Source organism: Halomonas sp. PR-M31, from assembly GCF_001039575.1.
Taxonomy (GTDB): domain Bacteria; phylum Pseudomonadota; class Gammaproteobacteria; order Pseudomonadales; family Halomonadaceae; genus Modicisalibacter.
On record NZ_JIBT01000001.1, the window covers coordinates 115,344 to 172,246 of the forward strand.

General features: G+C 58.8%; 53 protein-coding genes and 2 pseudogenes (2 of these 55 cut by a window edge). 25 read left to right on the top strand and 30 right to left on the bottom strand.

What is annotated here, in order from left to right; translation table 11 throughout:
• Positions 1 to 79 carry the 3' portion of a creatininase gene (locus CH74_RS00520; RefSeq protein ID WP_048305529.1) on the top strand. The gene continues 680 nt to the left of window position 1, outside the view, so only the last 79 of its 759 coding nucleotides appear in the window; its start codon lies off the left edge, out of view; it ends in the stop codon at positions 77 to 79.
• A 35-nt stretch (positions 80 to 114) separates the two neighbouring features.
• Here the strand turns inward: CH74_RS00520 and CH74_RS00525 are convergent, their stop codons facing one another.
• A complete protein-coding gene (locus tag CH74_RS00525; RefSeq protein ID WP_048305530.1) occupies positions 115 to 999 on the bottom strand; it encodes a LysR family transcriptional regulator in 885 nt (294 codons plus the stop codon).
• A 172-nt stretch (positions 1,000 to 1,171) separates the two neighbouring features.
• On the opposite strand from CH74_RS00525, the gene CH74_RS19765 reads away from it, so the two are divergent.
• The gene (locus CH74_RS19765) at positions 1,172 to 1,294 is read left to right on the top strand and encodes a hypothetical protein (RefSeq protein ID WP_298379817.1); all 123 of its coding nucleotides are present in this window, start codon (positions 1,172 to 1,174) and stop codon (positions 1,292 to 1,294) included.
• Positions 1,294 to 2,748 carry a sodium:solute symporter gene (locus CH74_RS00530; protein ID WP_048305531.1) on the top strand — a complete coding sequence of 485 codons (1,455 nt, stop codon included), beginning with the start codon at positions 1,294 to 1,296 and terminating at the stop codon, positions 2,746 to 2,748. Before CH74_RS19765 ends, CH74_RS00530 begins: the two co-directional genes overlap by 1 nt.
• A gap of 77 nt (positions 2,749 to 2,825) precedes the next feature.
• Here CH74_RS00530 and CH74_RS00535 read toward each other — a convergent pair whose 3' ends face one another.
• Complete coding sequence (locus tag CH74_RS00535) at positions 2,826 to 3,050, bottom strand: amphi-Trp domain-containing protein (protein WP_048305532.1); 225 nt, start codon at positions 3,048 to 3,050, stop codon at positions 2,826 to 2,828.
• 12 nt (positions 3,051 to 3,062) lie between these two features.
• A complete protein-coding gene (locus tag CH74_RS00540; protein WP_253272868.1) occupies positions 3,063 to 3,683 on the bottom strand; it encodes an HAD family hydrolase in 621 nt (206 codons plus the stop codon).
• 121 nt (positions 3,684 to 3,804) lie between these two features.
• Between CH74_RS00540 and CH74_RS00545 the strand changes: the two genes are divergently transcribed.
• Both CH74_RS00545 and CH74_RS00550 read left to right on the top strand, forming a co-directional pair.
• Positions 3,805 to 5,325 (top strand): BCCT family transporter, encoded by a 1,521-nt coding sequence (locus tag CH74_RS00545; RefSeq protein ID WP_048305533.1) that lies wholly within the window; start codon positions 3,805 to 3,807, stop codon positions 5,323 to 5,325.
• Positions 5,326 to 5,327: 2 nt separating this feature from the next.
• Complete coding sequence (locus CH74_RS00550) at positions 5,328 to 7,331, top strand: CocE/NonD family hydrolase (RefSeq protein ID WP_048305534.1); 2,004 nt, start codon at positions 5,328 to 5,330, stop codon at positions 7,329 to 7,331.
• Between the two features lie 120 nt (positions 7,332 to 7,451).
• Here the strand turns inward: CH74_RS00550 and CH74_RS00555 are convergent, their stop codons facing one another.
• The 16 genes from CH74_RS00555 to CH74_RS00630 all read right to left on the bottom strand — a co-directional run bounded on the left by CH74_RS00555 (position 7,452) and on the right by CH74_RS00630 (position 24,829).
• Positions 7,452 to 8,276, bottom strand: a complete 825-nt coding sequence (locus CH74_RS00555) for a calcium-binding protein (protein WP_048305535.1) — start codon at positions 8,274 to 8,276, stop codon at positions 7,452 to 7,454.
• A gap of 239 nt (positions 8,277 to 8,515) precedes the next feature.
• On the bottom strand, positions 8,516 to 10,264 hold the full coding sequence (locus CH74_RS00560) for an IucA/IucC family siderophore biosynthesis protein (RefSeq protein ID WP_048305536.1): 1,749 nt from the start codon (positions 10,262 to 10,264) through the stop codon (positions 8,516 to 8,518).
• Positions 10,261 to 10,953 carry a GNAT family N-acetyltransferase gene (locus CH74_RS00565; protein WP_053070577.1) on the bottom strand — a complete coding sequence of 231 codons (693 nt, stop codon included), beginning with the start codon at positions 10,951 to 10,953 and terminating at the stop codon, positions 10,261 to 10,263. Before CH74_RS00565 ends, CH74_RS00560 begins: the two co-directional genes overlap by 4 nt.
• Positions 10,950 to 12,626 (bottom strand): IucA/IucC family siderophore biosynthesis protein, encoded by a 1,677-nt coding sequence (locus CH74_RS00570; protein ID WP_048305537.1) that lies wholly within the window; start codon positions 12,624 to 12,626, stop codon positions 10,950 to 10,952. Before CH74_RS00570 ends, CH74_RS00565 begins: the two co-directional genes overlap by 4 nt.
• Positions 12,627 to 12,705: 79 nt before the next feature.
• Positions 12,706 to 13,515, bottom strand: coding sequence for a calcium-binding protein (locus tag CH74_RS00575; RefSeq protein WP_048305538.1), 810 nt, complete (start codon positions 13,513 to 13,515; stop codon positions 12,706 to 12,708).
• Between the two features lie 208 nt (positions 13,516 to 13,723).
• Complete coding sequence (locus tag CH74_RS00580; RefSeq protein ID WP_048305626.1) at positions 13,724 to 15,202, bottom strand: MFS transporter; 1,479 nt, start codon at positions 15,200 to 15,202, stop codon at positions 13,724 to 13,726.
• Between the two features lie 173 nt (positions 15,203 to 15,375).
• Positions 15,376 to 15,873, bottom strand: coding sequence for a RidA family protein (locus tag CH74_RS00585; RefSeq protein WP_048305539.1), 498 nt, complete (start codon positions 15,871 to 15,873; stop codon positions 15,376 to 15,378).
• Between the two features lie 272 nt (positions 15,874 to 16,145).
• Positions 16,146 to 16,874: an ABC transporter permease gene (locus CH74_RS00590; RefSeq protein WP_048305540.1), complete on the bottom strand. Its 729-nt coding sequence runs from the start codon at positions 16,872 to 16,874 to the stop codon at positions 16,146 to 16,148.
• 24 nt (positions 16,875 to 16,898) lie between these two features.
• A complete protein-coding gene (locus tag CH74_RS00595; protein ID WP_048305541.1) occupies positions 16,899 to 17,609 on the bottom strand; it encodes an ABC transporter permease in 711 nt (236 codons plus the stop codon).
• 81 nt (positions 17,610 to 17,690) lie between these two features.
• Positions 17,691 to 18,476 carry a transporter substrate-binding domain-containing protein gene (locus tag CH74_RS00600; protein ID WP_253272869.1) on the bottom strand — a complete coding sequence of 262 codons (786 nt, stop codon included), beginning with the start codon at positions 18,474 to 18,476 and terminating at the stop codon, positions 17,691 to 17,693.
• 27 nt (positions 18,477 to 18,503) lie between these two features.
• Positions 18,504 to 19,286, bottom strand: a complete 783-nt coding sequence (locus CH74_RS00605; protein ID WP_082140220.1) for an ABC transporter ATP-binding protein — start codon at positions 19,284 to 19,286, stop codon at positions 18,504 to 18,506.
• 6 nt (positions 19,287 to 19,292) lie between these two features.
• Entirely contained in the window at positions 19,293 to 20,474 is a 1,182-nt protein-coding gene (locus CH74_RS00610) for a pyridoxal phosphate-dependent aminotransferase (protein WP_048305543.1), read from the bottom strand.
• A 45-nt stretch (positions 20,475 to 20,519) separates the two neighbouring features.
• Positions 20,520 to 21,443, bottom strand: coding sequence for an ABC transporter substrate-binding protein (locus CH74_RS00615; RefSeq protein WP_048305544.1), 924 nt, complete (start codon positions 21,441 to 21,443; stop codon positions 20,520 to 20,522).
• 79 nt (positions 21,444 to 21,522) lie between these two features.
• Positions 21,523 to 23,106 (bottom strand): 5-guanidino-2-oxopentanoate decarboxylase, encoded by a 1,584-nt coding sequence (locus CH74_RS00620; protein ID WP_082140221.1) that lies wholly within the window; start codon positions 23,104 to 23,106, stop codon positions 21,523 to 21,525.
• Entirely contained in the window at positions 23,103 to 23,696 is a 594-nt protein-coding gene (locus CH74_RS00625) for an HD domain-containing protein (protein WP_048305545.1), read from the bottom strand. Before CH74_RS00625 ends, CH74_RS00620 begins: the two co-directional genes overlap by 4 nt.
• Entirely contained in the window at positions 23,693 to 24,829 is a 1,137-nt protein-coding gene (locus CH74_RS00630; RefSeq protein WP_053070578.1) for a TauD/TfdA family dioxygenase, read from the bottom strand. The genes CH74_RS00625 and CH74_RS00630 overlap by 4 nt, the downstream gene beginning before the upstream one ends.
• 138 nt (positions 24,830 to 24,967) lie before the next feature.
• Here CH74_RS00630 and CH74_RS00635 point away from each other — a divergent pair, with 138 nt between their 5' ends.
• The gene (locus tag CH74_RS00635) at positions 24,968 to 25,981 is read left to right on the top strand and encodes a GlxA family transcriptional regulator (RefSeq protein WP_048305630.1); all 1,014 of its coding nucleotides are present in this window, start codon (positions 24,968 to 24,970) and stop codon (positions 25,979 to 25,981) included.
• 96 nt (positions 25,982 to 26,077) lie between these two features.
• Here CH74_RS00635 and CH74_RS00640 read toward each other — a convergent pair whose 3' ends face one another.
• The 6 genes and pseudogenes from CH74_RS00640 to rmuC all read right to left on the bottom strand — a co-directional run bounded on the left by CH74_RS00640 (position 26,078) and on the right by rmuC (position 31,198).
• Positions 26,078 to 26,476, bottom strand: coding sequence for a type II toxin-antitoxin system HicB family antitoxin (locus CH74_RS00640; protein ID WP_048305546.1), 399 nt, complete (start codon positions 26,474 to 26,476; stop codon positions 26,078 to 26,080).
• A 9-nt stretch (positions 26,477 to 26,485) separates the two neighbouring features.
• Complete coding sequence (locus CH74_RS00645; RefSeq protein ID WP_048305547.1) at positions 26,486 to 26,680, bottom strand: type II toxin-antitoxin system HicA family toxin; 195 nt, start codon at positions 26,678 to 26,680, stop codon at positions 26,486 to 26,488.
• A 141-nt stretch (positions 26,681 to 26,821) separates the two neighbouring features.
• The gene (locus CH74_RS00650) at positions 26,822 to 28,108 is read right to left on the bottom strand and encodes a TauD/TfdA family dioxygenase (RefSeq protein ID WP_048305631.1); all 1,287 of its coding nucleotides are present in this window, start codon (positions 28,106 to 28,108) and stop codon (positions 26,822 to 26,824) included.
• Positions 28,109 to 28,227: 119 nt separating this feature from the next.
• Positions 28,228 to 29,192: pseudogene (locus tag CH74_RS00655) on the bottom strand (GlxA family transcriptional regulator).
• Between the two features lie 110 nt (positions 29,193 to 29,302).
• Positions 29,303 to 29,860 carry a GNAT family N-acetyltransferase gene (locus CH74_RS00660; RefSeq protein WP_048305548.1) on the bottom strand — a complete coding sequence of 186 codons (558 nt, stop codon included), beginning with the start codon at positions 29,858 to 29,860 and terminating at the stop codon, positions 29,303 to 29,305.
• Positions 29,811 to 31,198, bottom strand: a pseudogene (gene rmuC / locus CH74_RS19885) (DNA recombination protein RmuC). Before rmuC ends, CH74_RS00660 begins: the two are co-directional and overlap by 50 nt.
• A 133-nt stretch (positions 31,199 to 31,331) precedes the next feature.
• Between rmuC and CH74_RS00670 the strand changes: the two are divergent.
• On the top strand, positions 31,332 to 32,363 hold the full coding sequence (locus tag CH74_RS00670; protein WP_048305549.1) for a GlxA family transcriptional regulator: 1,032 nt from the start codon (positions 31,332 to 31,334) through the stop codon (positions 32,361 to 32,363).
• Between the two features lie 30 nt (positions 32,364 to 32,393).
• On the opposite strand, the gene CH74_RS19190 is transcribed toward CH74_RS00670, so the two are convergent.
• Entirely contained in the window at positions 32,394 to 33,455 is a 1,062-nt protein-coding gene (locus tag CH74_RS19190; RefSeq protein ID WP_048305550.1) for an RNA-guided endonuclease TnpB family protein, read from the bottom strand.
• A 21-nt stretch (positions 33,456 to 33,476) separates the two neighbouring features.
• On the opposite strand from CH74_RS19190, the gene tnpA reads away from it, so the two are divergent.
• The 16 genes from tnpA to CH74_RS00755 all read left to right on the top strand — a co-directional run bounded on the left by tnpA (position 33,477) and on the right by CH74_RS00755 (position 54,038).
• Positions 33,477 to 33,893, top strand: a complete 417-nt coding sequence (tnpA, locus tag CH74_RS00680; protein WP_048305551.1) for an IS200/IS605 family transposase — start codon at positions 33,477 to 33,479, stop codon at positions 33,891 to 33,893.
• 235 nt (positions 33,894 to 34,128) lie between these two features.
• Positions 34,129 to 34,497 (top strand): hypothetical protein, encoded by a 369-nt coding sequence (locus CH74_RS00685; RefSeq protein WP_048305552.1) that lies wholly within the window; start codon positions 34,129 to 34,131, stop codon positions 34,495 to 34,497.
• Positions 34,484 to 36,436 (top strand): pyrroloquinoline quinone-dependent dehydrogenase, encoded by a 1,953-nt coding sequence (locus CH74_RS00690; protein WP_253272870.1) that lies wholly within the window; start codon positions 34,484 to 34,486, stop codon positions 36,434 to 36,436. The genes CH74_RS00685 and CH74_RS00690 overlap by 14 nt, the downstream gene beginning before the upstream one ends.
• A 179-nt stretch (positions 36,437 to 36,615) precedes the next feature.
• Positions 36,616 to 38,091, top strand: coding sequence for a sugar porter family MFS transporter (locus tag CH74_RS00695; RefSeq protein WP_082140223.1), 1,476 nt, complete (start codon positions 36,616 to 36,618; stop codon positions 38,089 to 38,091).
• A gap of 318 nt (positions 38,092 to 38,409) precedes the next feature.
• Positions 38,410 to 39,912, top strand: a complete 1,503-nt coding sequence (gene nhaC, locus CH74_RS00700; RefSeq protein ID WP_048305554.1) for a Na+/H+ antiporter NhaC — start codon at positions 38,410 to 38,412, stop codon at positions 39,910 to 39,912.
• A 153-nt stretch (positions 39,913 to 40,065) separates the two neighbouring features.
• A complete protein-coding gene (glyA, locus tag CH74_RS00705; RefSeq protein WP_048305555.1) occupies positions 40,066 to 41,364 on the top strand; it encodes a serine hydroxymethyltransferase in 1,299 nt (432 codons plus the stop codon).
• A 24-nt stretch (positions 41,365 to 41,388) separates the two neighbouring features.
• Entirely contained in the window at positions 41,389 to 42,639 is a 1,251-nt protein-coding gene (locus CH74_RS00710; RefSeq protein WP_048305556.1) for a sarcosine oxidase subunit beta family protein, read from the top strand.
• Positions 42,640 to 42,651: 12 nt separating this feature from the next.
• Positions 42,652 to 43,074: a sarcosine oxidase subunit delta gene (locus CH74_RS00715; RefSeq protein ID WP_048305557.1), complete on the top strand. Its 423-nt coding sequence runs from the start codon at positions 42,652 to 42,654 to the stop codon at positions 43,072 to 43,074.
• Complete coding sequence (locus tag CH74_RS00720) at positions 43,071 to 46,112, top strand: sarcosine oxidase subunit alpha family protein (protein WP_048305558.1); 3,042 nt, start codon at positions 43,071 to 43,073, stop codon at positions 46,110 to 46,112. The genes CH74_RS00715 and CH74_RS00720 overlap by 4 nt, the downstream gene beginning before the upstream one ends.
• A complete protein-coding gene (locus tag CH74_RS00725; RefSeq protein WP_048305559.1) occupies positions 46,105 to 46,755 on the top strand; it encodes a sarcosine oxidase subunit gamma in 651 nt (216 codons plus the stop codon). Before CH74_RS00720 ends, CH74_RS00725 begins: the two co-directional genes overlap by 8 nt.
• A gap of 404 nt (positions 46,756 to 47,159) precedes the next feature.
• Entirely contained in the window at positions 47,160 to 47,678 is a 519-nt protein-coding gene (locus tag CH74_RS00730; RefSeq protein WP_048305560.1) for an Hcp family type VI secretion system effector, read from the top strand.
• A 207-nt stretch (positions 47,679 to 47,885) separates the two neighbouring features.
• Complete coding sequence (locus CH74_RS00735; RefSeq protein ID WP_048305561.1) at positions 47,886 to 48,575, top strand: hypothetical protein; 690 nt, start codon at positions 47,886 to 47,888, stop codon at positions 48,573 to 48,575.
• Positions 48,576 to 48,735: 160 nt separating this feature from the next.
• The gene (locus CH74_RS00740; protein WP_048305562.1) at positions 48,736 to 50,127 is read left to right on the top strand and encodes a VOC family protein; all 1,392 of its coding nucleotides are present in this window, start codon (positions 48,736 to 48,738) and stop codon (positions 50,125 to 50,127) included.
• 56 nt (positions 50,128 to 50,183) lie between these two features.
• The gene (locus CH74_RS00745; protein WP_048305563.1) at positions 50,184 to 52,382 is read left to right on the top strand and encodes a thiamine pyrophosphate-dependent enzyme; all 2,199 of its coding nucleotides are present in this window, start codon (positions 50,184 to 50,186) and stop codon (positions 52,380 to 52,382) included.
• Positions 52,379 to 53,434 carry an ACP S-malonyltransferase gene (locus CH74_RS00750; protein WP_048305564.1) on the top strand — a complete coding sequence of 352 codons (1,056 nt, stop codon included), beginning with the start codon at positions 52,379 to 52,381 and terminating at the stop codon, positions 53,432 to 53,434. The genes CH74_RS00745 and CH74_RS00750 overlap by 4 nt, the downstream gene beginning before the upstream one ends.
• 112 nt (positions 53,435 to 53,546) lie before the next feature.
• On the top strand, positions 53,547 to 54,038 hold the full coding sequence (locus CH74_RS00755; RefSeq protein ID WP_048305565.1) for a LysE family translocator: 492 nt from the start codon (positions 53,547 to 53,549) through the stop codon (positions 54,036 to 54,038).
• A gap of 65 nt (positions 54,039 to 54,103) precedes the next feature.
• Here CH74_RS00755 and CH74_RS00760 read toward each other — a convergent pair whose 3' ends face one another.
• Positions 54,104 to 54,376: a Txe/YoeB family addiction module toxin gene (locus CH74_RS00760; protein WP_048305566.1), complete on the bottom strand. Its 273-nt coding sequence runs from the start codon at positions 54,374 to 54,376 to the stop codon at positions 54,104 to 54,106.
• Positions 54,357 to 54,629, bottom strand: coding sequence for a type II toxin-antitoxin system Phd/YefM family antitoxin (locus tag CH74_RS00765; protein ID WP_048305567.1), 273 nt, complete (start codon positions 54,627 to 54,629; stop codon positions 54,357 to 54,359). The genes CH74_RS00760 and CH74_RS00765 overlap by 20 nt, the downstream gene beginning before the upstream one ends.
• A gap of 209 nt (positions 54,630 to 54,838) precedes the next feature.
• Here CH74_RS00765 and CH74_RS18025 point away from each other — a divergent pair, with 209 nt between their 5' ends.
• Positions 54,839 to 55,273 (top strand): MliC family protein, encoded by a 435-nt coding sequence (locus tag CH74_RS18025; RefSeq protein ID WP_082140225.1) that lies wholly within the window; start codon positions 54,839 to 54,841, stop codon positions 55,271 to 55,273.
• 149 nt (positions 55,274 to 55,422) lie between these two features.
• On the opposite strand, the gene CH74_RS00780 is transcribed toward CH74_RS18025, so the two are convergent.
• Positions 55,423 to 55,830 (bottom strand): PIN domain-containing protein, encoded by a 408-nt coding sequence (locus tag CH74_RS00780; RefSeq protein ID WP_048305570.1) that lies wholly within the window; start codon positions 55,828 to 55,830, stop codon positions 55,423 to 55,425.
• Positions 55,827 to 56,084, bottom strand: a complete 258-nt coding sequence (locus CH74_RS00785) for an AbrB/MazE/SpoVT family DNA-binding domain-containing protein (RefSeq protein ID WP_048305571.1) — start codon at positions 56,082 to 56,084, stop codon at positions 55,827 to 55,829. The genes CH74_RS00780 and CH74_RS00785 overlap by 4 nt, the downstream gene beginning before the upstream one ends.
• Before the next feature lie 178 nt (positions 56,085 to 56,262).
• Between CH74_RS00785 and CH74_RS00790 the strand changes: the two genes are divergently transcribed.
• Positions 56,263 to 56,903, top strand: partial view of a hypothetical protein gene (locus tag CH74_RS00790; protein WP_048305572.1) — the 5' portion only. Its footprint extends 676 nt past the window's final position; the window shows 641 of its 1,317 coding nt (coding positions 1-641); its start codon is at positions 56,263 to 56,265; the stop codon falls past the right edge of the window.

Sequence of the window (56,903 nt, forward strand, 5' to 3'; positions counted from 1 at the left end):
ACCGGTAGATGCCACCGCTGAAAAAGGGCGCTGGATACTGGATGAGTGTATTGAGGGAATTTCTAGGCAACTGACATAAGGGCCCGGCGGCCACGGCTAATGAGGTATCGTCAATCACAGAGTCTCGTAGCGACTCTGCTCCAGATTGGCGATGCCTGTTCTAATGAAGTCCAGGGCGCGGCGGGCGGCGGCACCCAAGCGCTCATTTTCGTAATAGACGCCGATGCAGACATCGTCTAGTTTTGGTAGCTGTGCGCTTTGCTCCAAGCTGGTCAGTTGGGTGGGAATGGTGGAACGTGCCATCACGGTGATACCCAACCCGGCCTCTACCGCTGAAAGTAGTCCTAACAGACTCGGACTGGTGTAAACCATCCTGTGCGGTTTGTCATGAGCGTTTAGGACTTCTTCGATGATGCTGCGATAGACACACCCCTGAGGATAGCTGACCACGGGGATGTTCTCTTCATGTGACAGCAGATAATTGCGTGCCATGACCCATTCTAGGGGCTCAATGCGATAGTCTCGCCGGTCGCGCTGCTCGTTTTCTTTGACCTTTTCCATGATCAGCACGATGTCGTAAAAGTGCTGTTGATAGCGCTGCTGAATGGCCTTGCTGATGTCACAGTCCACTTCGACTGCAATATTGGGATAAATTTTGGTGAAGCTTCGCAGCACCTTGGTCAGAAACGCCAGCTCAAAATCGTTGGGTATGCCGATTCGAACCTTCCCCGAGACACCTTCACCTTTTATCTTGTGAATGATTTCATCGTTGATCTCGAGCATTTGCTTGGCCGAGGCATACAGGTATTCACCGTCAGCGGTCAACGCCAGGCTGGTACCCCGTAGGAAAAGCCGCGTGTCGAGTATTTCTTCGAGTTTCTTGACTTGCAGGCTGATGGCGGGCTGAGAGCGCCCCAACAACTCCCCTGCACTGGTAAAGCCTCCCAAGTCCTTGATGGTGACAAAAGTTCTCAAAAGATCCGTAGGTATGTTTTTCATTATTATCCCTCCCTATTGGCATGCATGATGACGGCATTAGCCTTATAAATTGGTTTCCCTTACCTCGCTGCCATAACGTCAATTATCACAATGGTATTCGTTGCAACTCCACTGACTCGAGAAGCAAAGACATTCCTGTCTCAACAAGTTCAATCACAAGAGGATTTGGTTCATGGATTCCTGGGTATTATCTACCTTCCTGGTATTGACCATCTACATGTTAGTACATGCCGGTGCCGCCTATGTGCGCCGGGAGCTCAAGCGCAAACAACAACAGCAAGAGAGGCAATCGTGATGGATGGCTATCAACTATTCAATTGGGGCCTCTTGCTGATCACCTTCGGGCTGATGATCTATTTGGGCTATTTGTCTTCGCGCATGATGAAAGAGGGCGATGAAGGTGGCTTCTTGCTGGCAGGGCGTTCTCTTGGCGCTTTTGTGGGAGCCGGTACCATCGTGGCCACGGGGTTCAGCGGCTGGGGGTTCGTAGGCTCACCTGGCGCTACCTATCAGTTCGGGGCCATTGAGATACTTGGCAACTTCTTCTTTGCCCCGGCCATGGTGATTGCAGTGCTCTACTTCGCCAGCTTCCTGCAAGCCAAGGCGGTGGATATGGGCAGCAACACCATTCCTGAGTACATCGCGCAAATTCATGGTGGTGGCACCCTGGGTCGAGCGGTACAAGGCTTGGCGGCAGTAATCACCATCATACTGCTGCTGGTGTTTCTGACCAGCCAGATCAAGGCGGTGGCATTGCTGGGCGCCAACTGGCTGGATATCGAAATGACTAACAGTGCCCTGCTGATGGTCGGCGTCATCATCATTTACACCATGTTAGGCGGCCTTGCGGCGGTGGCTTGGACGGACACTGTAATGGTCTGCGGCATGGTCGTCGCGGCAGTACTGATCATCGTGCAGATTCTGACCAGCGTAAGCTTGGGAGAGTGGGAGACCGCACTTAACGCAGCGGACCCGGAGTTCTTGAATCCTACGACCGGTGCCCACTACGGTGACAGCCCGGCAGCGGTATTTCTGGTGTTGCCCTATGCCTTCCTGTTCGCGGCGGTACTGCCCTTCATGGCGGTGCGTTTTCTGGCCTTCAAGCCGGACGTCAAGCTGCACAAGATGGGCGTCTATGTTGCGTTTTTCGGCGCGCTGCTGAGTCTCGTGCCCGTGGTGGGGCTCTATATGCGCATAAAAGTGCCCGGTTTGACGGACCCGGACAATGCCATGCCGGTCTATCTCGCGGAGTTCATGCCGCCGGCGTTAGAGGGCCTGATCACCTTGTTCATCCTGTTCGCCATGAAGTCCACCGCAAACTCGCTGCTGCACACCGTGGCCTCGGCAACCTCTCACGATCTGCGCCTGGCGCTGTTCGGTAACCTTTTCCAGCGCGCGTCCCTGGTGCTATGGATCAATCGTTTCGCGGTGGTCATTCTGGGTGTCGTGGCGCTGCTGATGATGCTCTACGCGCCACCTTTCATGCTTTCCTGGCTTGGCATCCTGGGCACCGGCACGCTGCTGGCCAGTCTGATCGGACCGGTGTTCATCTCCACCTTCTGGCAGGGCTCCGCCTGGGGCGCGATCGTTGCCATGCTGGCAGGCTTTTTCACCAGCGGCTACATGATGCTGTTCGCCGACGTTGGTTGGCTGATGGGTCCGCTCACCGGCTGTGTCGTTTCTTCGATCTGCTACGTGGGTGTGTCCTTGGTGACTAAACGCACGGCCTACCAGAAAGCCGTGGCGTGAAAACGTTGCATAATTACCGGGGCTCCATGGAGCCCCGGTGATGCGTGCAGAATCGAACGGTGGGATTTTTACGCGGTTTATTCCTTCGTCCACTTGATCTGAAACTCGATTTCTTCTTCGTTTTCTTCTCGTTCATGCTCGATGCTGTAGATCGCCCGCACCGGAACATAGATTCTTTCACCGGCAATACTGATTTCAAACTGTTGCCCCTTTTCAAGGCAGTCCGCAAGCCGGCGCAGCTTTGCGACGAAATCGGCGGTGGGATAGCTTTTCTCGATGTCTCTTTCTGTCTTGTCGTTCATGATCGTTTCCTGTTATTCAGTAATGGTCTGTTTTGTAGAACCTCTTTTTGCAAATAGGTCGGCAAGTTCATTCAGATGATCCACGACCAGATCCGCATCCTTGGCGAAGCGATGGTTGTCACCATAGCGATATAAACAGCTCAAGACTCCAGCGGCCTTGGCAGTTTGCAGATCGAAAAGAAAATCGCCCACGTAGATGAGTTGTGATGCCTTGGCGTCAAAATGATCGGCGATCTTTTCTAGCCCGTCCGGGCTTGGTTTGGGGGCGCAATCCTCCCGAGTCAGGGTCAGGTCGATGGGGATGTGCAGGTTGCGCCTGGCAAGCTCCATAGCGGAACGGGTATTGCGGGTGAGAATGGCCGTATTAAGGCCAATGTCGTGGAGCGTATCGAGCAGTTCCCTAGCCCCCGGCATCCAGGTTGCCGCTGATGCCCCTGCCATCTCATGACGATGAATGACTTGATGCGCCAGGCGAGCTTCGGCGTCGTCTTTCAAGGTGGCGATATGCTCGAGCAGGCCGATATCGTCGGGGAAGCCAAGTTCGCGACGAATGGCGGGGAAATCCAGACGTGAATCGATCAGAGTTCCGTCCAAGTCAAACGCCACGACGGTTATGTTCGCAAGGTTCAGCACGCAGGCGGCTCCTGTGGCAGGAATAGGATGAAGAAAAAGGTAAATTAAGTTCTATTACTATTTCTGACATCGTCAGCGTCAATTCCAATACTTCCTTAACAATAACCTTCGGGAACTATCGATGCACAAAAAACGATCGAAACTCGACCCCTATGTTTTCTGGCCGGCCATCGCCGTGCTGCTGATAATTACGGCGCTGCTAGCCAGCTTTCAGGAAACCCTTGCGCCCTTGATGACACAGACATTGAGTCTGATCACTCATCAAATGGACTGGGTCTTCGAGTTTCTGACCTTCGGCATCTTCATCATGCTGCTGTGGTTTGCCCTGGGGCGCTATGGAAAAATCCGCTTTGGCGGACACGGTGAGCGTCCGGCCTTCGGCAATTTCAGCTACGGTGCCATGCTGTTCTGCGCCGGAATGGGCACCAGCATCATGTTCTGGTCCATCATCGAGCCGATGTACTACTACCAGGGCCCGCCGTTTCAGGTAGATGCTCAAAGCGCCGATGCCGTAGAATGGGCGCTGACCTACGGGCTTTTCCACTGGGGGGTATCCGCCTGGTGCATCTATACGCTGCCGACAGTCGTAATCGCCTATTCGCTTTACAACAAGGGCAACAAGTCGCTGAAGATTTCTCAGGCTTGCAAGGGCGTGCTCGGCAGCAGGGCAGACGGTTGGCTTGGGCGTATCATCGATATTTTCGTGATCTGGTCCCTGGTGGGCGGATTGGGCACCTCTCTAGGACTTGGCGTGCCGATGATCGCTGCCGGCATCGGCGATATCTTCGGCATCGAGCAGTCTACCCAGCTCAGCATCATCATTATTTTAATTTGGTCGGTCATTTATTTGACCAGCGCCACTCTGGGACTGGAGAAGGGCATTAGCAAGCTGAGCAACATCAACGTCTATCTTGCAGTGACGTTGGCGCTGTTCGTGTTGCTGGTAGGACCGACGAGCTTTCTGTTTTCCTATTTCACGGACAGCTTCGGTCGCATGGCCCAGAACTTCCTGCGCATGAGCTTTTACACCGACCCGATTCATAAAGGTGAGTTTCCCCAGAGTTGGACGGTATTCTACTGGGTCTGGTTTGCCTGTACCGCGCCATTCCTAGGCCTGTTCGTGGCGCGAATTTCCAAGGGGCGCACGATCAAGTCCGTCATTGTCAACATGCTGGCCTGGGGAACCCTGGGTGGCTGGCTGTATTTCGCCGTCATGGGCGGCTATGCCATGCACCTGCAGCTAAGCGACGTTTTTGACGTGGTGGGCAGCATGGCGGAGGTCGGTGATGCTCAAACCATCATCAATGTGCTCAACACCCTGCCTCTGAGCAAGGTCGTGGTCGTTTTCTTCGTCATTCTCGGCTTCATCTTCCTGGCCACGTCCCTCGACTCGGCGTCTTTCGTGCTGGCTTCTACCGCCTCCATCGGTGAAGAAGACGGTGAAGAGCCGGCGACCTGGCATACGATTACCTGGGGCATCCTCATGGCGGTGCTGGCGATATCCCTGCTGCTGATCGGTGGGTTGAAGGTCGTACAGTCCTCCACCGTCATCGTTGCGGTCCCGGTACTCGTCATTTATTCATTATTGATCATTTCCATTCTGTGCTGGCTGCGCCAGGACCACGACCTACAGGGAGAGTAAAAGTGGGTGTTTTCGATGTTGACTATAGCAAGCTGCATGAGCGTACGGATCTGCCCTATGCGGTCCGAACCATTGAGCATGCGCCCATCCCGCTTGCGGATGGCATAGTGCTCTCCGCCAAGCTATGGCTGCCAGAAGGCCTTGCCACGGCCCGGGGCGTAATATTGGAATATTTGCCCTATCGCAAGGATGAGTTCACTGCCCTGCGCGATGAAATCCGCCATGCCTATTTCGCCGGCTGCGGCTATGCCGCCGTACGAGTGGACATCCGCGGCACCGGCGATTCTGGCGGGATCATCCAGGATGAATATCCGTGCCAGGAACAGGAAGACTGCCTGGAGGTTTTCGACTGGATTGCGGCTCAAGAGTGGTCCGCGGGCAATATTGCCATGATCGGTAAATCCTGGGGTGGCTTCAATGGCCTGCAGATGGCGACGTACAATCATGCGGCGCTGAAAACCATCGTCAGTCTCTGTTCCACGGATGATCGCTACGCAGACGACGTTCATTACCGCGGTGGCACACTAATGGGTTCGGACATGCTGTGGTGGGCCTCTACCATGTTCGCCTATAACGCCCGCCCACCCTTTCCGCGTTTCGTCGGCGACAAGTGGCGGGAGATGTGGCTGGAACGCCTGGAAAATACGCCGCCCTTCGTCGAGACCTGGCTCGAGCACCAGGCCCGGGACGACTATTGGCGCCAGGGCTCGATCTGTGAAGACTACAGCGCCGTGCGCATTCCCGTATTGACCATGAGCGGTTGGGCGGACGGCTACACCGATGCGGTGTTTCGACTGATGGATAACCTTGACGTGCCCAAGCGCGCCATCATCGGCCCTTGGGCCCATGAGTTTCCCGACCTGGCGATCCCCGGCCCGCAGATTGGCTATTTGCAGGAGTGCGTCAGCTGGTTCGATCGCTGGCTGGCAACCGACGCCAACGATGAGCCCCATGAAGACAGCTTCGTCGTCTATCTGCAGGACAGCGTGGCGCCGCAGACGACCTACGATTACCGGCCGGGGGAGTGGGTGGACCTGTTGGCAACGCAGATCGCGAGCGTTGATGTCATGGCGTCTCTTACCGGACAGCAGGCGCTTATCAATCGTCAGCATCATGGCCTGTATTCCGGCGTGTTCTGTCCCTTCGGGCAGGAGGGGGATCTGCCGGACGACCAGACCATCGACAATGCGTTGGCCACGTCGTTTACCCTGGCACCGGCTCAGGAGCCGCTCAATATTCTTGGCAAGACGCGGGTCAAGCTGCGACTGAAGAGCGATCAACCCACCGGCAACGTGCACGCGCGATTGACGGACGTCTCCCCCGCGGGTGAAAAAACCTACATCACCGCGGGCCAGTTCAATCTCACCCATCGGCACTCACATGCTAAACCCGAAGAATTGCCGGTTGATGAATGGTTCGACGTCGAGTTCGGCCTGGACGTCATCGGCTACCGGCTGCCGACAGGGCATCGGCTGGAAATCAGCCTGAGCCCTATTTACTGGCCGCAGATCTGGCCCTCGACGGCAGTGGTCGGGCTCACGATCGACCTCGATTACAGTCAGGTACTCGTGCCTCAGGCGAAAGCGCCGGTAGTCACCGAGCTACCCTTCATGCAGGCAGAAACCGCCAAGCCTCTTGCCAAGACCATTCTGCGGGAAGGCAGTCGTACCCGTCGCGTCATCAAATCCCTGACTACCCGAGAGTGGCTACTGGACGATTTTTCCGACGAAGGGCTGCGAAGGCTGGATCACAACGGCATCACCTACGGCACCAAGAACCATAATCTCTGGCGCATCTGCGAAAACGAACCGCTGAGCGCCGTGACGGAATCGAACTGGGAAGTCGATCTGAGTGACGCGGATATCAGTATTCACGTGGATACCCAGAGCCGCCTGAGCTGCGATGCGGACAACTTCTACCTGGTCAACAGTCTGCAGGCCTATGAAGAGGGCAAGGAGGTCTATCGCAACACCTGGGAGAAGACGATTCCCCGGCGTTTTTGTTGATCCGCCGTTTTGATAGCAACATGCCGATCATCGCAGGTCATCGGCCATGAACTGAGGTCCGATGCGCTTCTAGCATCGGACCTCATTTGCTATTGCTTCACCAACGATAGAAAGTCGTCATCAGGCGATGGTGAAGTAGTCCGCCATATTGGCATTGATGTCGTCCGCGGCCACTCCGGTCATTAGAATTTGGGTCTGTTCGCCCAAGTCGATCACGGCGCCTGCGTCGGACTCCGTGACGCGATCTGCTAGGTCAGAAAGGCTTTCGATACCCGTGTCGTTGATATCGGCGGACAGAATGAGCTGATCGTTTTCGACGGTGAAATTATTGATCTCGTCGCTGCCGTCGCCACCGATATAGAAAATCTCGGTGCTGCTGCCGTCGATGGACTGGCCGTCCTCATCGGCGCTGCCGAAGATGACGTCGTTACCGCTCTGACCCTGGATCTGGTCCGCGCCGGTGCCGCCCTGAAGCCAGTCGTCATCCGCGTTGCCTTTGAGGATGTCGTTGCCCTCGTCGCCGAAGATCACGTCGTGGCCGGTACCGCCGTGAAGGATATCGTCGCCGGTATCGCCGTACAGGGTGTTATCGCCGGACTTGTCGCCGAAGATGGCCACGAGGGTATCGTCTCCCGGGCCGCCCAGCAGCTGGTCGTTGCCTTCTCCGCCCCTCAGCATGTCGTTGCCTTCTCCACCGTCCAGCCAGTCGTTGCCGGCCCCACCGTGGATCAGATCGTCGTCGCCTTCGCCGAGAATTGCATCGCTGCCATCTCCACCATAGGCGACGTCGTCGCCATCGTTAAGATGGGCTATATCGCTGTAGTCGCCAAGGCGAAGTCCGTCGTTTCCACCCCGTGCACGAACGATGGAAGAGTCGCTGCCAAAGATGATCTCACCTTCGTCAGTACCATAAGTCAGACCGCTGGCTTCTTGAATAAAGGACATAGTGCTTCCTTTTATAAATAGCATTTCTGCATTTTGTGGATGCATTGAATCGCGCTTGGCACCGCCTTCGAGATTGAATAGGCCGATAGTTCGTTGGCCAAAGTAGTCGGCGGCTGCGTCAAGTGCAGGCGGAATGATAGAGGTTATCGTTTGGGTTGGTAACCTATTTTTGTAGTGTTTTGTTGGTGGGAAATTTTATGTTATCTAATGTATCAATTGTCTGGTGAAAGAAGGTTTACTTATTTGATCGTTTGTATCGCCGGCCTTTGGGCGAGCATCAAGGGATTGTCAAGGGGCGGGCCAAGTTCCGGCAGGGGGCGCTCGGCGCTGTCGTCGTAGCCCACCCGGTAACGAGCACGGTTGATGCACACCCGCAAGAGCCGTGGAGTAAACAGATCGAACTGGACAAAGCTTTTCGCCAGATGCGGATGGCGCCGCTGATAGGTCAGCAGCGTTTCCCCCAGCAGGGGATAGAAGGCGCTTTCCGGATAGTCCAGGTCCCGGGCTACCAAGGGTGAGATGAAGCGCAGGGTGGTGATCAGATAGCCGGTGACCAGATCGTGAATCAAATAATGCGCGGGCAGGTGGGTCAGTGCCTTTGCCGCAACCTGAGGCAAACCGGCCTTTACTGCCAAAGGCTCTTCCCATAGCCGCAGGTCGCCGTGAAAATCCTTGATGGCGCCGGCGACCGGCGCGTGTCGTTCGAGTATCACGGTCAGATTCTGGCCGTGGGCAATCACCCCCACGCCATAGGCGCACATCAGATGATAAAGCGGCACTGCGGTAACCTCGAACAGCCGGCGCAGCCACGTCTCCACCGAGAGACCTGATTGGCGAATATGGGCGCCGATCAGGCTATCGCCCGCCATGTCGCTGTGCATGAAGGCCGCCAAGGGGCGGCTCAGCTGATCGTCTTTGAGTCTCGCCTCCAGGCTTTCCCGCCAGATGGCGCCGAGCATTTCCTGGTAGCGATAGGGGGTACCGGATAGCGCTTGCTGCCAGGGGGCCGGGCAGTGAATGCCCGCAAGCTCCCGCTGGACGATCAAAGGCGACAGCTCGGGATCGTTTTGGGTCAGCCGTGTGAGCCAATCGCTCAAGATCGGGCCGATGGCGATATAGCGCCCGGGGATGCCGCGAAAGCAGGAGGTGTTGAGTATCGTCAGGGCCAGCTTGATGTCGGCGTCGCCCGGGCCACTTAGAGTGCGTAGGGAGAGCTGGGCGCGATAGTCCCCCTGCAGTTCGCCAAAATCGATAAGTGCGCTGCTCGCCAGGGACTCCGCGTACTGAATGGCGATATGGTGCTGCCACTGCCAAGGGTGTACCGGCAGCAGGCGCACCTCCTTCAAACTCAAATTCTGCTGTGCCAGGCATTGGCGAACATAGTCTAGATCCTCCGCGGACAAGGAGGCTTGCCATAGCGCCTGCCAGTCATCGACTTCGCTGATGGCGCTGGTGCAGTCCTGAATGCGCACCCCGAGCCAGCGCAGCTCGATGGGCTCGCCGGCCTCTGGGCTGTAGCGGGCAAGCTCGTTTATCCCCCAGCCAATTCTTCCTTTGCTGGCCAAGAGCTTGGGATGGCCGTCCAGCAGGCTTTGCAGGGTGATGCCGTCCAGCGTAGACAGCTCAAGTGCGGTCCAGCGCTGCTGACGCTTCAAGGTCTGAACGTCGCTGTACAGGGTGTTGTTGAGCTCTGCCAGCAGATTGCCCAGCAGAATATCGTCGATGCCAAAGCTCGTCTGGGCATCTAGCAAGAACTGCTGCGGGCTGTGGGCCGGCACGCCGTTGCGGGTGATGCTGTCCGGCTCGATGACGAGCCAGTCCCAGAGGCCTCGCGTGGCGCGAAAGCGGTAGTGCACCGCGTCGGCAAGCGCGACAAGAAAGCCGTCCTCGCGAGCGATCGCCTCCAGGCTGCCCTCGAAACAGGACTCCGCCAGGGCCTTAGCCAGCAGGCGCCGATTGGCAAGCGTCAGCAGCTCTGCGTCGGTCATGCTTGCCCGCCGAAGAAATCTTCCCTTGTGCAGCTGAGCAGCATCGAGCGCTTGTGGGGGAAGTCGAACTCGTAGCGCTTCTTCCAGGCGTTCAGCGGGTAGGTGTAGCGCAGGATGGCTCGATTGTCCGTGCGCGGCTCGCCGAACAGGGTCTGGCAGCGGGGCTCGCGCAGAAACAGATAGTGGCTCAGGCCATACAGCCAGGCGAGGGTGTTGGCCTTGCCCAGATGGGTGGTTTCACCGACCAGCACATGAATGCCCTGATCGAAGGAGCCGTGCTCGCAGTAGGGGGCCAGGCGATCCTCTGCCACCCAGTAGCCTTCCAGATAGGCGAAAGGCTGGTCGTCGAAACAGCCGATCAAAGGCGTGCAGTGGGGGTCCGCTAGCCGCCCTCGAATCATCTCGTCCAGAGCCTCGCGATCAAAGGGATACTCCCAGAAGGCGGCGACCCGAGGATCGTTCTGCCAGCGGTGAAAGCGCTCGCCGTCTTCTTGCACATCGATCAGGCGCAGGCTGAAGGTCTTGCCGATCTCCGGCATGTAACGCCGGTAGTGCTCGCCCGGCGGATCGACAGGCCGTTTGGGATGGGGGACGCCGTCAGTTGTGGTCATGACGGTCGGGTGCTCGGTTAGCAGTTGCGGCGCCAGATGGCGTTGGCGTTCGTCGCTTTGCACAATGTGGTCGGTCATAGGTCGGCAATCGGGTTGGGCATGGGGTGATAAAGGGAAAGCGGGTCCGCCATGGTGTTCTCGTTGATGGCCTGAAAGGCGCACAGGAAGTTACCCTTGGCCCATAGATCAGGGCTTTCCAACAGATAGTCCAGCAAGGCGCTATCGCGAACGCCTTGAGCTCTCAGGTCCACTAAAAAGTCGCGTAGCTGACTCAGGTAATCGCGTTCATCGCCAAGCCCCGCCCCGGCAAGGCTTGCGATCACGTTGAAGGTAGCGTTGACGATCAGGTAATAGCCCAACAGCCGAACGCCCATCTCTTCCGGTATCAGGTTGTCGCTGCGCTCCACCAGTTGGCCCAGTTCGGGGCCGTAGCATTTCGTTGCCAGCGCCGTATAGCCGGTGCCCTGGCAGTCCCGAAACCAGGCGCGGGTCGGCATCAGGTCGTCATCGAGTTGCAATAGAATGTTCTGCTGATGAGCGCCGAACAGCAGGCCATAGTCTGCCTGAGCGATCAGTAAGGGTTCCATCGCAACCTGCAGAAAGGCAGTGAACCAGGCGCGTACGCGTGGGCTAGGGTTGGCTGTCTGTAGCAGCCGCTGGGCCAGACGCGAGACGCCCGTACGCGGGTCGTCCTGCAGCAGGGTGGCGAGCATTTCGACTTGATGCGCGGCGTCACCGACAAAAGGATTGTCCCGCCACAGCATTAGGGTCTGGGGCAAGAGCTGTCCGGCGTCATCGACAATCCCCAGACCCATAGGCTCCTGAAGAAATTGAAACTGCGGAAACCGCGCGGCGAATTCCGCCAAAGGCCGTGAGTTCAACACCTGATGCAGGACAGCACCGCGATAAAACTCGCTGGGCTGCAGATGGCGCAAGGAGTTGGTCAGGCGCACGCTGAGAGAGAACTTCAGCATCCAAGGGCGCTCGGGGTGCCAGATGCTGCGCACCGAGGAGGTGGCGCGCCAGTGCGAATCGGCTTGCCCCAGATAGGTCAGCGCGCCGCTGTGGCGAAGTTCCTTCAAGGCCGGGTCCGTCTGCCAATGGCGATGCTGATAGGGATGGCAGGGGATAATCAGATGCGTGGCGTCGATCTGATCCTGCCAAGGGTTGTCCGGCAACAGCTGATCGATCAACGCCTGGGGTTCGAGGTCCGCGCCGGCACTGAAACTCACGTGAGTCTTTGCTACCCGATACCAGCACAGAGGAAACGCGGCGGCGTATTCCGGGGCATAGCGGCGAGTATCCTCGGAGCTGAAGCCTTCTCGGGCCTTTGGGCAGGGATGGATCGAGTGGCCGATCAGCAGTGCGGCTTCCGAGTCGATGAAATCCAGCACCTGGCGAAAGGGCCGATCCAGATTCGGTTGGGCATCGAGGCTGTGACGCAGATTGGCCAGACTATCCAGCACCCGCGCCTTCAGTGCTTTTGCCTTGGCGGGGGTGCTCAGCGCCAGCAGATCCGGATGACGCAGTACCCAGGCGAGAGCCTCACCAAAGCCGATCTCATAATCATCCAGCCGCAGCGGCCCGTTTAATCGATGGCGACCGGCGTGGGAAAGATGCCGATAGGGAATCCGCAGAGTATGCGTGCCGTCTGAAATGGCCAGATGGTGTGGCTCGATCTCGTAATGAGGCCATTCCCGCAGCAAGGCATTGAAGAAGCAGCTGGCTGCAGCCTGTTCCGAAGGTGTCATTAAGGAGTATCTCAAAAGCCCGATATGCTCGACATCGGGCTTTCGCTTACGGTGTTGCGTCAGGAACGAGGGGTTGGCCTCAGGCGATGGTGATGTAGTCCGCTGCGTTGGCCAGAATCTCGTCTGACGGGATGCCGGCCATCAGGATCTGGGTCTCGTCGCCCAGGTCAACCACGGCGCCTTCGTCGGAATCAGAAACGCGATCCGCCAGATCGGCCAGGGACTCGATGCCCGTGTCGTTGATATTGGCGGAGACGAAGACCTGATCGTTCTCGGCGGCGAACCACTCGACCGTATCGTTGCCGTCATTGCCGGTGTAATAGAGCTCGGTGCTGCTGTCGTCCTGGGCATTGCCGTCCCGGTCGGCGCTGCCATAAACCAGATCGTCGCCGCCTTGGCCGTGGATCTGATCGTCGCCGGAGCCGCCGTAGAGCCAGTCGTCTGCGTCGCCGCCCTGAATGACGTCGTTGTCCTCGCCGCCGAAGACCACGTCTTCTCCCGTGCCACCGATGATCAGGTCGTTGCCTTCGGAGCCATAGAGTGCATTGATGCCTGCCACGCCATAGAGGGTGTCGTCACCGGCATTGCCGAATATCTGGTCGCTACCTTCAGAACCCCACAGCAGGTCGTCGCCTTCACCGCCGTCGAGCCAGTCGTTGCCCTTGCCGCCATAGGCCAAATCGTTGCCGTCTTCACCGAAGATCAGGTCGTTGCCGGCCTCGCCATAGGCGACATCGTCACCGTCGCCAAGATAGGCCACGTCGTTGGAATAGCCCAGGCGAACACCGTCGTCACCGCCTTTGGCGTAAACGATGGAGGGCCCGCTTCCGCGAATGATCTCGCCTTCGTCGGTGCCGAAAATCAGTCCGCTGCCTTCTTGAATCGCCATCTGTCACTCCTTGAATAATCGTTTTGACTGCTAAGGTTGCGTTTAACGCCATGCCGGAGGCTAAACCGGGCTAAGTGATTTTCATGGCGGAAGTCGCTATCTTTTTGCTAAACGCAAATCAAATGATAGATATTATCATTTAGATTGATAGGCAATATTTGTAGCATTTTGTTAGTAAGCACTAACGGCTGGAGTAGTTCAGAAAGCGCTAGTGGTTGTTCGTCCGATCGCGTAGGTCTTTGAATGCCAAACCAATTGCGCTCAGCACGACGAGTAAGATTAAGCCGAACCCCAATGCCACGGCGACGGGCCAGGAGCTCATGTCGAGGACGGCAAAGACCGCTGCAGTGATCACGGCGATGCCGATTGAGGTGCCGATGCGCTGACCGGTCTGCATGATGGCGCCGGAGCTTCCTGCGTACTGCAGGGGGACCTCTGCCAGGGTCAGTGCCTGATTGGGGCTGACCACGGCGCCCTGGGCCGCGCCGATCAGCGCCAGAGAAAGCAGTAGCCACCAGGCGCTGATATAGCCCCCCGCCTGCAGTAGCACAACGGCAATGCAGGCGGCAAGGCCGACGACGGCGAGCAAAAGCCCACCGATGACCAGCTTGCGCCCATAGGTCATCACCCGCCGGCCGGCCCAGTTGGCGGCAAAGGCGGAGATGAAGGCGGACGGCGTGCTGATGAGACCGGTTTCAAGGGCAGAGGCCCCCAAGCCCTGCTGCAGATACAGCGCCACCAGCACCCAGATGCTGGTCATCCCGGTAAAATACAGGGTCATGATGAGGGCGCCATTGGTGAAACTGCGCGTAGAGAAGATGTTCAGATCCACCATCGGACTGCGGCCCAGGCGGGCGTAACGCCGTTCCCAATGCACCCAGGCCGCAACCAGGGCGATGCCCAACGGCAGCAGCAGCCAGGTCAGCGGTGCCGACTGGGCTTCCATGAACGGAAACAGCACGGCGAACACGGAAAGCCCGAGCAGCACGGCGCCAATCGGATCCAGGGAACGAAAGGTATGCAGTACTCCGCCGAACGTGGGTGTTGCGTCTTTTGGCCTGTGGCTGAACAGCGGTTTCGGGAACCAGGCAAGCGCCATGATGATAGCGGCGATGCCGATGGGCACGTTGACCAGAAACGTCAAACGCCAGCCGAAATCGGCGCCGCCAAGCTCGATCAAAAGGCCCCCCAGCACTGGGCCGATGCCCACGGATACCCCCACCGCGGTGCCGAAGTAGCCGAACGCCTTGCCCCGCTCGGACCCGCGAAAATACTGCTGGATCATGCCCACCCCCTGGGGGCTCAAAAGCCCGGAGCCGACCCCTTGCACGAACCGGGCGACATTGAGCCAGGTGGCGTCCTGGGCCAGACCCGAGGCAATCGAGGCGGCGGTGAACACCGCCACGCCGAGGATGAAGATGCCGCCGCGTCCCAGAATATCTCCAGCACGCCCGGCGGCCACCAGCACCACGCCGAAGGTCAGGGCATAACCGGACAGCACCCACTGCAGATCGGACTGGGACGCTCCCAGCCCTTCCTGGATAGACGGCAGGGCAACGTTGACGATGCTGACGTTGATCAATGACATGGCGATGGCGGTCAGCAGCACCGCCAGAATGCGCCAGCGGGTCGAATCCGCGATTGTCTCGGCGTTTGTTTGCTCTGAATCGGACCGACGCTGGGTCAAGTGTTGCCTCTGCTTGTTCAAGATATCCGTGGCCGCTGCCGCTGTTTGGCGCCAGTGGATAGCGTTCTCGAAAATAACGTGGATCATGCGGGTGATGACGGGACATACAGGATGTATATCCCGGAATGCAACGCAATTCTCGAACGTTTATCAGTAAAGAAGTAGCGAACAACTCACTTCGCCGCGGTGACCTCGATCTCGATCAGCCAGCCGGGGTTGGCCAACTGCGGTACAGGGACTGCGGAGCGTGCGGGCAGGTTGGGCTGGTCATCGGTGCCGAAGAATTCGGTGTAGGCATTCATGAAGCCCTCGAAATCGAGCTTGCCCGTGTCTGAGTCCGGTACCAGATAGGCATGCATCATGACCACATCGCTCATGTCGTAACCGAGTCCTTCGAGTTTGTCGGCGATGGACGTCAGGGCGCTGCGAGCCTGGGTTTCCATGTCGCCATAGGCGTCGATGGTATTTTCATCCGCGTCCTGGTTGGAAACTTCCGGGCCGCTGCCGCTCAGATAGAGTGTTTGGGCCTGGGGACCGGTTTCCACTGCCAGGGAGATGGGAAAGTCAGAATCCTTCAAACTATGACGGGTCACGTTGTCCGCGGCTTGAGCGCTTGCCGTCGCCGCAAGCAACACACCGGCGAGAATGGCGGGTTTGAAAATACGTTGCATGATCGCTCCTTGATTTATTGACATGACAAACACGGCACCACGCTGGGCAATGGTGACGCTCATTTTAGTTTGAACGCTAATATAGTAGACAAGAATGCCTGTTCCCGCCATGTAAGCGAACGCCGCTAGGGAATCATTGCATAAATGCCTACACGAACGAATTACGGCGTTGCGCGGTGCTCGAAAACTCGCCTAACCCCATGTTATGTCTCGTTTCCTGCGCTCCGTGCTCCTTGCAATTCATTTCGCTTGGCGATTTGTTCGGCAATTCCCTAACCGGGCAGCAATCGGCGTCGCATCTTGGCAGGCTGGGCGCCGGGAAAGTTGTGTTCGATGAAGCGCATGGCGATGGTCAGCACCAGCGTCAGGGCAATGTAGATGCCGGCGATTAACAGCAAAGGTTCATAAACCAGGAAAGTCTCGTCGCGGACCAGGTTGGCGGCCTTGAGCAAATCCATGACGGCGATGGTGGATACCAGGGGCACGGATTTGAGCAGCAGGATCATTTCGCCGGTGAGGGTCGGCAGGCAGATCTGAACAGCTCGGGGCAGCCACAGCCGGTAGAGCACCTGCCAGCGGGTCAGACCGAAGGCGCGACCGGCGGCCAGCTCGCCACTAGGCACGCTGAGCATGGCGCCGCGAATCACCTCCCCGGAATAGGCGCCGACGCTGATGGTGAAGGTCAGGGCGCCGTAGAAGAACGGATCGCGCAGCAAAGGCCAGATGATGCTTTCCTGAATGCCGGGAATCTGTGGCAGCAGGCGGCCCACGCCGTCATAGAAGAAGAACAGCTGCACCAGCAGCGGCGTGCCGCGAATCACCGTGGTGAAGCCGCGTACCAGCAGGGCAATCGGCTTGGGCGCGGTAATCTGGATCAAGGCGATGATGACCGCCAGTATCAGCCCCAGGATACCGGACACCGCCACCAGCAGCAGCGTGTTGACGAAACCCGTCCAGAGATACTCTTGATAGAAAGGATCGAAGATCCAGGAAAAGTCCATGACGTTGTTCTCTTGGAAGTTGGCTTAGGCGTTGTCTGGAAGCTGGCCACGCCGAACGAAGCGCTCCGCCCAGCCGAAAAGCGCGTTGGAGCCCAGCGTCATGATTAGATAGAGCGCACCCGCGACGCTGTAGAACAGAAAGTAAGAGCGGGTGCTCGCGGCGGCCTGTTGGGCGGTGAAGAACAGCTCCTCGAAGCCGATCACGCTGATCAACGCTGTATCCTTGACTAGGATCAGCCACAGGTTGGACATGCCGGGCAGCGCATGGGGCAGCATGCCGGGAATGACGAAACGATGAAATCGGGTCCAGCGCGAGAAACCATAGGCATCCGCAGCTTCGAGCTGACCGCGAGGAATGGCCAGAATGGCGCCGCGAAACACCTCGGTCATGTAGGCGCCCTGAACGAAGGCCAGGACCCCGACAGCGGTAACGAAGCCGCTGATTTGCATAGCGCTCTCGACTCCCAGCGCGCCGAGTCCCGCATTGAGCGCCTGGGTGCCAGCGTAGTACAGCAGGATGATCAGCAGCAGCTCGGGGACGGCACGCACTAGGGTGGAATAGGCGGTAGCCAGGGCCTGGAGTGGCCCCCAGCCGCTCAATCTAGCGCTGGCGCCGATCAGCCCCAGTACCAGGCCGATGGCATAGGCCAGCAGGGCGATCTCTATCGTCACGAGCGCCCCTTCCAGGATGGGGCCCGCCCAAGCCTCAAGTCCTTCGTTCTGATAGTTTTCCATGGCAAGATTCTTTATCGAATGAGCAGGATCTTCCGCCAGGGTAAAACCCTGGCGGAAGAAGCGATGAGCTAGAAAAGGCGATTAGCCGCCGCAGATATCCGTGCCGAAATACTGCTGGGAGAGCTCGCTGCACCTGCCGTTTTCCACCACTGCGGCGATGGCGTCGTTGAGCTTGCTTTCGAGTTCGTCATCGCTCTTGCGCAGCCCGATGCCGATACCTTCACCAAAGGCCTCATGCTTGGGTGCCGTAGCGATGATGGCGTACTCCTGGGCTTCGTCCCGCTCGACAAAGGCGGTCATGACGATTTCGTCGGCGAACATGACGTCGATACGCCCGGCCAGCAGATCGCGGTTGACCTGTTCCTGCTGGTCGTAGATCTTGAGTTCGACGCCGCTATCGCGCAGTTCCCGCCGGGCATAGGTGGCGTTGGTGGTGGCGCCCTGCACGCCGAGGATCTTGCCGTCTAGCCCTTCGGGAATCTCGAAGTCAGCATCCTTGGCTGCTACATAGGCTGCCGGGGTGTAGTAGTAGGGATCGGTGAAGTCGACGACCCGCTTGCGCTTGCTGGTGATCGACAGGGAGTTCATGATCATGTCGATCTTGCCGGAATTCAGGGCAGGGAAGATGCCGCTCCAGCCGGTCGGGGTGACCTCGCATTGTGCCTGCATTTCCTCGCACAATGCCTTGCCGAGCTCGACCTCGAAGCCGGTCCAGTCGCCATTGGAGCCCTTGTAGCTGAAAGGGGGGTAGGGTTCCGCCGCAATGCCGATTTTCAGCGGCTCCTGTGCCATGCTGGCGGCGCTTAGGGTCAAAGCGGCGAGACCAGCCGCCATGATCAAGGTGTGCTTCATCAGAGATGTTTTCATCAGCTATCCTCGTTTGTTGTTTTCTTTCTATGCCACGCTGGACAGAAACTGTCGACAGCGTTCGTTGCTCGCTTGCTCGAAGACCTGTTGTGGCGTGCCGGCCTCGGCGATCTCACCTTCATGCAGGAAGACCACCTGATGGGAGACTTCCCGAGCAAAGCTCATTTCATGGGTCACCATCAGCATGGTACGGCCCTCAGCGGCCAGATCGCGGATAACTCCCAGCACCTCGCTGACAAGCTCCGGGTCTAGGGCCGAAGTCGGCTCGTCGAACAATAGCACCCGTGGCTCCATGGCCAGTGCCCGGGCGATGGCGACACGCTGCTGCTGGCCGCCGGAGAGATAGGCCGGGTACTGATCGCGTTTGTCGGAAAGGCCCACCTTGGCCAGAAAGCCTTCACCGAGCTTGACGGCCTTGCGCCGGCTCAAGCCGCGCACCCGTAGCGGTGCTTCGATGACGTTGCCCAGTACGGTCAGGTGCGGCCAAAGATTGAACTGCTGAAATACCATGGTGACCTTGGCGCGCAGGCGATGAATCTGGCGCCGATCCAGACCGGTGATGTTGCCTTTGGCATCATGAGTAAAATGAATGTCCTCATCGGCGATGGTCAGTTCACCTCGGTCCGGCCGCTCGAGCAGGTTCATGCAGCGCAACAGGGTGCTCTTACCGGAACCGCTGGAGCCGATGATCGAAACCACCTGGCCTTCAGCGACGCTTAAGGACACATCCTTGAGAACCTCGAGCTCTCCGAAGCGTTTGACCAGATGCCGGGCATCGATCATCGGGGCAGACGTTGTTGTTGTATTCATGGGCACTCATATTGTTGTTGTCAGGCACTGCTCTGCGCAGCGCTCGATCCGTTGGCAGGCCTCGCCCAATAGTTCCGCATCGACCGTCAGGCTCAAGCGCACGAAGCCCGCCGCCGAGGGGCCGAAGGCTTCGCCGGATAGTACCGAGACGTTTTGTTCCGCCAGCAGGCGATCCGCGAAGGCCTGGGTGGATAAGCCGATGCGGCGAATATCCACCATCATGAACATGCCGGCCTTGGGGGTGAGCACTTCCAGGATCTCGCTATCGGCCAGGGTCGACAGCACCGCGTCCCGCCGCTGTCGATAGGTCTCACGCATCTGCGCCAGTTCCTGGGGTGGATGCTCCAAGGCGTGACAAGCGGCGTCCTGAATGAAATCCGGGCATCCATAGAGCATGCATAGCGCCAGGTTGGTCAGGTGCTTGATCAGCGTTTCGGGCCCGATCACCCAGCCCAGGCGCCAGCCGGTCATGGCATGGGATTTCGACAGACTGTCCACTACCGCGGTGCGCTGTGCCATGCCGGGCAGAGTGGCGGGACAAACGTGCTCGTCATCAAAGGTCAGCTCGCCGTAGACTTCGTCCGAGATCAACCACAGATCGTGACGCTGACACGCATCGGCAATGACCTGCCAGTGCTCTCGGCTCAACACCTGCCCGGTGGGATTGTGCGGACTGTTGACCAGCAGCGCCTTGGTACGTGGCGTGATGGCCGCCTCGATATCCGCCGAACGGGGCAGGAAATCCTCTTCCGCTTGCAGCGATACCCGCACCAGGGTGGCACCGGCGGCCTGCAAGGCCGCTTCGTAGGTGACGTACATCGGCTCGAAGACGATCACCTCGTCACCAGGGTCGAGCAGGCACTGGGCGACGGCGTAAAGCCCGCACTGGGCGCCGGCCAGCACCGCGACATTGTCCGGCGTGGCCGTGCCGCCACGCTGACGGTGCTGAGCGGCAATCAACTCCCTCAGGCGCAGCTTGCCCTGCACGTCGGCGTAGTGGGTTGCGCCGGCCTGCAGACTCGCCACGGCGCTGTCGATGATGGGCCGAGGGGTAACGAAGTCCGGATCGCCAATGGAAAGCACGATGATGTCCTCTCCCTTGGCCTTGCGCTCCATGGCGTGATAATGGATGTCCCAAGCGGCTGCGCCTTCGCCGGCAATGCGACTCGTCAGGTGAGAGTAGCGCATGATGGCTCCTTGTCCGGGTGACAGAAAACGAGGCAGGATGCCCCTTTACTGAATGGCGTCCTGAGCAGGCTGCCCATCCCGAGTCGTCACCCCTTCCAGAAACGCCTTGATCTGGTCCGGATGATCGTCGATCCAGGCTTCGGCGACGTCTTCCAGATCTTTTTCCTGCTGACTGAACTCATCGATGAACTGACTCTGCTCTTCGGCGCTGAAGATCACTTGATCCAGCAGTTTGGTCAGATTGGGATTGGCTTCGCTGAAGTCGCGCCGAACGATGGTGCGAATATCACTCTTGCCATTCTCCTTGCCGTAGACGCCTTCCGGGTCGTCGAGAATGGCCATGTCGTACTTGGGCGCCATCCAGTGAGGTGTCCAGCCGTAGAAGACGATCCAGCGCTTCTCACGATAGGCGGCATCGACCTCCGCCAGCATGCCGGCGGTGGAGGATTCGCGAATGTTCCAGTCACTCAGGCCGTAGACGTCCGCATCCACGGCGTCGTTGATGGATTCACTGACCGTGGAGCCGCTTTCGATGGAGTAGAACTCACCGTCAAAACGCTTGCGATTTTCCGCCTCGCTCAACTGGGCGGCGCTGGTGATGCCCGCATCATGCACGTAACCCGGCACCGCGAAGCCCATGCGCGCGCCTTCGACGTTGTTGCCCAGATCGACGATGGCATTGGATGCCATGGCGGCGTCATAAATTTTCTGTTGGGCAGGCAGCCAGCCTCCCAGGAAGACGTCGGTATCGCCGGATTGCAGGGTGCTGTAACCCACGGTGCTGCTCATGTCGATGCGATTGGCTCGATAGCCCAGATCGTCGATGAGCTTGGCGACGATCTCGGTCTTGACCGTCACCCCAGGCCAGGGAGGTACGACGAAATTGACCGTATCCGCTTCATCGGCGGCCTGGGCAGTGAGGGGAAGCAGCGTCAGACCGGCGATGAATAGTGATTTGCGCAGTGTCATGCAATTTCCTCGTTATTGTGTGAACGCTGGTTGAGCAGCGTCTTGTCGCCTCTCGGCGGGCAAATGGAAAAACGAAAAATCAATCCTTGGCGGTTATCTCGATCAATGTCGGGCCCTGCATCTGTTGCGATGCCTGCAATGCCTGAGCCAATGCGTCGGGAGTTTCAACGTGTTGATACTCACAGCCAAAGCCTTTGGCCAGCGCCGCGAAATTCGGTGCGACGAGATCGACGCCTCGGCGCTCGACATGATCGTTGTCCATATAGCGGCGAATTTCACCATAACCCTGGTTATTCCATATCACTACTGCCAAGGGCAAGCCCGTATCTCGGGCGGTGGCCAGTTCGCTCAAGCTAAACATCAACCCACCGTCGCCCACCAGCGCGATCACTGGCCGTTCGGGCACGGCAATCGCCGCACCGATAGCCGCGGGCAGAGCATAGCCCAGAGTGCCGTAGCCGGTGGCGGCATTGAACCAGCGCCGGGGGGCGGGCATGTCGATCAAAAAGTTACCCGCATACACCGGTCCGGTGGAGTCGCCGACGACGGTGGCTTCCGGCAGCGCCTGACCTAGTGCGTCGAGCCAGTCCATGTAGGGAGCGACATCCGGGCGCTCGCCCAGGGACAAGGCGCTGAGCACGTTATCGGTTCGAGCGGCGCCGTCACGCTCAACTCGTTCAGGCAATCGCTCAAGTAGGCCATTCATGACTTCATTCACATCGCCGAGCAGGGCCAGATCCGGTAGACGATTGACGGTGAGCTGATGGGGGTCGATATCCACTCGGATAAGTCGGCCGTCGAGCCGAAAACCCTCATCGGCTACCAGATCGTAGTCGGTTTCCCCGAGCTCGGTGCCGAGTGCCAGCACCACGTCCGCGTTCAAGGCCAGCTCTCGACCTGCGGGTAAGCTGGAACAGTTGCCAAGATCCAGGGGATGGCCTTTGCCGAGTACGCCCCGAGCATTGATGGTCGTCATGGCCGGGGCGTCCAGGCGTTCCACCAGAGCGCGAGCGTTGTCTGATGCGCCGAGGCAGCCTCCGCCCAGCAGTATCAGCGGCCGTTTGGCTCCGGCCAGCCAGGCAGCGGCTTCATCCAGGCCGGCAGAAGAGGCTGACGGTGGATAAAAACGCGGCACCCGAATCGGTGCATCATTGACCGGCTGAGGCATCACGTCCAGCGGGATTTCGATGTGCACCGGCCCTGGACGAGCGCTGTTGAACACCGTGAAGGCTCGGGCCATCACCTCATCGATGGCTTCGCCGTCGAGCAGGGTATGGCTGAACACACTGACGCCGGAAAGCGTCTGGCGTTGATCCGGCAGCTCGTGCAATCGCCCCTGACCGCGACCCAGCGTATCCCGGCGATTGACTCCGGAAATCACCAGCATGGGGATGGAGTCCGCCAGGGCTTGGCCCATGGCGGTGGCGATATTGGTCATGCCCGGGCCTGTGATGATGAAGCAGGCCGCAGGCCTGCCGGTGGCCCGGGCATAGCCGTCCGCCATGAAACCGGCGCCCTGTTCGTGGCGCGGAGTAACATGATGCAGCGGACTGGTAGCAAAGCCGCGATAGAGCTCGATAGTATGCACGCCGGGTATGCCGAATGCGGTATCGATGCCATAGGCTTCCAGCAGATCGAGCAGACGCTGGGCACAGGTGATCATGCACGCTCCTTTGCCGGTGACGCATCAAGCGTCTGTTCGGCGCCGAAGGGCGCGCGGCTCATGATGCGCTCCACCATGGGGATGAAGTGCTCAAGGGGCAGGGTGTCGTAATCGGGATCGAAAGAGCACTGATCCCACTCATCGCAGAAGCGCACGGTGCGAGCATAGGCCGGATGATCCCGGAACTGCTCACGAGCATGCGGGTCGAGGCCGTAGAAGTGGCGATAGTGATAGCCCTGGAATAGCTCGTGATGGCGAATCAGCCAGGTATTGAGCGGGTCGATGAAGGGTTCGAGAATGGCAGCGGCAATTTCCGCGTGGTTGGCCGGGGCCAGATCGTCGCCGATGTCATGCAGTAAGGCGCAGACCACGGTTTCCTCATCGGCACCGGCGCGCAGCGCCCGGGTGGCGGTCTGCAGGCTGTGTTCGAAACGATCCACCGGGTAGCCGTGGTTATCGCCCTTGAGACGCAGCAGGTGTTCGAGCACCCGGCGGCTGGCATCGTTTTGATAGAGCTGAAAATGCGCATCGATGATCTGCCAATCCTCGGCGCGGCTTTCATCGAAGCGCTTGAAGGTTGCCTGGCTCATTGCAGCTCCTCCTTTGACGTAGTGGACAGCAAGGTTTGCAGCATCCGGCGGCGGCTGGCGGTGCTGTCCCGATCAACGTAGCCCTGGCGCATATGACGCACGCCGCCCTCCAGCTGAAAGGCGGTGCGGCCATGGAACAGCCGATAGTTGTCCATGATCAGCATCTCACCCGGGTCGAGCTTTAGATGCACCGTCAGCTCATTGGAGATGATCAGCTCGTAAAACCGCTGTCGGGCGGCATAGTAGCGCTCCAGGACATCCGGATCGTGGGCAGGCACCCGCTCCGTGCGATTGGAAAAGCGTACCCGGTGCAGCCGGCCTTGGCTATCAAGCTCGATCAGCGGCCCCTCGCTTTCCAGGTGCGTGGTGTCGTCGGTATACAGGAACTCCGTGGCGAGCTGGGTCAGGCACTCAAAATGTTCCGGAGACTCTTCCCGCAGCCGCCGTGCAGCCATGAAACCGTCCACCAGGGTGCTGTCGCCGCCGTCCGCGGCGTTGGTCAGGCAGTGCAGCCAGATGTAGCCGGGTATCGGATCGCGATAGGGATTGTCGGTATGCGGCTCCAGGCCGCGCTGGGTCATGGTCAGGTCATAGGCCTGAGGCACGGATTTGACGTCGGCGATACCACCCCAGTTGGTGCGCCGCAGCGGGCCGATGCGATCGATCAGCGCTTGCATGCCGTCTTCGTCACCAGGTACGCCCCGCACCCGCACGAAGCCATAGCAGCGCAATGCCTCCAGCATGTCCAGTAACCGGGCATCGCTTTCCAGCGCTGCCGCAAAGTCCGCCTCGGGTAGCGTGGCAAGCCCTGCATCCCAGAGAACCAGATCTTCCGGCGTATCACTTTTGCTGACTTCACCTGCGTCTCGAAGCGTCGCTAGAGGAAACATCGTGCGATGCGCGTCGCTGAACTGCAGGCGTAGCATGTCACCCTCGACCTTGGCCTCTTCGATGGTCAGATCAAGTGGCAGCTGGGCCGCCTCGATCAGACGCTGACCGGTCTGGGCATCCAGGGTATCTGTATCTGGCGCGCGTTCCCGCAGCCATAGCGCGGCAAAGCTGCGCTCCCGATTTTGATCCTGCAGGGTCAGATGGCGGCCCCGAGCATCCAGTGTGATGTGGGCGGTGGACATGGTTCACGTTTCTCCACGGGTAATCGAGGGTGGGTTCACGACGCCGAGAACCTGGGTCGTGACGACATTGCTTTTAAGCTAGTGCCATAACGGCAATTGGGTTTGACCATTTTGGCCTTATACTTGATATTTATGGTCATGAGTGAGTTTTTCACGACGATCTGGCCCTATCCGCGTCCGGATAGTCCCCCGGTGCTACGGCCGGAAGAGGCGGAGCACACCATCGACGTATGGCTTCTGCCCAAGTTCTCCATGCTGTCTCTCGTGTGCCTGCTCGAGCCGCTGCGCGTCGCCAATCGTTTTGGTCGGGCGCTGTTTGCCTGGCGTTTGCTGTCGAGCACCGGGGAGCCGGTAGTGGCCAGCAACGGGGTGCGTACCGACGTGGACGGCCGGCTTGAAGAGTTGAAAGCCTGCGAGCTGCTGATGGCGATCTCCTCTTATGAAGCCGAGGCCACGGTGACCGCCGGTGATCGCGCCGTACTGCGACAGGTTGCGGCGTTCGGTGGCAAGGTCGGAGGGCTGGATACGGCGCCTTTCATCCTGGCCCGAGCCGGTGTGCTGGAACATCAGCCGGTGGCCCTGCATTGGGAGAGCATCCCGGCCTTCCAGGAAGAATTCCCGCATCTTGAGATCAGCCGATCGCGTTTCGAATTCACCCAACAGAGTTTGACCGGCTCCGGCGGCGCGGCGGGTATCGACATGATGCTGCAGTGGATCGAACTGGATTACGGGCCGGCGCTGGCGGATGCGGTTAGCCGCCAGCTGGTGCATCAGCGCTTTTCCGACGGTGAATTACGTGAACACCAAACCAGGAAGGCGTTGGGGCATTTGCCGCGCACGGTGGCCAATGCTCTGGCTGTCATGGAAACGCACCTAGGGCAGGTATTGACGATACCTGAAATCTGCCGGCGGGTAGGCCAATCCCAGCGTCAGCTGACCCGTCAGTTTCAGGCCCATTTTGGCGAGACCCCCAAGCAATGCTATCTGGGTATGCGCCTGGATCAGGCCCGGCGTATCCTGACCGACAGCCACTGTCGCGTCACCGAGGCGGCCCTGACCACGGGGTTTACCCATCTGGCGCATTTTTCTCGGGCATATCAGGCGCGCTTCGGCGAACGGCCGAGTGTGACCGCGGAACGGGGGTTAGGATAAAGCGCGGAGCAGGGTTTGGAATAAAGCGTGGAGTGGGGCATCGATTGAGCTGGCACAAGCGCATTGGTAGTGCAAAAAGCCAAACATGAGGTTATTTCATGAACCCTGCTGGCGCAGCGCTTCGGCAGCCGCCTGAGCGAGAAAGCCGGAGCGATTGCGCGAGACGGCATCAATCTGAGCCAGCAGGCGCTTAGGCAAGGTAACGTTGACGCGTTCGGAGATTTCCGGCGGGGGCAGCAGCGGTATTAGGGTGACCAGGGCGTCGTTCCATTCGATCCAGTCGTCATCGGCGATCTTTATCTGTTCCAGGCTACGTGGCTCAGGCACCAGTTCACCGTCTTCTTGCATGCCAGCTACGTGGAAGGCCAACGCTTCGGCACCCATGCGAAGGGCGTCTTCGTAGCTGTCCCCGGTGCTGACACAGCCGGGAAAGTCGGGAAAGAGGACGCTATAGGCATCCTCTTCACGATGCAGAAGGGCGATGTAGTGCGCCATAGGGTCCTCCTATTGCTGCCAGCCGGCCTGGTGAAAAATACTGCGGATCGTCGGCATGGTCAGGTCTTTCCTGGGGTGGGGAACGGTGACGCGGCCGGGTTTGTCAGGATGCTTGAACTGGTGATGCGAGCCCGCAACCGCGACCTGTTCCCAGCCGTCGGCCTTGAGCATCTTGATCAATTCCCGGCTGCTGTATCGCTTCATCGTCACCCTTTCTCTGTGTGTATAAAAATACACACAGAGAGAAGTGGTCACAAGAAATATCACGTAGGCGTCAAAGAGTAACGACAGAGCGCCTCAGTAACCCAAACCCAAATCAAAATCCTGGGCCTGATCGGGCAGTTCCTAGAGCGCGTCCTTGGATGCGTTTTTCTGCGGCGCCTGCTCAAGCACCTCAACCCGCCGCCGACGCTCGCTACGCCACAGCATGCGCAGCCGGGAGCGGATTTCGTCGCGCTCCATGTAGCAGCCCTGCAGCCAGCGATGGCCGGAGCTTCCTTCAAACGCGTCCCGAGCGTGCAGCAGGCGGCGGTTGTCGAAGATCACCAGATCGCCGGGCAGGTAGGTGAAGCGCTGGGCGAAGCGCGGCTCCTTCAACAACCGCTGCAGCTGCATTAGGGCGTCATAGGCCGGTTCGATATCCTCGAAGGGCGCCATCAGGGGGCCGCGCAGGAAGTCCGCGATGCGCACCTCGAGCAAACGCCCTCGGTCATCGAGCTTGATCATCGGGTCGAACCAGACGTAGTCCGTCACCTTGGCGGTGTTGGCATAGCACCAGTGGACTCGGGTCAGGGTGGCGAAGGCCTCGGGATGCTCATCCCGCAGCGCCTCGGCGATGGCGAAGCCGTCCGCCATCACTGCCTGGCCGCCCTCGACGCTGTTTTCCAGACAGTGCAAAAACTGAAGCCCCGGCTGGTATTCCCGGGTGGGTAGATCGACGTGGAAGGGCAAGGCAATGGAGGTGTAGGCGTTGGAGTCCGGGTCCGGCTTGGCCTTGACGTCGAACAGGGTGCCGAAGTTGGTATCGCGCATGGGCCCGATGCGCTCGGCGATGCGCGCCAGGGTGCCGGGCTCGGTGGGCAGGTTGCGCAACCGTACCAGGCCGTGACCGAGCACCGCTTTCAAGGCATCCTGCAATAACGCCTCGAACTGCGGGTCGTCTTCCGGATGGGTGTCTGCATGAGCGAGCCAGCCGCTGGCGTCCAGGCTGATCGGCTCGGCCATTTCTTCGCCGGTCCAGGTGGTGACCGGCACCAGGGGCGCGTCCGGCTGTTCGAGATTGGAGTAGTCATTCGCCCGCAGCCAGCCAGGATGAAAATGCAGGGTGCGATTTTCCGGGGCGAAAGTGACGGCAAGCGCCCCTTGCTCGTTCAGCGTTGCGTCCGCAATCGTCGGCCAGTCACCCAGGGTCGAGAGATCAAGAATGCGCTCCCGAGTGGCCGGATTGACGGTGCTTTCGTCCGCGGCATTCTCTCGCAGCCAGACGCTGTGATAGCGGCTGACGAGGCCGTCCTGCCAGTGCAGTTCGAGCACACGTTCATCATGGCTGACCCGAGCAGGCAGCACCTCGATGGGCCAGGCGTCGTAATCCGGCGTTAAAGGGAGTCGGGAATCGGTCGCTGTTCCAGTCATGGTCATGGCTCCGCCAAAGGGCATTTAACGCCAGCATGCCCGTCCAAGACGCCATTAACACGACATAACGCGACAGCTTGTTGGCATGACTCGTCATATCATGAGCAGTGCCGGACGCTTCAATCGGCGTGTCGGTCACCGCGAGGGCTGACGCCATAGCGTCCTTTATAGGCTCGTGAGAAGCTCGAAGGCGAGGTAAAGCCACAGGCCAGGCTGATGCTCAGGATGTCGTGATCGGTCTCCCTGAGAAGCTGGCGCCGCGGGAAAGACGCAGCGCAAGATAGTGATCCCGAGGACTTGCCCCTAGCTCCTGTTCGAACAGCCGCTGCAGCTGACGCAAGGAAATACCGACTTTTTCGGCGATAACGCCAACGGACAGCGGGGTTTCAATATGCCGTTCCATCAACGCCACTGCCTCGACCAAAACATGTCGGTGCGTGCCCAGCCGACGGGTCAAGGCCAGGCGCTGATGATCGTGAGGAGTGCGCATGCGGGCATGAATCAGCTGCTCGGATACCGCATTGGCAAGCGTCTCACCGTGACGCCGGGCGATCATCGCCAAGGCCATGTCCATGGCGGCGGCCCCCCCGGCGCAGGAGAAGCGCTCGGTGCTGATTTCGTAAAGCGATTCCGTGGCGTCGATCTCGGGAAAGCGCTCACGAAAAATTGGCAGGCTTTCCCAGTGCAGCGTCACGCGCTGGCCTTCAAGCAATCCTGCGCGGGCTAGAATGAAACTGCCAGTATCGATACCGCCCAGCACACAGCCGCGTTGCGCCAATTGGTTGAGCCAGCGAATCAGGTGACGGGACAGGGTCGCCTCGGGTTCGAAGCTGGCCACCACCGCCAGGCTTGCAAGCGCCGGCGCCGAGTTCAGAGACGTATCCGCCAGCAGGGTCATGCCATTGCTGGCGCTGATGGGTTGACCGTCCTGACTGATCACATGCCAGCAGAAAAACTCCTTGCCCGCGATACGATTGGCGATACGCAGCGGTTCCACCGCGGAGAAGAACGCCATCATCGAAAAGCGCGGCAGCAGCAAAAACCCGATGGGCTCGGGCCAGGGCCCTTGGTAATCCAGGCGCATGCGGGTGTCTCGAAGTAGCAGTGGCGGCTCAATATTAGCCAGGCCAGAGTGGGATACAGCCCCGGCTGAATTCAAGGGCCCTTACAGATCAAAAAGCAATACCATTGCCATCAGGAATGATCGGGCAGATACAGCTCGAAATCCACTTGACGCATGGACTGGCCGAAAGCGATCAAAGGTTCTCCGATCACAGACTGAAAGCCAGCCGACTGGTAGAGGCGGCAGGCGTTGACGTGGCGGTCGAAGGTTGAAACATGAATCCTATCGAAGCCTTCCCCCTGAGCATGTTCGATAATCCGATCGAGCATGGCTCTGCCAATGCCCTGCCCACGGTACGACTCGTCCAGATAGAAGAGGCGAAGCCTGCCTTTAGTAATGGTTTCTGCGGTAAAGAAAACGCATCCGATCATGTTTTTGGCCGCTTCCGCGATCAGGAAACAGCTAGCTCTATCCTCCAGCTTCTTCTCCAGTAGATCGAGGGCCTCAGAAACCGCGTCCGCAAATCCGGATTCAAACCCCTCGACTATCATGTAATGACGGACGTTGGCGGTCGCAACCCAATTCCGGTCAGTGGCACGATAGTCTCGAAAAGTGATGATGCTGGTTTCGTTGAACAGATCATTGCTCCCAGGAGGTTTTGGCTTGCGCCGTTGCCTGGAGTCCGTCATGGGGTCGAGAAAGGTCTGACGAGGGTGGCGCCAGCTCCAGCTGCGCCTTCTCCACCAGTTCCTCCGGCAGCTCCTTCTTGACCGAGACGCCGAGTTCACGAAATTCGCTGGCCTGCTTGATCAGATTGCCCTTGCCGCCGGTGAGCTGACCAAGGGCCTGATCGTAGCTCATTCGCGCGCCATCCAGGCGCTTGCCCACATCCTGCATGCTCTCCAGGAACACCCGCAGCTTGTTGTAAAAGCGCTCCGCGCGATTGGCGAGTTCGGCGCTGTGCTTGCTTTGGTCCTCGAAGCGCCAGAGTTGGCGCACGATATTGAGACTGGTGAGTAGCGTGGTAGGGGTGGTGACCAGGACGTTGTTCTCGATGGCACGCTGATAAAGGGTGTCGTCGAACTTCAGCGCCTCGACGTAGGCAGACTCCACGGGAATGAACATGATGACCACTTCCGGGGAGTTGAGACCGGGCAGGTCGTAATAGTGCTTGTCCGCCAGCTCGTTGATGCGATCGCTGACCGCCCGGCTGTGTTCGGAAAGGGCCTGGGTGCGCTCGAGATCGCTATCGCTGTTGACGTAGCGTACATAGGCGGAAAGCGAGGTCTTGGCGTCGATGACCAGGTGCTTGTTCTGGGGCAGATAGACGATGGCGTCCGGGCGCTGCGGCCCTCTTCCGTATTGAAGCTGACCTCGCGCTTGTAATCCGTGCCTCGTCGCAGCCCGGAGCCATCTAGCACGTTCTCCAGCATCAGCTCGCCCCAGTTGCCCTGAATCTTCTTCTGGCCCTGAAGCGCTTCGGTCAGACGCTGGGCCTGATCGGTGATCTCCCGATTGAGGCTTTGCAGGTTCTTGAGCTCAGAGCGCAGCGCTTCCTGCTGCCGGGTGTCCTGATGATGCAGGTGCTCGATCCGCTCCCGGAAGCCTTTCATCTCCGCATGCATGGGTTGGAGCAGGTGGGTCAGATTTCTCTCGGAGAATTCGCTGAAGCTCTTGCCCTTGCGCTCGAGCACCTCGTTGGCCAGATTCTCGAACTCTTCCTTGAGCTGTTCCCGGCTGGTATCGACAAAGGCAAGCTGCTCATCGAAATGGCGCTGTTTCTGTTCGAGGGTGATCGACATGCGGGTATTGGCCACCCGCTCATCCTGCAATGCTTGCAAAGTGCGGTCGAGGCGCTCGCGGGTCTGGGCCAGCTCTTGCTCACTTTGAGTAAGGCGCTGGTGATAATGTTGAGCCGCCTGCTGACTAACGATCCATTTGCTGCGCAGGATCAGAAAGGTCAACAGAATGCCCACTGCCAAGGCAGCAAGCAAAGTGAGCGCCGGATAGAAGGAGTCGATTGGCATGGGTAATTCTCAGGCAACGGTGATCAAAAACGCTGAAGATCGATAATATCAGCGATCGTTGAAGGTCGCAGGATCGTCTATTGATCGGTGGGATTTGCTATCGTGGCATGGTCCTTCTGATTGGAACAAGATCGTGTCATCCGACAACACCCGAGGATTGTCCATCGGCTTCGTACTGTTGCCGCGCTTCACCTTGTTGCCCTTCGCCGGCTTCGTCGATTGCTTGCGTCTAGCAGCGGACGAAGGTGACATGAGCCGTCAGCTGCGTTGCAACTGGACCTTCATGACCAGCGATGGCGAGAGTGTACTATCGAGCAGCGGGGCGGCGATCTCACCCTGCGAGACCTATCAGCCGCCGGAAAATTTCGACTACTTGGTGGTTATTGCCGGGGTGCTCAAGGACAAGGAGATGGTGGATCGTGCAACCATCGACTATCTCAAGTGGGCGGACCGGCTCGGCGTTCCCCTAGTGGGGATCTGTACCGGGGTCTTTGCCCTGATTCAGGCGGGCTTGATGAATCGGCGGCGCTGCTGCGTGAGCTGGTATCACCATGCGGATCTGGTGAAGCGCTTTCCCCAGGTCACGCCGGAGTCGGATCAGCTGTTCATCGATGACGGCGATCGCTTGACCTGTGCCGGGGGGATCGCCTCCGCGGATATGGCTGCCTATCTGGTGGAGCGTCACCTGGGTCGGGCCTGGGCCAAGAAGAGCCTGCATATCATGCTGATCGACGAAGCGCGTCAGGGCAATCATCCTCAGCCTCATCCGCTGGTGCTCAACAAGGTCGACAACCGGCAAGTGCGCAAGGCCATCTCTCTGATCGAGCAGCACCTGGGGGAGTTGATTCCCATCGATGAGCTTGCGGAGCGGGTGGGGTGTTCCCGCCGTGCCCTGGAGCGCCATTTTCGTGAAACACTGGGAGTCAGCCCGCAGAAGTTCTCTCGGGATCTGCGTTTGCGCTATGGCCTGTGGCTGCTCAATTTCACCAAGAAAAGCATTACCGAAGTCGGCGAGCGCTGCGGGTTTTCCGATACCGCGCATTTTTCGCGCAACTTCAAAGGCTCCTTTGGCTACACCCCTTCGGAGGTCAGAAAAGGCGAAACGCAGCTGTCGGAGGATCTAGTGGATCCGTTCTTCCTGCATATCGGCAAGCTGGACGAATAAAAACGATGAGACATTGACGTCCTCCCCGCCCTAAAGGACGGGGATTCCAACTTCTTGAGGGCAACGTCCTGCCCCGAGACTGAGGATATTCCGGGCCGCATTCACGTCCCGGTCGTGGAGTACACCACACTCCCCGCACTCCCAGTCTCTTACTCGCAACCCGTTGACGCCCTGCGGCCCACTGAGCGAGCCGCACGACGAACAGGCGCGGGTGGTGTTGGTTTCGCGAACTACCTTGAAGACGATGCCTGCGTGAGCGCATTTATATTCCAGCATCGTTTTCAATTGCGACCAGCCGGCGTCGTAGACGCTTTTGGCCATCTTGGTCTTCGCGAGTTTGGTTGAGGAAACATCGCCCACGACGATTTCGCCGTATTGGTTGACTAGTTTCCGGGAAAACTTGTGCTGCGCGTCCTTGCGCCGGTTCTTGATCTTGGCGTGGATCGCCTTGACCCGGCGCTTGTTACCAGCACGCTGGGCTGTCGCCAACTTGTCTTCCATGCGGCGGTAGAAGCGGCTGTTTTCCAGCTTTTCGCCATCGCTACAGGTCGCCACGTCCTTCAAACCGAGGTCGATGCCAACGGCACCTTGGCCAAGCGTTGGCTGAACGTCCACCTCGACAGCCACGTTGAAGTACCAGCGGCCCCGGCTGTCTTCGTTGAGCGAACCGGCACGGAGCTTGTATTTCGACAGGCCGTAGCTATCCCAGATCTTGAAGTAGGTGCCGTTGTGATAGACCTGGCCATCTTTCCACTTGGCTGCGCCGGTATTGACCGGCACCCAGCCGAGAGAGCGACGCACGCCCCGGGACTTGCGCCACTGTAGGCGAGTCTTCTTGAACTGCTTGCGACGGGTGACGTATTCGGCGGCAACACACTGCAAGGTCTGGCTGTGCAGGCCGAGGTCCTTGCCGGCCCCCTTGGTATAGGGGTGCATGTCGTAGGCAGACAGAAACAGCCCTTTCTCCCGTATGGCTCGGGAAGACAGTTCGTTGAGGTAGTTCCAGACAAAATTCACGCCGCGAGCCATGCGGTTAAGCTCGGCGGCGTGCTTGTCCTTCACTCTCACTTTTAATGTCTTGGTCTGTTTCATGTCTTCGAGTATACTTGGTCTATGGAGACAAAACAATCTATCAGAGCAGGAAGGCACTGCGTTTTTGAACTCCATGCCCACTTGGTCTTTGTTACCAAGTATCGGGGCAAGGTGTTCACCAGCGCGCATCTCAAATCCCTCGAATTGCTTTTCGACCGAGTGTGTCGAGACTTCGAGGCAGAGCTAAGGGAGTTCAACGGTGAAACCGACCACGTCCATCTGCTCGTCAACTTTCCGCCCAAGGTGGCGGTATCCAAGCTGGTGAATAGCTTGAAGGGAGTATCCAGCCGGCGGATGAAGTTGCTACACCCTGAACTGGTGCAGCCCGCCTACTGGAAGAACTCGCTGTGGAGCCCAAGCTACTTTGCGGGAAGTGTCGGAGGCGCACCCTTAAGCATGGTCAAACAGTACATTGAGCAGCAATCGAGGCCGGACTAGGGAGCGCTCTCGCGCTCCTCGCTATCCATCCTCGCACTAGAAGTACGAGGTTTTTCGCGATGTTCGATAAATGCTGTGGCATTTTATATCTGATGTCTTAAATTATATTTTTAATCCCTATGGGATGTCAGACTAACCTTGGAATGGAACCCGTATCGCAAGACACGCAAGCATTGCATCAATGGCTTCGATACTAGAATTGGATCAGTTCAGTCTTATAAGGAAATAACAGCCCATGCCCCAGTCTCTATCGTCCAAAGCCGGCGCCATCCTAGTGTTCATCGCCTCCCTTGTTGGGCTCGGCGTCGCGCTTTATGCCTACTTTGCACCGCTCACTGGCGTCAATGGCTCGATCGGGGCGCTTGTCGTCATTTTGGCCTGCATCGCGCTTGCGGTCATGGCGCTCATTCTGGCTGCTGTAAATAGCCGCGGTGCCCTCATCGCCTTGCGTATCTTGCTCCTCGTCGGTCTTGTCGGCACCTGCGTTGCAGGGCTTCTTCTGCATCAGTGGTGGATCGGGGTTGCCATGGTGGTCGGTCTTCTCGGGCTGATTCTCGATATGGCGCGTCACGGCAGTAACGCCAATCGTTTTGTCTATTCTTGAGGAGCTGATTCATGAGAACGATGCAAGCCGCCGCACTTTTGCTTCTTGCCATACCGGCTTCTCTACTGGCCCAAGAGAAGCCCCCCTCGTACCCGAAACACCGACTTGGGACAGTTTCCACGGTCAGTTGAACGCCCAGAAGTACAGTCCCTTGGACCAGATCACGGCAGAGAACGTGGGCGAGTTGGAAAAGGTCTGGGAGGTGCATACCGGGGATGTGTCCGATGGCTCTGGTGACATGGCCCCCACGGTCTGGTCCGCGACGCCGATATTCGCCAACGACACGCTGTATATCGGCACGCCGTTTTACCGCATTCTGGCGCTGGATCCGGCCACCGGGGAGGAGAAATGGAGTTTCGATTCACAGTCCACGCTGAAGGCGCTGACCCAGCCTGCCTTGAAAAATCGCGGCGTGGCCTATTGGGAAGCCGATGATCCCAAGGAAGGTGAGAGCTGTCAGAAGATCGTCTATCTCGGCACCATGGATGCGCAGCTCTTTGCGGTAGATGCAGATACCGGCAAACCTTGTAAAGACTTCGCTGACAATGGCGTACTCAATGTCAATCAGTGGAACACCACCAACGATAAATGGCCCTTGTCGCTTCTGCAGCCGCCCACGGTGATCGGCGATCGACTGATTCTGGGTTGGGCGGGTAAGGACTGGGCCTATGAGCAAGCGCCACCAGGAACCGTTTTTGCGCTGAATGCCCGTACCGGTGAGCGCGAATGGACCTTTGAAGCGCTGCCGGAGGATCTGCGGGAGAAAAGCGGCACCTCCAATGTATGGACCCATATGTCCGCGGATGAAGAATTGGGGCTTGTCTATCTCCCGGTCTCGTCCCCCTCGCCGAACTACTGGGGCGGCAATCGCACCGAGGACGTGCCCCTGGCCACCTCCACCACGGCGCTGAATATCGAGACCGGAGAGGTAGTTTGGTCACGTCAGTGGGTGCATCACGATATCTGGGACTACGACACCAATTCGGCCCCGACCCTGATGGACATCACTGTGGACGGGGCAGAGGTGCCGGCGCTGATCCAGGCCACCAAACAGGGCTTTTTGTTCGTCGTGAATCGCGAGACCGGGGAGGACGTCTGGCCCATCGAGGAGCGTCCGGTGCCTGGCGGCGATGGCTCCGTGGACGGCGAGGTCTATGCCGACACTCAGCCCTTCCCGACTAAGCCTGTACCGCTGCTCGATCAATCCGAGAAACCGGCGATCTGGTGGATCGCGGATGCCGTGGGGCTCGGCCAGTGTTCCAGACTCTGGGACGATCTCTGGTACGAGGGCATGTACACCCCGCCCACCACGGAAGGCGAGGGGGTGCTGACCTACCCGGACAGCTCCGGTGGCATCCAATGGGGCGGCGTTGCCTTCGATCCGGAAAGCCAGACGGCAATCGTGAACACCTCGCATATCGTGCAGTACGTCAAACTCTATGGGCGCGAGGCCTATGAAAAAGCGAACAGTGGATCCGGCAACAAGAGCGGATTTACCGCTCAGGAAGGCGCGCCCTATGGCATGCGTCTCAAGACGGCGCTGAACTGGCTCGGGATGCCCTGCTGGGAGCCGCCCTTTGGTGAGATCGTCGCCCTCGATATGACGAGCGGCGATATCAAATGGCGCCGTCCGGTGGGGGCTTCGCAGCAGTATGGCTTCTTCATGCCGGAAAGCTGGGGCTCGCCCACCATCGGCGGGCCGGCGGTAACGGCAGGCGGTGTCATCTTCATTGGCTCGACCATGGATGCTAAACTGCGCGCCTATTCCCTTGAGACCGGTGAAGAGCTCTGGGAAGACCAGGCCGAGGCACCGGCGGTGGCAAACCCGGCGGTCTATGAATACGAAGGTCGCCAATATGTCGCCTTCGTCGCCGGCGGCAACACGATCATGAAGGATCAGGTGGGCGACCAGCTCGCGGTGTATGCCCTGCCGCAATGAAGTCCCGCACAGGCCTTTGAAAGTATCAGAAATACGGTGGGCTCGTCCCTGGGCCCGCTTGTCTAGCAACAATCGATTCGTTTTTGCTTTGAACAACCCTCGTTTCTTTGACCCGAGCATGGATGCGTGCGGGTTTATTCACGTAAGAAAGCTTGTTTTGGCTCATCCATGGCAAGCCAATGACAAGGAGGTCGACAATGAGCTTGAGTACGAGCACCCACGCAAGCCCGGAGGGCACAAACGGTAAGACTGCGCATCGCCGCATGTCATTCATCGCAGCGATTGCAACCCTGGGCGGTTTTCTGTTCGGCTACGACACCGGGGTGATTTCCGGCGCGCTGCTCTATATCGCCGACGATCTGGGGCTTTCCGCGGGTCAGCAGTCCATCGTGGTCAGCAGTCTGCTCATCGGAGCGGCCTTCGGTGGCTCCCTCGGCGGGCGCTTCTCGGACTCCTTGGGTCGTCGCCGGGTCATTCTCATTGCCGCCATCCTGTTCGGCATCGGCACTCTGGGCAGTGCCCTGTCCACCAACATCATCGAGATGGTCGTCTTCCGGGTGATCCTGGGTCTGGCGGTGGGCTGCGTTTCGGCAGTGGTGCCGCTGTACATCGGCGAGGTCGCGCCGGTTCAACGTCGTGGCCGACTGGTCAATACCAACGAGCTGATGATCGTCTTTGGACAGCTCACCGCCAGCGTGGTCAACGCCATCATCAGCGTCGTTAGCTCGGATACCGACATCTGGCGCTGGATGCTGGGGGTGGCGCTGGTGCCGGCGGTGCTGCTGTTCATCGGCTGCTTTTTTCTGCCCGAGTCGCCGCGCTGGCTGGTGCGCCACGACGAAGAGGACAAGGCGCGCGAGGTGATGGGCAAGCTGCGCACCCCGGATGATGCGAAAAAGGAGTTCAAGGAGATCACCGAGTGGCACTCAGACCCCAATAGCGACAGCCAGGGTTCCGGAGTGATGCGCTATCTCGCCGCGCGTTGGGCACGGGTGCTGATTCTCGTCGGGATCGGTGTGAGCCTTTGCCAGCAGCTGGCCGGGGTGAACGCGGTGGTCTACTACGCTCCCACGCTGCTCGAACAGACCGGCCTGGGGGCCAGCGCTTCCGTGTCGGGTAATATCGCGGTAGGCGTGATGGGCATGCTGGGTGTGCTGCTGGGCATGTATCTGGTGCGCCACTACGATCGGCGCCCGATGCTCATGACGGGTCAGCTGGCGGTCATCGCGTGCCATCTCACCATCATGTTCATGTTTTTGTTCATGTCGACTGGGGATGTGCGAAGTATCGCGATTCTCGCCATGATGACAATATTCGTTTTCTTCCAGCAGTGCTTTATCTCAACCGTCACCTGGCTGGCCCTGGCGGAGCTTTTTCCCATGCAGATACGTGGCTTCGCCATGGGCATTTCAGTATTTTTCCAATGGGCGGCGAACTTCGGTGTTTCCCTGGCATTTCCCAACGTGGCAGCGGACTTTGGCGCGGCGTTTGGCTTCGGTGGTTTCGCCGTATTGAGCCTGCTTGGCTTTATCTTCGTGAAACTCTATCTGCCAGAAACCCGCAACAAGTCCCTCGAACAGCTCGCCCGGGAGTTCAAGGACAAGTACTCGCAGAAGGGCGCGTCATCTCTCAGGGCTCGGTCCGGCGCACAGTAAAATTGACTTGGCTGCTAAAGACGTTCAGCAGTACGCAAGAGGGCGGATCGAATTGATCCGCCCTCTTGCCTTTGGGCGAGTCGGCTGGATAAAAGCCGCCATACCTTCTAGTTTGAACATACAACACTTTTGTTTAATCTCGCCATTTGCTATTCAAATGCGTCTTTTGCCCTAGAAAACAGCGAGTTAGAACGTAAAATATTTCGGCAATAAACTTGGCGCATTTATTCAATTCCTCGCAGTATCTCTCCGCTATTAATGATGCACAAAAATCATTACCTCTTGCGATAAATATAATATAACCAAAGGAGTGACATTATGATCGAAAGTTGTCGCAAGCCCAGTTTGCCTTTAGCGCTACTGCCTATCGTACTGACCTTTCTGGTACTGGGAACGCAGCTGTTCATATTCGATACCTTCACGCCCCATGTACCTCTAGTGATCGGCATTGCACTTACTGCCGTACTGGGCCGCTATCTGAACTGCGCCTGGCAGGACATGGAAGAGGGCATGCTGCACGTGGTCAGCATCGGTCTGCCAGCGGTGGGCATCCTGATTCTGGTTGGCATGATTACCGGGGTATGGATTTCCAGCGGTACCGTGCCGACATTGATCTACTACGGCCTTGACGTGCTGAGCCCGGAAGTGTTCCTGGCGGCGGCAGCGATTCTGTGCGCCGTAGTCTCGGTGTCCCTCGGCACCTCCTGGGGAACGGTCGGTACCGTGGGTCTTGCGCTGATGGGGATCGGTGCCGGTTTTGGCATACCCGTCTACTGGACCGCTGGCGCCGTGGTCTCAGGTGCCTTTTTCGGTGACAAGGTCTCGCCGCTATCGGACACCACCAATCTGGCACCGGCAGTGACCGGGGTGAATCTGTTCGATCATATTCGCAACATGATGCCGACTACGCTGCCGGCCATGCTGATTGCGCTGATCATCTATGCCGTTGCCGGTTTTAGCATGGTAGGAGACGAAGCTGCATCTTTTGCGCGTATTACCGCCATCAATACCGGGCTTGCGGACAACTTCACGCTTTCTCTGTGGACGATCCTGCCGGTGGTGCTGGTCATCGGACTTGCGGTTATGCGCATGCCCGCCATGCCGGTTCTGTTCATGGGGGTGGTACTCGGTGGCCTGACGGCGCTGCTGTTTCAGGACGCTCCGGTCAAGGACATCTTTGCCTACGCTTTTTCCGGTTATGAGATCACCACCGGCGTAGAGGAGATCGATGGGCTTCTCAATCGCGGCGGTATCCAGTCCATGACCTGGGTGATCACTCTGCTGCTGATCGCGCTTTCCTTCGGCGGCATTCTGGAAAGTACCGGCTGCATGCAGGCAATCATTGAAGCAGTGGTCAAGCGGGCGCGTAGTTTCGGCTCTCTGCAGTCTTCTGCCATCGGCAGCGCCATCGCCACCAACGTGGTCGCCGGCGACCCGTACCTATCGATCACCCTGACCGGGCGCATGTTCGGGCCGGTCTATCGTGGCATGAAGTACTCCATGCTCAATCTGTCTCGCGCCACGGAAGAGGGCGGTACTCTGGTCTCGCCGCTGATTCCTTGGAATGCCGGTGGGGCGGTGGTCATTACCTCGCTCGGGCTGGGTGTCTACAGCGGCAACATGGAGCATCTTTTGTACATCCCGCTGGCCTTTGCCTGCTGGCTGTCGCCGCTGATCGGCATTCTCTATGCCTGGACCGGCTGGTTCTCGCCCAAGGCGAGCAAGGAAGAAGAAGCCAGATGGGAAGCTCAGGGCGAAGAGATCATGGACGTGGATTATGTCCAGAACCAGACGCGTTCGCGGGTTTATCGCGTCAACTAGCGTCAAATAACCACATTTGGATTATTGATTGGTACCCAAGACACACTCTCACTAGCTTGTAGATACAAGCATCGCCAAATCAGAACAGAGCGATCGTGAGAGTGCAATCGAACAGCGCTCGATGACAGCGCTTAGCGCAACTAGGAGCAGACCATGAATACAACATCTCTTAAGGATTTCGATCCACAAGTCGCTGCCGCCGTTGATGACGAAGTGGCGCGCCAGGAAGCACACATCGAGCTGATCGCATCAGAAAATTATGCCAGCAAAGCCGTCATGGATGCCCAGGGCACCCAGCTGACCAACAAATACGCGGAAGGTTACCCAGGCAAGCGCTACTACGGCGGCTGTGAGCACGTCGACGTGGTGGAGCAGCTGGCTATCGATCGTGTCTGCGCCCTGTTTGGTGCGGACTACGCCAACGTGCAGCCGCACTCCGGTGCCCAGGCCAATGCCGCCGCCTTCATGGCGTTGGTCAAGCCCGGCGATACGATACTGGGCATGAGCCTGGCTCACGGTGGTCATTTGACCCACGGCGCGGCGCCGAACTTCTCCGGCAAATACTACAACGCGGTGCAGTACGGCCTGAACCCGGAGACCGGCGAGATCGATTACGAGGAAGTCGAGCGCCTGGCCCGCAGCCATAAGCCGAAAATGATCATCGCTGGTTTCTCTGCTTACGCGCGCGTGGTGGACTGGCGTCGTTTCCGCGCCATCGCCGATGAAGTCGGTGCCTGGTTCTTAGTAGATATGGCCCACGTGGCAGGCCTGGTGGCGGCGGATCTCTATCCGAGCCCGATCCCCCACGCCCACGTGGTCACCACCACGACCCACAAGACCCTGCGCGGTCCTCGTGGCGGTCTGATTCTCGCTGCCGGCGGTGACGAGGCGCTGCACAAGAAGCTCAACGGCGCGGTATTCCCGGGCCAGCAGGGTGGCCCCTTGATGCACGTGATCGCTGCCAAAGCCGTGGCTTTCAAGGAAGCCATGAGCCAGGACTTCGTGCGCTACCAGACCCAGGTCATCGACAACGCCCGAGCCATGGCCAAGGTGTTCATGGAGCGCGACTATGACGTGATCTCCAAGGGTACCGACAACCACCTGTTCCTGGTGTCGCTAATCAAGCAGGGCGTGACCGGTAAGGATGCAGACGCGGCCTTGGGGCGTTCACACATCACCGTCAACAAGAACGCGGTACCCAATGATCCGCAAAGCCCCTTCGTCACCTCTGGGCTGCGTATCGGTACCCCAGCGGCGACTAGTCGTGGTTTTGACGAAAAAGACTGCACGGCCCTGGCTGGCTGGATCTGCGACATTCTCGATGTGCTGGCCAAAGGCGATGACACCAGCGACGTAGAAGCAGAAGTCCGCAAGAAAGTCGCTGAGGTATGCGGTCGTCATCCGGTCTATGCTGAACAAACAGATAGCGTTCGCGAAACCGCTAACGCTTAAGAACACCCGCCTGGGAGGCTTCCTATGCAACGTTATTCCGGCTTTGGGTTGGTTAAGCACGCGATCAGCCATCACGAGAATTGGCAGCGTCAGTGGCGTAACCCTACGCCCAAGAAGCAGTACGACGTGGTCATCGTCGGGGGCGGCGGCCACGGGCTGGCTACTGCCTACTACCTGGCCAAGAACCACGGCATCACTAACGTGGCCGTAATCGAGAAAGGCTGGCTGGGCGGCGGTAACACCGCCCGTAACACCACCATCGTGCGCTCCAACTATCTATGGGACGAGGCGGCGCGACTCTACAACCACTCTTTGGATCTGTGGAAGGGGCTGTCCCAGGACATCAACTACAACGTGATGTTCTCCCAGCGTGGCGTCATGAACCTGGGCCACACGCTTCAGGACATGCGCGACATTCAGCGCCGGGTCAACGCCAACCGCTTGAACGGCATCGATAGCGAGGTGATCACACCGGAGCGGATCAAGGAGATCGTGCCGATCATCGATACCTCCAAGCGTGCCCGCTATCCGATCATGGGGGCCTCCTGGCAGAAGAGCGCCGGTGTTGCCCGCCACGATGCGGTGGCCTGGGGCTACGCCCGGGCAGCGGACTCCTTGGGAGTCGATCTGCTACAGAACACCGAAGTAACGGGCTTCAAGATTCGCGACGGTCAGGTGTACGGCGTGCATACCAACCGTGGCGATATCGAGTCCAAGACCATTGGCTGCGTGGTAGCAGGCAACTCTGGAGTAGTGGCGAAGATGGCGGGCGTCAAGCTGCCTTTGGAATCACACCCGTTGCAGGCGCTGGTATCTGAGCCGCTAAAGCCGATTCTCGACACCGTGGTGATGTCCAACCATGTGCACGGCTACGTCAGCCAGTCGGACAAGGGCGATCTGGTCATCGGGGCAGGCATCGACGGCTATCTCGGCTATGGTCAGCGCGGCAGCTACTCCACCGTGGAGCATACCCTGCAGGCGATCGTCGAGATGTTCCCGATGTTCTCCCGGGTGCGCATGAACCGTCAGTGGGGCGGCATCGTCGACACCTGTGCAGACGCTTGCCCGATCTTGTCGAAGACCAAGGTCAAGGGCCTGTTCTTCAACTGTGGCTGGGGGACCGGTGGTTTCAAAGCCACTCCGGGTTCTGGCCACGTGTTTGCCGCGAGCCTTGCCAAGGGCGAAATGCACCCCATTGCTGAACCGTTCTCCATCGATCGTTTCAACACCGGGGCACTCGTTGATGAACACGGCGCCGCCGGTGTCGCGCACTAAGGAGATTCCAACATGTTCTATATCCATTGCCCTTACTGCGACGAGCATCGCGAAGAGGAAGAGTTTCATCCCAGGGGCCAGGCGCACCTCGCCCGGCCGGCGGATCCGGAAAACTGCTCGGATGAAGAGTGGGGCGACTATCTGTTCTTCCGAGACAACGCTCGCGGCATCTATCACGAGCTGTGGGTTCACTCCATAGGCTGCCGCAAGTTCTTCAACATTACCCGCAATACGGCAAGCTACGAGATTCTCGAGACTTACCGCATGGGTGAGCGCCCGGCAGTAACCGCAGAGAGCCTGGCGGATAAGCAGAAGCAGTCCGGCGTTCAAGCCGCGGATGCCGGCTGGCAGACCGTGGGCGCTCGTCCTGAAACCGTTGCGCTGAATGAAAGCAGCGAGTCACGCAGCCGAGTCAATAAGGAGGAATCGGTATGACCCAGACCAATCGTCTGCAGCAAGGCGGTCGTATCGATCGCTCCAAGGCACTGAGCTTCACTTTCAACGGCAAGTCCTACCAGGGTTATGCCGGTGATACGCTGGCGGCGGCGCTGTTGGCCAACGGCATCGATATAGTCAATCGCAGTTTCAAGTATTCCCGCCCCAGAGGCGTTGTCGCTGCCGGCGCGGAAGAACCCAACGCGCTGTTCCAGCTGGGTCAGACAGAGGCGGGGCAAGTGCCTAACGTGCGCGCCACCCAGCAGGCACTGTATGGCGGCCTGACCGTTCGTTCCACCAACGGCTGGCCCAACGTTCAGAAGGACATGATGAGCTGGGTTGGCAAGTTGGGCGGTCACTTCATGCCGCCGGGCTTCTACTACAAGACGTTCATGGCACCGGCCTCCATGTGGATGACCTACGAAAAATACATTCGTAAGGGTGCCGGACTGGGACGCTCCCCCAAGGAAAGTGATCCGGATATCTACGATCATCTCAATCAGCACTGCGATGTGCTAGTGGTCGGTGCAGGCCCGGCGGGTCTGTCTGCAGCACTTTCCGCGGCTACCAGCGGCGCCCGGGTGATTCTGTGCGACGAGCAAGAAGAGATGGGCGGCTCATTGCTTGATAGCCGTGAAACCTTGGACGGCATGCCGGCTGCCCAGTGGGTCGAGAAGACGCTGGAAAGCCTTGCGGGCATGGACAACGTGACGCTATTGCCACGCACCACCGCCAACGGCTATCACGATCACAACTTCGTGACCCTGCATGAGCGGTGCACCGAGCATCTGGGCGACACGGCGCCAATGGTCAACAATCGTCGCCAGGTTCGCTCCAGGCTGCACCGCGTGCGCGCCGATCAGGTGGTACTGGCCACGGGCACCCATGAGCGGCCGCTGGTATACGCCAACAACGACGTACCGGGCAACATGCTTGCCGGCGCGGTCTCGAACTACATCCAGCGCTACGCCGTGGTACCGGGCAACAAGCTGGTGCTCTCCACTACCAACGATCATGCCTACCGTGCGGCGCTGGATTGGGCCGAGGCGGGACGTGAAGTAATCGCCATCGTCGACGCTCGGGCCAATCCGGACGGTGATTTGGTCAAGGAAGCCCAGTCCAAGGGCATTCGTCTTATCACAGGGTCCGCGGTGATCGAAGGCAAGGGCGCCAATCGTGTGACCGGCGCCCGAGTGGCAAAGATCGACGCTGAGCGCTTTGCCGTGACCGGTCAGGTGGAAGAGCTCGTCTGCGACACCATCGCAAGCTCCGGCGGCTATAGCCCTGTGGTACATCTGGCATCCCACACGGGTTCGCGTCCTACTTGGCGCGACGACATTCTGGGTTTCGTGCCCGGCGAAGTAACGGGGATGCATTTCGCTGGCGGCGTGCAGGGTATCTACACCCTGGCAGAGGTGCTGCGCGATGGTGCCAAAGCTGGCGCTCAGGCGACCAAGGCAAGCGGCATCGATGCTACTCAGGATATCGAGCTGCCCGGCACGGATTCTCCTCAGGAGTCACCGGCCTGTGCGCTCTATCAAGTGCCTCATGAAAAGCCGACCCTGCGCGCGCCCAAGCAGTTCGTCGATCAGCAGAACGACGTGACTGCCTCGGCCATTGAAGTGGCGACGAAAGAAGGCTTCGAGTCCATCGAGCACGTCAAGCGCTACACCGCCCTGGGCTTCGGTACGGATCAGGGCAAGCTTGGCAACATCAACGGTATGGCCATTGCCGCGCGCTTCTTGAAGCGCTCGATCCCGGAAGTGGGCACCACGGTGTTCCGTCCCAACTATACCCCGGTGACCTTTGGTGTTATCGCAGGTCGTCACGCCAAGGAGTTGTTCGATCCGGAACGCTATACCGCCATGCACCAGTGGCATGTGGAAAATGGCGCCGAGTTCGAGGACGTGGGCCAGTGGAAGCGCCCCTGGTACTTCCCGCGCAAGGTCAATGGCAAGCTTGAGACCATGCACGAGGCGGTCTCTCGGGAGAGCCTGGCGGTGCGCACCAAGGTAGGCATCCTGGATGCCACGACGCTTGGCAAGATCGATATTCAGGGCCCGGACGCCCGGGAGTTCCTGGGGCGTATCTACACCAACAAGTGGGCCAAGCTGGCACCGGGTCGGGTTCGTTACGGCTTGATGTGTAAAGACGACGGCATGTTGATGGACGACGGTACCACCAGCTGCCTGGGCGAGAATCACTTCCTGATGACCACCACCACCGGCGGTGCCGCCGGGGTCATGGAGTGGCTCGAGCTGTGGCACCAGACCGAATGGCCGGAACTGCAGGTGTACTTCACCTCGGTCACGGATCACTGGGCCACCATGACCGTGACCGGACCGGATGCGCGCAAGCTGCTCTCGGAAGTCACCGACATTGATCTGGACAAAGAGCAGTTCAAGTTCATGGACTGGCGTAACGGCAAGGTCGCGGACGTGCCGGCTCGGGTGTTCCGTATCTCTTTCACCGGGGAGCTGGCCTACGAGATCAACGTTCAGGCCAACTACGCCCTGCATGTGTGGAAGACCCTGTTTGAGCACGGCAAGAAGTACGATCTGACCCCCTACGGCACCGAGACCATGCACGTGCTGCGGGCCGAGAAAGGGTTGATCATTGCCGGACAGGACACGGATGGCTCCGTAACGCCTGAAGACCTGGGCATGCATTGGGCGATCGGCTACGACAAGCCTTACTCCTGGATCGGCAAGCGCGCCTTGTCTCGTTCGGATACCGCGCGCAAGGATCGCAAGCAGATGGTGGGTCTCAAGCCCACGGACCCGACGGTGGTGCTGGAAGAAGGCGCCCAGATCGTCTTCGATCCGAATGAAGAGATTCCCATGAGCATGCAGGGGCATGTGACCTCGAGCTACTACAGCCCGAACCTGGAGCACGGCTTTGCTCTCGCGGTGGTCAAGGGCGGTCAGGAACGCATGGGCCAGAAGGTGTATCTGCCCATGTCCGATGGCGTGACCCATGAAGCCGAGATCGTCAGCACCGTATTCATCGATCCTAAAGGAGAGCGTCAACATGTCTGATCAGACTTACGGCAACGTCGCTGTCTTCGATACGCGCCCTGAAAAGGATATCGCGACCGAGTCACCGTTATCTGTGGCCTATCACAAAGGCAACGCACCGAAACCGACCCAGCAGAGTCAGGTCGTGCTCGAAGAGAAGCCTTTTCTCGGTCATCTGATCCTGCGCGGTGGCGCCATCGTCCTTGACGAGGCGGTGCGTGACGTACTCGGTATGAGCCTGCCTGGGCGCCCCCTGGGGCTGGCTCACGACGATAGCGGTGAGCGCTCCGTGCAGTGGATGTCCCCGGATGAATGGCTCGTCATCGTGCCCGGTGGTGAGGAGTTCGATCTTGAGAATCGCCTGCGGGAGAAACTCGGCAATGCGCATTTTGCCATCCTCAATGTCAGTGGCGGCCAGACCCTGGTCGAGCTGTCCGGGGAGAAGGCGCGAGAGCTTCTGATGAAGTCCGTGCCCTACGATGTGCATCCGGCCAACTTTCCGGTAGGCAAGGCGGTCAGCATCGTGTTCGCCAAGTCCAGCGCCATCCTGCGCAGACCCAGCGAAGAACGCTACGAGCTGGTGCTGCGCAGAAGCTTCGCCGACTACTGCTACCGCTGGCTGCTGGATGCCGGCGAAGAGTTTGGAATAGGCGTGAAGCCCTGAATCAAAGATGCGCTAGATAGATGAGCAAAGGCCGGGAGAATATCCCGGCCTTTTTTTAGCGGTTATTGGTACACAAACGAGAATATTGATTGGAAGTGTGTCTTCGCGAAGGGTAGACGCCATGAATAATCGTTCGGGGTAGGGTATGGAACTGCAGTGAGTCGTCTTCCACGGTCATCACTGACGATATCGGGCGTCGAAAGAACAAAAAATAGAGCAAGATCTTGCCTATCAGGCAATTTCTCGCTCGCTTACTGGCAAGTTCTTGCCCATGAATTTTCCATCCTTGAGTGTTAAAATACGTAACTTATTGTTTCTAAATGATCGTTCAGAGAGTGGCACGGTAGCTGCCCTATAAAAGGTGTCCGCAGGACGTTCTCAACCATCATTTAGGAAAGAAGATCATGCCAACTCCTTGTTATATCAGCATCGAAGGCCGTACTCAGGGCAACATCACCGCCGGCGCCTTCACTCCGGATTCTGTCGGCAACATCTATGTCGAAGGTCATGAAGATCAGATGCTGGTGCAGGAATTCAAGCACGTCGTTACCGTGCCTACCGACCCGCAGTCCGGCCAGCCCGCAGGCCAGCGCGCCCATAAGCCGTTTATCTTCACCGTGGCGCTGAACAAGGCCGTGCCGCTGATGTACAACGCTCTGGCCTCCGGCGAAATGCTGCCGAACGTCGAACTCAAATGGTATCGCACCTCCGTAGAAGGCAAGCAGGAGCACTTCTTCACCACGTCATTGACTGATGCCACCATCGTCGACATCAACCTGCGCATGCCTCACGCCCAGGACTCGACTCAGTCCGAGTTCACTCAGCTGATGGACGTTTCCTTGGCCTATCGCAAGATCGAGTGGGAACACACCGTTGCCGGCACCTCCGGCTCCGACGACTGGCGCGCCCCGATCGAGGCGTAAGCCCGATTACTCAAGCGTACCGGTAAGCAACAGGTATCACGCTAAAGGTGAGCTGAGCGACGTTGTCGCTCAGCTCACCTTTTCTTTTGCCTCGAATCTTTTGCCACGAAATGGGCCTATTAATCGCGTTATTCCAGCGCTTGATGGGGATAAGGCGATGATAGATTGATGAGGAGATTAATCACACGTCGAATGCAGGACCATTCAATGACCATCATCATGCGTTTCATAAGCGCCATTGCGCTGGCGGTATTGGCTAGCGGTTGCGCAACCTCCGCAAGCGATCCGATCCCGCCCGCCTATGGAACAAATCATGGTGATAGTTTGGGCCCAACGGATGGCTTCTACGCAGCCAAAGAGGCAGACGAAGAAGGCTCCCCCTACCAGGCTTTGATGTCCAACATGCTCGCCACCGCTAGCACTGCCATACTGCTGAGCAGCAACGCCGGCATCGGCTTGTCCCTGGGCAGGTCTTTTGGTCTTGGTTTCGCGGCTTCGATGCTGGATCCCTTTCAGGATAAAGACCAGGAAAGTGAGCAGGACAAGGCGCCTGCCAGTGTACCGGTAGCGCCTATGGCACTGCAGACAATGACACCGGAACAAATGAAGGCGCAGCTGCACGCATCTTTACAGCAGGCAGGCCTTCAGGCCTTGATAGGGCTGGGCGTGCCTCAGGCAACCCTCGAACAAGGGCTGCAGGTCAAGGCGTTCTATGAGCAGGCCAGCAATAACATGCTCGTGGCCAGCGAAAAGGACGGCTGCATCAAGATGGTAGGAAAGAACGGTGAAGGAACCTGCGTGCTGTCGTTGCAGTTTCAAGCGCCGGCTCAGCTATTCAACTCAAACAGGCCCTTGTTCGCCGATGCCTATGTACCGCCGGGCTATTTTGGTCTGTAGGCATTCTGCAACTCAATCTCGTTATGAATCACAACGACTCCGCCTTGATAGGCGGAGTTTTTCGTTTGTCTCTTGCTGGCGCTCTCAAGATTGAATTGAGCGCGTGTACCATAGAGGGTATTCAATAACCCCCGAACAACAGATTGATGAGGCAAGATGCATGAACAGCACAACCTTCGTCTCCAGCGACGAGATTCGCAACCGTTTCTCTCAGGCCTTATCCGCCATGTACCAGACGGAGGTGCCCCATTACGGCACGCTGCTGGAGCTCGTCGAACAGGTCAACCAGGAAACACTGGCGGCCAACCCCGTCCTTGCCGAACGTCTTGAATCCGATGGCGAGTTAGGACGGCTGGACGTCGAGCGCCATGGCGCCATCCGCGTCGGCACGTCGGAAGAACTTGCCATGCTGCGCCGGCTGTTCGCAGTGATGGGTATGCAGCCGGTGGGTTATTACGATCTTTCCGAGGCCGGCGTGCCGGTGCACGCTACCGCATTTCGACCCATCGACGAGGCAGCGCTCGAGCGCAATCCCTTTCGCGTGTTTACCTCCTTGCTGCGCCTGGAACTGATCGAGAGTGTCGAGCTGCGCGAGCGAGCATCCGCCATTCTCGCCGAGCGCGACATCTTTACCCCGGGCGCTCGGGAGCTTATTGCGCTCCACGCAGAACAAGGCGGTCTCAGCGACCCGCAAGCGGATCGTTTCGTGGAGGAGGCGCTGGAGACCTTTCGCTGGCATCAGGACGCCACCGTGGATATCAAAACCTATCAGGCGCTGCTCGAGGAACACCGCCTGATCGCCGACGTGGTCTGCTTCCGCGGGCCGCACATCAACCATCTGACGCCACGTACGTTGAATATCGACGAAGCCCAGCGGCGTATGCCGGATGCCGGCATGAATCCCAAGGCGGTGATCGAGGGCCCACCCCGGCGCGACTGCCCGATCTTGCTACGCCAGACCAGTTTCAAAGCTCTAGAGGAGTCGGTGCGTTTTAACGGCGAGCACCAGGGCACCCATACCGCCCGCTTCGGTGAAATCGAGCAGCGCGGTGCGGCGCTGACCGCCAAGGGCCGAGCCCTCTATGATCGTCTGCTGGCAAGCGCCCGCAAGCAAGCCGCAGGTCTTGATAACGACGCCCATCAACGAACGCTAGCCGAGGCCTTCGCTGAGTTTCCGGATAGCGAGACGCAGCTTCGCCGCGAAGGTCTGGCCTTCTTCGATTATCGGCTCACCGATAAAGGACGTGATGAAGGAGCCGAATGCGGCGAGGAAAAGGAATTGGAAGCCTTGATCGAACAGGGGCTGGTCAGCGCCCGCCCGATCACCTACGAGGATTTTCTGCCGGTGAGTGCGGCGGGTATCTTTCAGTCGAATCTCGGCGGCAGCGAGAACGGCGCCTATGCCGGTAATGCCAACCGCGAGGCCTTCGAGGCAGCATTGGGTGTACCCGTGACCGATGAGCTGGCGCTATACGAAGCCCTTGAACAGTGCTCGATCAAGCGGGTGCGCGAGTGCCTGGCCAAAGCCTCCAAACTTGAAATCGATGGTTAGGGTTTGCCCACCTGCCATGCAAGGGTCAGCGAAACCGATCAAGGAGCCAAACAACAATGAATCCTTTTCCTCTGGAAGAGCGCCTGTTCGAGGTACTGCGCGACGGCGACTGGCCGAGCCCCGCCCAGGCGTGGCGCCTCGATGAAGTGGGGCTGACGGCGCCGATGCTGGCGGAGTTGTTCGAGTCCCAGGTGCTCAGCCGCCAGCTGGACCTGCATGCCCGGCGCCTGCAGGCCCGCGGCGAGGCGTTCTACACCATCGGCAGTTCTGGCCATGAGGGCAATGCCGCAATCGCCGCCGCGTTTCGTGTCACGGATCCGGCATTCCTGCACTACCGCGATGCGGCCTTTCTGATCCAGCGCAGCAAGCAGCTGCCCGGCCAGACGCCGACCTACGACATGCTGCTGAGCTTCGCCGCCTCCAGCGAAGATCCGATCTCCGGTGGTCGCCACAAGGTATTGGGTTCCAAGGCGCTCAACGTGCCGCCTCAGACCAGCACCATCGCCTCCCATCTGCCCAAGGCGGTGGGCGCCGCCCATGGCCTCGGCCTGTGGCGTCGCATCCGCGGGTCGGGGGAGTGGCCAACGGACAGCGTGGTGCTGTGCAGCTTCGGCGATGCTTCCTTCAACCACTCGACGACCCAGGGTGCCCTCAACGCGGCGGCCTGGGCGGCCTATCAGGGCACGCCGATGCCCCTGGTCATGATCTGCGAGGACAACGGCATCGGCATCTCCACGCCGACCCCCGCCGGCTGGATCGAACAGAGCATGCGCGGCCGCCCAGGATTTCACTACATCAGTTGCGACGGGCTCGACCTGCTTGATACCTACCGCGCCGCCCGCGAGGCAGAGCGCTTGGCGCGCCGCCTCAAGCAGCCGGTGTTTTTGCACATGCACTGCGTGCGCCTGATGGGTCACGCCGGCTCCGACGCCCAGCAGTCCTACCTGACGGCGAAGCAGATCAAGGCCTTTGATGCCCGCGATCCGTTGTTGTACAGCGCCAGTCTGTTGATACGTCATGGCGTGCTCGAACCCGAGACCATTCAAGCGCTTTATCACCACATCGGCGGACGGGTGGCGCAGGTCGCGGAAGTGGCGATTCGTCAGCCCAAGCTGGAAAGCGCCGAGGCGGTGATGGCCTCCATCGTTCCGCCGCATCGCCCCAGCCGTCGCCAGCCCATCGAAGCTGAGGTGGATGCAACGCCGGCCACCATGGCCCGGCTGCTCAGCCAGACCCTGTATCGGCTGATGGAAGCCTATCCGCACCTGGTCATGGCCGGGGAGGACATCGGCCGCAAGGGCGGCGTCTACGGCGTAACCCAGCGGCTGCAGGCCAGGTACGGCGCCTATCGCATCATCGACACCCTGCTCGACGAGCAGAGCATTCTGGGGCTGGGCATCGGCCTGGCTCAGAACGGCTTCGTGCCCATCGTCGAGATCCAGTTCCTGGCCTATCTGCACAACGCCGAAGATCAACTGCGCGGCGAGGCCTCTACCCTGAGCTTCTTCTCGAAAGGGCAGTACACCAACCCCATGGTGATACGCATCGCAGGTCTTGGCTACCAGAAGGGCTTCGGCGGGCATTTCCACAACGACAACGCCATCGCCGTGCTGCGCGACATTCCCGGTCTGCTGGTGGCTTGCCCCTCGAACGCCGCGGATGCGGCGGGCCTTTTGCAGGAGGCGGTGCGCCTGGCGGACGAGGAGCAGCGCATCGTGGTGATGCTCGAACCCATTGCCCTCTATCACTGTCGCGATCTTATTGAGGAAGGCGATCAGCGCTGGTGCTTCCCTGATCCCGGGCCGGAGTATCGTCTGCCCGTGGGGTCCCTGGGCCAGTGGGACGAGGGGCACGACCTGGCGATCGTCACCTATGGCAACGGCGTCTATCTCACCCATCAGGCTCGGGAGCGGCTCGAGGCCAAGGGCATTGCGCTTCGCATCATCGACCTGCGCTGGCTGACGGCGCTGGATCACGACGAGCTCCACCGCCGGGTGGCCGACTGCGCCCAGGTGCTGTGCGTGGACGAATGTCGCCGTAGCGGTTCGCCCAGCGAGGAAGTCATCACCGGCCTGGTGGAGCGGGGCATGGAATCCCATCGTCTGCACCGCCTGACCGCCGAGGACAGCTTCATTTCCCTGGGACCGGCGGCGACGGTCACGCTGCCCTCGGTCGCGGCGATTTGTGAGCGTGCCGAAGGCCTTGTAGCCAGGCAGACCGCATCTGAACGCACCGCAACAGGGAGCCGGACATGAGTGAGCTGACCCCACCAACCCCCAAGGAACGCCTGCTGATCGTCTGCCCCGGGCGCGGCACCTACAACCAGGCGGAGTGGGGCTCCTTAACGCGCCACGCCGCCGGCAGCGAGTGGCTTGCGCGCTTCGATGCGCTGCGCCGCGAGCAGGACCAGCCCACCTTGAGCGAGCTCGACGGCGAGACCCCGTTTCGCCTGAGCCTGCACGGGCGTGGCGATCACGCCTCGCCGCTGATCTACGCCTGCGCCCTGGCGGACGTGCTGGCCATCGACCGGGAGCGCTACGAGATCTGCGCCGTGACCGGCAACTCCATGGGCTGGTACATCGCCCTGGCCCTCGGCGGCGCGCTGTCACAGGACGACGCCTTCACCCTGATCAACACCATGGGTCACCTGATGCAGACCACCCTCAACGGCGGTCAGCTGCTCTACCCTTGGGTCGACGACCAGTGGCGGCCCCAGCCCGAGCATCGCCGGGAACTGCTGGCGCTGATCGAGAGACTGCACGGCCAGGACGGCAGCGAGCTTTATCTCTCCATCGACCTTGGCGGCATGCTGGTGTTCGGCGGCAACGAGGCGGGTCTCAAGCGGCTCAGCGAGGAACTCCCGTCGCTGGAGCGTTTTCCCCTGCGCCTGCATCAGCACGCCGCCTTTCACACGCCGATGCAGGAAGGCGTGAAGGCCGAGGCCAGAACGCGCCTGCCGGCGACGCCGTTTCAGGCGCCCGAAGTACCGCTGATCGACGGCCGCGGCAAGCTCTGGACCCCTTGGAGCACCGACCCCGAAGCACTGCGGGACTACACCCTCGGCGAACAGCTGGTGACGCCCTATGATTTCACCGCCGCCCTCAAGGTGGGCGTGCGCGAGTTCGCCCCGGACCGCATCGTCATTCCCGGCCCCGGTTCTACTCTTGGTGGCGCTGTCGCCCAGACGCTGATTCAGCTCAACTGGTGGGGACTCGACAGCAAGGCGGCCTTCCAGACCATGCAGCAGAGTGAGCCAAGGCTGATCAGTATGGGGATAGAGGGGCAGCGGGAGTGGGTGGTGGGGTAGGGCATGGGCAACTGGCTGTTTGGGATCAAAATGGCGCTCAGATAAATGCAGTCGCGTGTTCAAGTCAATAAATGAGCTGGCGATCTAATCACTGTTAAGCCTAGAAATCACGATGAGTCTCGTCGAAATATTAGCTCTTTTTGCAGCGATGGCAGCTTTAGCGCTAGTTCCCAGTACTAGCGTCGCCTTAGTCGTTGCTCGCTCCTGCTCTGCCGGATTCTCAAACGGAAGTGCTGTTGTGGTGGGAATTGTCGCCGGTGATCTTGTCTTTGTGTTTTTAGCTGTTTTGGGAATGGCAGCGCTTGCAGAAGTCGTGGGCAGCTTTTTCTCGGGGTTACTCCTCACTCTCGGTGATGTAAAGGCTATATTTTTCTACGCGAGCTTGTTCCCTGCCTTTGTTAATTTGGCCACTATCGGAACATTGGATATAGCAATAATCGCAGTGATAACCATAGTCGCAGTTGGTGGTGTCAAATTGGGCTATGCCTATTTCGCAGGGGGTGTTGCGTCATTTGCCACTAACTATAGAGCAGAACGAGCAGTTAAAGTTACGGCTGGTGGTTTAATGGTTGGAGCAGGATCGTATCTGATAGCAAAGGCTTAGCAATTGGCTGTACAGCGACCGGTTTTCCGCCGTCTGCAGCTCTAAACCGGCGCGTGAGCCGGGCGTTAGGGTTGGTCGTAATGCCCTCCAATAGCGAAGATGTAAATCGACCTGTCGTCGAACCGGTATATGAGCCTGTCTTTTTGCGAGATACGCCTTGACCAAAAGCCTGATAAGTTATGTTTAAGCGGTTCAGGTTTGCCGATGCCGGACGCTGGATCATCAGAGCGGAGCATTTCCTTCAAAAGTTTGCAGAGAGCCTTATGCAGCTTTTTGTCTTTCTCACGTATTTTTTCATAGGCTTCCCAAGTGCTGCCTTCAAATACCAGTGATCTCATTCATCTGCTCATCATCAGGTGAGTATCCTTTCCCTTTGCTGTGAGTATCGAGAGAGGCTGCAATCTGTTGCATCAGATCTTGGTTCTGAAGAACATGTAAGGTTTCTTGTTCTCTTTCCCAGTCGTCGGCGCTCATGACCACGAAAGCCTCTCCGGCACGACGTGTCACCTTTAGAGGTTCGTGCCTGGTAATGACTTGCTCTACAAGGCTTTTCAGGTTGTCTCTAAATTTGTTCACGCTGACAACGTCCATGACTTTACCATTACGTACGGGATTTCAGTACGACTATATCGCAATAGCCAGGACAAGGCCAAGCACAGCGACAATCTTTTCGTTGCGGTCTTGTCTCCACTCCAAGAGTGGGCATGCTGCAAGCGTCAGCGCCTGATCGAAATTGGCTTGACGCGACATGAGTTTTTGCACGATCTTGCCGCGAGGCTTGTGAAAGGAGTGTATCGTCCATGAATCTAAGGTCATCCAATCTTGTTGTTGGTGCATTGCTATTCACCTCCATAGCATTGGCAGGATGCGTCAACGGTGGTGCTTCAGGCTCCAAAAATTCGAGCGTCAGCCAAGCCGGTGATTTGCAGTTTGAACAAAGGACTTACCGCTATACCTGCGATAACAATCAGGTAATAGAAGCAAGATACGTGACAACGCAGAAAGGCAACGAGGATGGCCCCGTTCTTCTTGTACTTCACTACAAGGATCAGCTCTTTGGCCTTGCGCCTGCCGTATCGGCCAGTGGCAGTCGTTATATCGGCCATGCAGGGTTAACGACAGGTTCCGGCTTGGAGTGGTGGGGAAAGGGCAGTGACGCATGGCTGAGCCGCTTCACCGGTGACAATGCCCAGGAGACTGAACGACTGCAAACCTGCCGTCTTGATAAGTCTTGAACGGTACGCTCAAGGCGTCATGTGTAGATATGTAGAAAGGTTTACTCAATAAAAATGAGATATGAGCGCTCTGCTGCTTACTGTCGACGGTGGCAGCAGAGTCTGTCAGATGAAATCATCGCGTGGAACGAAGCAAAGCGCTATGGTCGTCACCTGACTTCCTTGGTACCGGGCAGGGCAAGCGCGCGGTTATCGAAGGTATAGGTTCCCGAGTACGGCTCGCCTTTCGAGCGTGCAAGATAGGCGGCTTTTCTGGCAATCAAGGCATCCGGGAAATCTGCATTCGTTTGCCGGTAATCCTGCAAAGCCTGCCATACCGTCTCGTCGTCTTCGAACATCAGCGTCGGTTCTTGTAGCAAGCATTCGATGGCATCGATCAACGCTTGCTTGTCGGCACGATACTTCTTGCCTTTCAATGTCCAGAGCGTTTCGACAAGCACGATATCCGTTATCAGTACCAGTGTTTCGCCTTGGATCAACGCCTTGGCTCGGTGCGTTTGGGCCTCATCGTCCTGCAATAGATAACGCAAGAGCACATTAGTATTGATGGCGATCACGTCGCCGATTTCCGGTTGGCATCACGCTGTTCCACTGCTTCTTGCAAGGAGTCTTCATCGCTGAGGGAAGGGTCTCCCGAAAGATGGGCAAGCGCGCCCTCGGCTGCACCAACGTGCTGTCTCATCAAGGTGATTTGACCGTCGTGGATGAACACCTTGACCTTGTCGCCGGGCGTGATGCCTATCTCCCGACAGAGGTCAATGGGTAGCGTGATTTGCCGCTTCGAGCTGACGGTAGCTAGAGTCTTGGCCATAGGATTCGCTCCTTTACGCATCAGGATGAATAAACGCTGAGTATGCTTTACTTTTTGCGAATAGTAAATTTCAAAGCGATGTCAGCAAATTCATCAATGGACAGCAGCGGTAGCTGATAGGGGAAAGGCAAACTGTTAGGCTGCTCACACCAACCGTCACCGGCCTCGTTAACCCGACATGCCCACTCCGGCTTCTCCCTTGCCGCGCCATGCACTGGCCGGGCTGCTAATCCTTTCCGGCCTGCTGCTTCAGATTCTCGGTTTCACTGATTTCGTTTCGGTGCCGCATCTAGTGGGCTACGCCCTCTGGCTGGCGACGCTGCTGCTGTGGCGCGATATTCCCAAACGTACCCGGCTTCAGGCAGGAGTCCTCGCCGGGCTCGGGCTTGCCATGCTGCTGCTGACCGACCTCCATTATGAAGAGTCCGTGCGCTGGCCGGGTATCCTCGACGGCAATACCCATGTGGTGGCGATGCTGGTGGGGGTCAGTTTCATCGGGTTGATCGGCAATCGCCGAAAACGCTCTCTCGGGCGCTCCGTCACTGGATTACGCGGTACCGCCGGTACCTGGTTGGGCGTCCATCTGCTGGGGACCATTCTCAATCTCTCGACGGTATTCATGATCGGCGATCGTCTTGCCAGGCATGGCCCTCTTTCCCTACCCCAGCTGTTGGCCCTCAACCGTGGCCTTTCCAGCGCGGCGCTCTGGTCGCCTTTCTTTGCTTCCATGGGCGTGGTGATGACACTTGCGCCGCAAATGACCTATCTGAATGTGTTGGCCGTGGGCATGCCCTTGGCACTGCTGGCCGGCGTGGTCAC

Excerpts from the sequence above, each read along its gene's own strand:
- CH74_RS00525 (WP_048305530.1), bottom strand. The coding sequence starts at position 999 with ATGAAAAACATACCTACGGATCTTTTGAGAACTTTTGTCACCATCAAG.
- CH74_RS19765 (WP_298379817.1), top strand. The coding sequence starts at position 1,172 with ATGGATTCCTGGGTATTATCTACCTTCCTGGTATTGACCATCTACATG.
- CH74_RS00530 (WP_048305531.1), top strand. The coding sequence starts at position 1,294 with ATGGATGGCTATCAACTATTCAATTGGGGCCTCTTGCTGATCACCTTC.
- CH74_RS00535 (WP_048305532.1), bottom strand. The coding sequence starts at position 3,050 with ATGAACGACAAGACAGAAAGAGACATCGAGAAAAGCTATCCCACCGCC.
- CH74_RS00545 (WP_048305533.1), top strand. The coding sequence starts at position 3,805 with ATGCACAAAAAACGATCGAAACTCGACCCCTATGTTTTCTGGCCGGCC.
- CH74_RS00555 (WP_048305535.1), bottom strand. The coding sequence starts at position 8,276 with ATGTCCTTTATTCAAGAAGCCAGCGGTCTGACTTATGGTACTGACGAA.
- CH74_RS00560 (WP_048305536.1), bottom strand. The coding sequence starts at position 10,264 with ATGACCGACGCAGAGCTGCTGACGCTTGCCAATCGGCGCCTGCTGGCT.
- CH74_RS00565 (WP_053070577.1), bottom strand. The coding sequence starts at position 10,953 with ATGACCGACCACATTGTGCAAAGCGACGAACGCCAACGCCATCTGGCG.
- CH74_RS00570 (WP_048305537.1), bottom strand. The coding sequence starts at position 12,626 with ATGACACCTTCGGAACAGGCTGCAGCCAGCTGCTTCTTCAATGCCTTG.
- CH74_RS00575 (WP_048305538.1), bottom strand. The coding sequence starts at position 13,515 with ATGGCGATTCAAGAAGGCAGCGGACTGATTTTCGGCACCGACGAAGGC.
- CH74_RS00585 (WP_048305539.1), bottom strand. The coding sequence starts at position 15,873 with ATGCAACGTATTTTCAAACCCGCCATTCTCGCCGGTGTGTTGCTTGCG.
- CH74_RS00590 (WP_048305540.1), bottom strand. The coding sequence starts at position 16,874 with ATGGACTTTTCCTGGATCTTCGATCCTTTCTATCAAGAGTATCTCTGG.
- CH74_RS00595 (WP_048305541.1), bottom strand. The coding sequence starts at position 17,609 with ATGGAAAACTATCAGAACGAAGGACTTGAGGCTTGGGCGGGCCCCATC.
- CH74_RS00600 (WP_253272869.1), bottom strand. The coding sequence starts at position 18,476 with ATGAAAACATCTCTGATGAAGCACACCTTGATCATGGCGGCTGGTCTC.
- CH74_RS00605 (WP_082140220.1), bottom strand. The coding sequence starts at position 19,286 with ATGAATACAACAACAACGTCTGCCCCGATGATCGATGCCCGGCATCTG.
- CH74_RS00610 (WP_048305543.1), bottom strand. The coding sequence starts at position 20,474 with ATGCGCTACTCTCACCTGACGAGTCGCATTGCCGGCGAAGGCGCAGCC.
- CH74_RS00615 (WP_048305544.1), bottom strand. The coding sequence starts at position 21,443 with ATGACACTGCGCAAATCACTATTCATCGCCGGTCTGACGCTGCTTCCC.
- CH74_RS00620 (WP_082140221.1), bottom strand. The coding sequence starts at position 23,106 with ATGATCACCTGTGCCCAGCGTCTGCTCGATCTGCTGGAAGCCTATGGC.
- CH74_RS00625 (WP_048305545.1), bottom strand. The coding sequence starts at position 23,696 with ATGAGCCAGGCAACCTTCAAGCGCTTCGATGAAAGCCGCGCCGAGGAT.
- CH74_RS00630 (WP_053070578.1), bottom strand. The coding sequence starts at position 24,829 with ATGTCCACCGCCCACATCACACTGGATGCTCGGGGCCGCCATCTGACC.
- CH74_RS00635 (WP_048305630.1), top strand. The coding sequence starts at position 24,968 with ATGAGTGAGTTTTTCACGACGATCTGGCCCTATCCGCGTCCGGATAGT.
- CH74_RS00640 (WP_048305546.1), bottom strand. The coding sequence starts at position 26,476 with ATGGCGCACTACATCGCCCTTCTGCATCGTGAAGAGGATGCCTATAGC.
- CH74_RS00645 (WP_048305547.1), bottom strand. The coding sequence starts at position 26,680 with ATGAAGCGATACAGCAGCCGGGAATTGATCAAGATGCTCAAGGCCGAC.
- CH74_RS00650 (WP_048305631.1), bottom strand. The coding sequence starts at position 28,108 with ATGACTGGAACAGCGACCGATTCCCGACTCCCTTTAACGCCGGATTAC.
- CH74_RS00660 (WP_048305548.1), bottom strand. The coding sequence starts at position 29,860 with ATGACGGACTCCAGGCAACGGCGCAAGCCAAAACCTCCTGGGAGCAAT.
- CH74_RS19190 (WP_048305550.1), bottom strand. The coding sequence starts at position 33,455 with ATGAAACAGACCAAGACATTAAAAGTGAGAGTGAAGGACAAGCACGCC.
- tnpA (WP_048305551.1), top strand. The coding sequence starts at position 33,477 with ATGGAGACAAAACAATCTATCAGAGCAGGAAGGCACTGCGTTTTTGAA.
- CH74_RS00685 (WP_048305552.1), top strand. The coding sequence starts at position 34,129 with ATGCCCCAGTCTCTATCGTCCAAAGCCGGCGCCATCCTAGTGTTCATC.
- CH74_RS00695 (WP_082140223.1), top strand. The coding sequence starts at position 36,616 with ATGACAAGGAGGTCGACAATGAGCTTGAGTACGAGCACCCACGCAAGC.
- nhaC (WP_048305554.1), top strand. The coding sequence starts at position 38,410 with ATGATCGAAAGTTGTCGCAAGCCCAGTTTGCCTTTAGCGCTACTGCCT.
- glyA (WP_048305555.1), top strand. The coding sequence starts at position 40,066 with ATGAATACAACATCTCTTAAGGATTTCGATCCACAAGTCGCTGCCGCC.
- CH74_RS00710 (WP_048305556.1), top strand. The coding sequence starts at position 41,389 with ATGCAACGTTATTCCGGCTTTGGGTTGGTTAAGCACGCGATCAGCCAT.
- CH74_RS00715 (WP_048305557.1), top strand. The coding sequence starts at position 42,652 with ATGTTCTATATCCATTGCCCTTACTGCGACGAGCATCGCGAAGAGGAA.
- CH74_RS00720 (WP_048305558.1), top strand. The coding sequence starts at position 43,071 with ATGACCCAGACCAATCGTCTGCAGCAAGGCGGTCGTATCGATCGCTCC.
- CH74_RS00725 (WP_048305559.1), top strand. The coding sequence starts at position 46,105 with ATGTCTGATCAGACTTACGGCAACGTCGCTGTCTTCGATACGCGCCCT.
- CH74_RS00730 (WP_048305560.1), top strand. The coding sequence starts at position 47,160 with ATGCCAACTCCTTGTTATATCAGCATCGAAGGCCGTACTCAGGGCAAC.
- CH74_RS00735 (WP_048305561.1), top strand. The coding sequence starts at position 47,886 with ATGACCATCATCATGCGTTTCATAAGCGCCATTGCGCTGGCGGTATTG.
- CH74_RS00740 (WP_048305562.1), top strand. The coding sequence starts at position 48,736 with ATGAACAGCACAACCTTCGTCTCCAGCGACGAGATTCGCAACCGTTTC.
- CH74_RS00745 (WP_048305563.1), top strand. The coding sequence starts at position 50,184 with ATGAATCCTTTTCCTCTGGAAGAGCGCCTGTTCGAGGTACTGCGCGAC.
- CH74_RS00750 (WP_048305564.1), top strand. The coding sequence starts at position 52,379 with ATGAGTGAGCTGACCCCACCAACCCCCAAGGAACGCCTGCTGATCGTC.
- CH74_RS00755 (WP_048305565.1), top strand. The coding sequence starts at position 53,547 with ATGAGTCTCGTCGAAATATTAGCTCTTTTTGCAGCGATGGCAGCTTTA.
- CH74_RS00760 (WP_048305566.1), bottom strand. The coding sequence starts at position 54,376 with ATGAGATCACTGGTATTTGAAGGCAGCACTTGGGAAGCCTATGAAAAA.
- CH74_RS00765 (WP_048305567.1), bottom strand. The coding sequence starts at position 54,629 with ATGGACGTTGTCAGCGTGAACAAATTTAGAGACAACCTGAAAAGCCTT.
- CH74_RS18025 (WP_082140225.1), top strand. The coding sequence starts at position 54,839 with ATGAATCTAAGGTCATCCAATCTTGTTGTTGGTGCATTGCTATTCACC.
- CH74_RS00785 (WP_048305571.1), bottom strand. The coding sequence starts at position 56,084 with ATGGCCAAGACTCTAGCTACCGTCAGCTCGAAGCGGCAAATCACGCTA.